The sequence below is a fragment of the Streptomyces showdoensis genome (assembly GCF_039535475.1).
In the GTDB taxonomy this organism is placed as follows: domain Bacteria; phylum Actinomycetota; class Actinomycetes; order Streptomycetales; family Streptomycetaceae; genus Streptomyces; species Streptomyces showdoensis.
This window is the reverse complement of record NZ_BAAAXG010000026.1, coordinates 287,439-344,390: the sequence shown is the minus strand read 5'-3', so window position 1 is coordinate 344,390 and position 56,952 is coordinate 287,439. Positions and strand designations below refer to the sequence as shown.

Annotated in this window: 47 protein-coding genes, 2 tRNA genes and 1 riboswitch; of the genes, 28 read left to right on the top strand and 21 right to left on the bottom strand. The window is 72.7% G+C overall.

Features of this window, described 5'->3' with window-relative positions:
* The first annotated feature begins 187 nt into the window (after window positions 1-187).
* From ABD981_RS14065 to ABD981_RS14050, 4 genes are all read left to right on the top strand, one after another.
* On the top strand, window positions 188-3,148 hold the full coding sequence (locus ABD981_RS14065; RefSeq protein WP_046907366.1) for a UPF0182 family membrane protein: 2,961 nt from the start codon (window positions 188-190) through the stop codon (window positions 3,146-3,148).
* A 59-nt stretch (window positions 3,149-3,207) separates the two neighbouring features.
* Window positions 3,208-3,281, top strand: a tRNA-Met gene (locus ABD981_RS14060).
* A gap of 205 nt (window positions 3,282-3,486) precedes the next feature.
* Entirely contained in the window at window positions 3,487-5,415 is a 1,929-nt protein-coding gene (locus ABD981_RS14055; RefSeq protein ID WP_046907365.1) for a tetratricopeptide repeat protein, read from the top strand.
* 73 nt (window positions 5,416-5,488) lie between these two features.
* Window positions 5,489-5,562, top strand: a tRNA-Met gene (locus tag ABD981_RS14050).
* A gap of 130 nt (window positions 5,563-5,692) precedes the next feature.
* On the opposite strand, the gene ABD981_RS14045 is transcribed toward ABD981_RS14050, so the two are convergent.
* On the bottom strand, window positions 5,693-6,112 hold the full coding sequence (locus tag ABD981_RS14045) for a Fur family transcriptional regulator (RefSeq protein WP_046907364.1): 420 nt from the start codon (window positions 6,110-6,112) through the stop codon (window positions 5,693-5,695).
* Between the two features lie 154 nt (window positions 6,113-6,266).
* Here ABD981_RS14045 and ABD981_RS14040 point away from each other — a divergent pair, with 154 nt between their 5' ends.
* Window positions 6,267-7,718, top strand: a complete 1,452-nt coding sequence (locus tag ABD981_RS14040) for a catalase (RefSeq protein WP_046907363.1) — start codon at window positions 6,267-6,269, stop codon at window positions 7,716-7,718.
* A gap of 69 nt (window positions 7,719-7,787) precedes the next feature.
* Here ABD981_RS14040 and ABD981_RS14035 read toward each other — a convergent pair whose 3' ends face one another.
* Complete coding sequence (locus ABD981_RS14035; protein WP_046907362.1) at window positions 7,788-8,174, bottom strand: CBS domain-containing protein; 387 nt, start codon at window positions 8,172-8,174, stop codon at window positions 7,788-7,790.
* Window positions 8,175-8,390: 216 nt separating this feature from the next.
* On the opposite strand from ABD981_RS14035, the gene ABD981_RS14030 reads away from it, so the two are divergent.
* The gene (locus ABD981_RS14030; RefSeq protein WP_046907361.1) at window positions 8,391-8,915 is read left to right on the top strand and encodes a hypothetical protein; all 525 of its coding nucleotides are present in this window, start codon (window positions 8,391-8,393) and stop codon (window positions 8,913-8,915) included.
* 114 nt (window positions 8,916-9,029) lie between these two features.
* Here the strand turns inward: ABD981_RS14030 and ABD981_RS14025 are convergent, their stop codons facing one another.
* Window positions 9,030-10,457 (bottom strand): AfsR/SARP family transcriptional regulator, encoded by a 1,428-nt coding sequence (locus tag ABD981_RS14025; protein WP_205628150.1) that lies wholly within the window; start codon window positions 10,455-10,457, stop codon window positions 9,030-9,032.
* Window positions 10,458-10,613: 156 nt separating this feature from the next.
* Between ABD981_RS14025 and ABD981_RS14020 the strand changes: the two genes are divergently transcribed.
* The 4 genes from ABD981_RS14020 (at window position 10,614) to ABD981_RS14005 (ending at window position 16,497) form a co-directional block, all read left to right on the top strand.
* Window positions 10,614-13,874 carry an AfsR/SARP family transcriptional regulator gene (locus tag ABD981_RS14020; protein ID WP_165590924.1) on the top strand — a complete coding sequence of 1,087 codons (3,261 nt, stop codon included), beginning with the start codon at window positions 10,614-10,616 and terminating at the stop codon, window positions 13,872-13,874.
* Between the two features lie 166 nt (window positions 13,875-14,040).
* Complete coding sequence (locus tag ABD981_RS14015) at window positions 14,041-14,949, top strand: CAP domain-containing protein (RefSeq protein WP_123954401.1); 909 nt, start codon at window positions 14,041-14,043, stop codon at window positions 14,947-14,949.
* 4 nt (window positions 14,950-14,953) lie between these two features.
* Window positions 14,954-15,820 carry a peptidoglycan-binding protein gene (locus ABD981_RS14010; RefSeq protein ID WP_046907360.1) on the top strand — a complete coding sequence of 289 codons (867 nt, stop codon included), beginning with the start codon at window positions 14,954-14,956 and terminating at the stop codon, window positions 15,818-15,820.
* Between the two features lie 122 nt (window positions 15,821-15,942).
* Entirely contained in the window at window positions 15,943-16,497 is a 555-nt protein-coding gene (locus ABD981_RS14005) for an RICIN domain-containing protein (RefSeq protein WP_046907359.1), read from the top strand.
* 37 nt (window positions 16,498-16,534) lie between these two features.
* Here ABD981_RS14005 and hisN read toward each other — a convergent pair whose 3' ends face one another.
* Window positions 16,535-17,329 (bottom strand): histidinol-phosphatase, encoded by a 795-nt coding sequence (gene hisN / locus ABD981_RS14000; protein WP_046907358.1) that lies wholly within the window; start codon window positions 17,327-17,329, stop codon window positions 16,535-16,537.
* 106 nt (window positions 17,330-17,435) lie between these two features.
* Here hisN and ABD981_RS13995 point away from each other — a divergent pair, with 106 nt between their 5' ends.
* From ABD981_RS13995 to ABD981_RS13985, 3 genes are all read left to right on the top strand, one after another.
* Window positions 17,436-18,182, top strand: coding sequence for a TetR/AcrR family transcriptional regulator (locus ABD981_RS13995; RefSeq protein WP_046907357.1), 747 nt, complete (start codon window positions 17,436-17,438; stop codon window positions 18,180-18,182).
* A gap of 190 nt (window positions 18,183-18,372) precedes the next feature.
* A complete protein-coding gene (locus tag ABD981_RS13990) occupies window positions 18,373-24,696 on the top strand; it encodes a DNRLRE domain-containing protein (protein ID WP_276205575.1) in 6,324 nt (2,107 codons plus the stop codon).
* A 167-nt stretch (window positions 24,697-24,863) separates the two neighbouring features.
* Entirely contained in the window at window positions 24,864-25,103 is a 240-nt protein-coding gene (locus tag ABD981_RS13985; protein WP_046907356.1) for a hypothetical protein, read from the top strand.
* Here the strand turns inward: ABD981_RS13985 and ABD981_RS13980 are convergent.
* The 4 genes from ABD981_RS13980 to ABD981_RS13965 all read right to left on the bottom strand — a co-directional run bounded on the left by ABD981_RS13980 (window position 25,069) and on the right by ABD981_RS13965 (window position 28,550).
* Window positions 25,069-25,392 (bottom strand): DMT family transporter, encoded by a 324-nt coding sequence (locus ABD981_RS13980; protein WP_046907355.1) that lies wholly within the window; start codon window positions 25,390-25,392, stop codon window positions 25,069-25,071. The two genes, ABD981_RS13985 and ABD981_RS13980, sit on opposite strands and share 35 nt — an antisense overlap.
* Before the next feature lie 90 nt (window positions 25,393-25,482).
* Window positions 25,483-26,493 carry a ribosome small subunit-dependent GTPase A gene (gene rsgA / locus ABD981_RS13975; RefSeq protein WP_046907354.1) on the bottom strand — a complete coding sequence of 337 codons (1,011 nt, stop codon included), beginning with the start codon at window positions 26,491-26,493 and terminating at the stop codon, window positions 25,483-25,485.
* A gap of 3 nt (window positions 26,494-26,496) precedes the next feature.
* Complete coding sequence (gene aroA, locus ABD981_RS13970; protein ID WP_046907353.1) at window positions 26,497-27,834, bottom strand: 3-phosphoshikimate 1-carboxyvinyltransferase; 1,338 nt, start codon at window positions 27,832-27,834, stop codon at window positions 26,497-26,499.
* Window positions 27,835-27,854: 20 nt separating this feature from the next.
* Entirely contained in the window at window positions 27,855-28,550 is a 696-nt protein-coding gene (locus ABD981_RS13965; RefSeq protein WP_046907352.1) for a M50 family metallopeptidase, read from the bottom strand.
* Window positions 28,551-28,601: 51 nt separating this feature from the next.
* On the opposite strand from ABD981_RS13965, the gene ABD981_RS13960 reads away from it, so the two are divergent.
* The 8 genes from ABD981_RS13960 to def all read left to right on the top strand — a co-directional run bounded on the left by ABD981_RS13960 (window position 28,602) and on the right by def (window position 35,931).
* On the top strand, window positions 28,602-29,417 hold the full coding sequence (locus tag ABD981_RS13960) for an SOS response-associated peptidase (RefSeq protein WP_046907351.1): 816 nt from the start codon (window positions 28,602-28,604) through the stop codon (window positions 29,415-29,417).
* Between the two features lie 33 nt (window positions 29,418-29,450).
* Window positions 29,451-30,083 (top strand): alpha/beta hydrolase family protein, encoded by a 633-nt coding sequence (locus tag ABD981_RS13955; protein WP_046907350.1) that lies wholly within the window; start codon window positions 29,451-29,453, stop codon window positions 30,081-30,083.
* 254 nt (window positions 30,084-30,337) lie between these two features.
* Complete coding sequence (locus ABD981_RS13950; RefSeq protein WP_046907349.1) at window positions 30,338-30,991, top strand: sigma-70 family RNA polymerase sigma factor; 654 nt, start codon at window positions 30,338-30,340, stop codon at window positions 30,989-30,991.
* Window positions 30,988-31,317 (top strand): mycothiol system anti-sigma-R factor, encoded by a 330-nt coding sequence (gene rsrA / locus ABD981_RS13945; protein ID WP_046907348.1) that lies wholly within the window; start codon window positions 30,988-30,990, stop codon window positions 31,315-31,317. Before ABD981_RS13950 ends, rsrA begins: the two co-directional genes overlap by 4 nt.
* Window positions 31,318-31,467: 150 nt before the next feature.
* Window positions 31,468-32,874, top strand: a complete 1,407-nt coding sequence (locus tag ABD981_RS13940; protein WP_046907396.1) for an HD-GYP domain-containing protein — start codon at window positions 31,468-31,470, stop codon at window positions 32,872-32,874.
* Window positions 32,875-32,954: 80 nt separating this feature from the next.
* A complete protein-coding gene (locus ABD981_RS13935; protein ID WP_240495183.1) occupies window positions 32,955-34,166 on the top strand; it encodes an HD domain-containing protein in 1,212 nt (403 codons plus the stop codon).
* A gap of 79 nt (window positions 34,167-34,245) precedes the next feature.
* On the top strand, window positions 34,246-35,226 hold the full coding sequence (locus ABD981_RS13930; protein WP_046907347.1) for a tetratricopeptide repeat protein: 981 nt from the start codon (window positions 34,246-34,248) through the stop codon (window positions 35,224-35,226).
* A gap of 66 nt (window positions 35,227-35,292) precedes the next feature.
* Entirely contained in the window at window positions 35,293-35,931 is a 639-nt protein-coding gene (gene def, locus ABD981_RS13925) for a peptide deformylase (RefSeq protein ID WP_046907346.1), read from the top strand.
* 77 nt (window positions 35,932-36,008) lie between these two features.
* Here def and ABD981_RS13920 read toward each other — a convergent pair whose 3' ends face one another.
* The 6 genes from ABD981_RS13920 to ABD981_RS13895 all read right to left on the bottom strand — a co-directional run bounded on the left by ABD981_RS13920 (window position 36,009) and on the right by ABD981_RS13895 (window position 43,081).
* Window positions 36,009-37,025 (bottom strand): ribonucleotide-diphosphate reductase subunit beta, encoded by a 1,017-nt coding sequence (locus ABD981_RS13920; RefSeq protein ID WP_046907345.1) that lies wholly within the window; start codon window positions 37,023-37,025, stop codon window positions 36,009-36,011.
* Window positions 37,025-39,376, bottom strand: coding sequence for a ribonucleoside-diphosphate reductase subunit alpha (locus ABD981_RS13915; RefSeq protein ID WP_046907344.1), 2,352 nt, complete (start codon window positions 39,374-39,376; stop codon window positions 37,025-37,027). The genes ABD981_RS13920 and ABD981_RS13915 overlap by 1 nt, the downstream gene beginning before the upstream one ends.
* Before the next feature lie 128 nt (window positions 39,377-39,504).
* A riboswitch (cobalamin riboswitch) is annotated at window positions 39,505-39,629 on the bottom strand.
* 58 nt (window positions 39,630-39,687) lie between these two features.
* Window positions 39,688-40,203: a GNAT family N-acetyltransferase gene (locus tag ABD981_RS13910; protein ID WP_046907343.1), complete on the bottom strand. Its 516-nt coding sequence runs from the start codon at window positions 40,201-40,203 to the stop codon at window positions 39,688-39,690.
* Between the two features lie 77 nt (window positions 40,204-40,280).
* Window positions 40,281-41,906 carry a monocarboxylate uptake permease MctP gene (mctP, locus tag ABD981_RS13905; protein WP_046907342.1) on the bottom strand — a complete coding sequence of 542 codons (1,626 nt, stop codon included), beginning with the start codon at window positions 41,904-41,906 and terminating at the stop codon, window positions 40,281-40,283.
* Entirely contained in the window at window positions 41,903-42,157 is a 255-nt protein-coding gene (locus ABD981_RS13900) for a DUF3311 domain-containing protein (RefSeq protein ID WP_046907341.1), read from the bottom strand. The genes mctP and ABD981_RS13900 overlap by 4 nt, the downstream gene beginning before the upstream one ends.
* A gap of 159 nt (window positions 42,158-42,316) precedes the next feature.
* A complete protein-coding gene (locus tag ABD981_RS13895; protein WP_046907340.1) occupies window positions 42,317-43,081 on the bottom strand; it encodes a GntR family transcriptional regulator in 765 nt (254 codons plus the stop codon).
* Between the two features lie 292 nt (window positions 43,082-43,373).
* On the opposite strand from ABD981_RS13895, the gene ABD981_RS13890 reads away from it, so the two are divergent.
* The 4 genes from ABD981_RS13890 (at window position 43,374) to ABD981_RS13875 (ending at window position 48,131) form a co-directional block, all read left to right on the top strand.
* Window positions 43,374-44,657, top strand: coding sequence for an extracellular solute-binding protein (locus tag ABD981_RS13890; RefSeq protein ID WP_046907339.1), 1,284 nt, complete (start codon window positions 43,374-43,376; stop codon window positions 44,655-44,657).
* Between the two features lie 75 nt (window positions 44,658-44,732).
* Entirely contained in the window at window positions 44,733-45,722 is a 990-nt protein-coding gene (locus ABD981_RS13885) for a carbohydrate ABC transporter permease (RefSeq protein ID WP_046907338.1), read from the top strand.
* 23 nt (window positions 45,723-45,745) lie between these two features.
* Entirely contained in the window at window positions 45,746-46,600 is an 855-nt protein-coding gene (locus ABD981_RS13880) for a carbohydrate ABC transporter permease (protein WP_046907337.1), read from the top strand.
* A gap of 10 nt (window positions 46,601-46,610) precedes the next feature.
* Window positions 46,611-48,131 carry a glycoside hydrolase family 3 protein gene (locus tag ABD981_RS13875; protein WP_046907336.1) on the top strand — a complete coding sequence of 507 codons (1,521 nt, stop codon included), beginning with the start codon at window positions 46,611-46,613 and terminating at the stop codon, window positions 48,129-48,131.
* 92 nt (window positions 48,132-48,223) lie between these two features.
* Here ABD981_RS13875 and nagB read toward each other — a convergent pair whose 3' ends face one another.
* Both nagB and ABD981_RS13865 read right to left on the bottom strand, forming a co-directional pair.
* Window positions 48,224-49,009, bottom strand: a complete 786-nt coding sequence (gene nagB, locus ABD981_RS13870; RefSeq protein WP_046907335.1) for a glucosamine-6-phosphate deaminase — start codon at window positions 49,007-49,009, stop codon at window positions 48,224-48,226.
* 217 nt (window positions 49,010-49,226) lie between these two features.
* Window positions 49,227-49,988 carry an SDR family oxidoreductase gene (locus tag ABD981_RS13865; protein WP_046907334.1) on the bottom strand — a complete coding sequence of 254 codons (762 nt, stop codon included), beginning with the start codon at window positions 49,986-49,988 and terminating at the stop codon, window positions 49,227-49,229.
* Window positions 49,989-50,071: 83 nt separating this feature from the next.
* Here ABD981_RS13865 and ABD981_RS13860 point away from each other — a divergent pair, with 83 nt between their 5' ends.
* Together ABD981_RS13860 and ABD981_RS13855 are read left to right on the top strand one after the other, a co-directional pair.
* On the top strand, window positions 50,072-50,662 hold the full coding sequence (locus tag ABD981_RS13860) for a TetR/AcrR family transcriptional regulator (RefSeq protein WP_046907333.1): 591 nt from the start codon (window positions 50,072-50,074) through the stop codon (window positions 50,660-50,662).
* A 420-nt stretch (window positions 50,663-51,082) separates the two neighbouring features.
* Complete coding sequence (locus ABD981_RS13855) at window positions 51,083-52,549, top strand: sensor histidine kinase (protein WP_046907332.1); 1,467 nt, start codon at window positions 51,083-51,085, stop codon at window positions 52,547-52,549.
* A 194-nt stretch (window positions 52,550-52,743) separates the two neighbouring features.
* Here ABD981_RS13855 and ABD981_RS13850 read toward each other — a convergent pair whose 3' ends face one another.
* Window positions 52,744-53,001 carry a WhiB family transcriptional regulator gene (locus tag ABD981_RS13850; RefSeq protein WP_003953983.1) on the bottom strand — a complete coding sequence of 86 codons (258 nt, stop codon included), beginning with the start codon at window positions 52,999-53,001 and terminating at the stop codon, window positions 52,744-52,746.
* Between the two features lie 318 nt (window positions 53,002-53,319).
* A complete protein-coding gene (locus tag ABD981_RS13845; protein WP_046907331.1) occupies window positions 53,320-54,288 on the bottom strand; it encodes a diacylglycerol/lipid kinase family protein in 969 nt (322 codons plus the stop codon).
* Between the two features lie 86 nt (window positions 54,289-54,374).
* On the opposite strand from ABD981_RS13845, the gene ABD981_RS13840 reads away from it, so the two are divergent.
* Window positions 54,375-54,839: a hypothetical protein gene (locus ABD981_RS13840; protein WP_046907330.1), complete on the top strand. Its 465-nt coding sequence runs from the start codon at window positions 54,375-54,377 to the stop codon at window positions 54,837-54,839.
* Window positions 54,840-54,969: 130 nt separating this feature from the next.
* Here ABD981_RS13840 and ABD981_RS13835 read toward each other — a convergent pair whose 3' ends face one another.
* The 3 genes from ABD981_RS13835 to ABD981_RS13825 form a co-directional block, all read right to left on the bottom strand.
* Window positions 54,970-55,923, bottom strand: a complete 954-nt coding sequence (locus ABD981_RS13835) for an RNA polymerase sigma factor SigF (protein ID WP_382748411.1) — start codon at window positions 55,921-55,923, stop codon at window positions 54,970-54,972.
* 128 nt (window positions 55,924-56,051) lie between these two features.
* Window positions 56,052-56,465 carry an ATP-binding protein gene (locus ABD981_RS13830; RefSeq protein WP_015036094.1) on the bottom strand — a complete coding sequence of 138 codons (414 nt, stop codon included), beginning with the start codon at window positions 56,463-56,465 and terminating at the stop codon, window positions 56,052-56,054.
* A gap of 191 nt (window positions 56,466-56,656) precedes the next feature.
* Window positions 56,657-56,917 carry a UBP-type zinc finger domain-containing protein gene (locus ABD981_RS13825; RefSeq protein ID WP_046907328.1) on the bottom strand — a complete coding sequence of 87 codons (261 nt, stop codon included), beginning with the start codon at window positions 56,915-56,917 and terminating at the stop codon, window positions 56,657-56,659.
* Window positions 56,918-56,952: the final 35 nt, after the last annotated feature.

Sequence of the window (56,952 nt, the reverse complement as noted above, 5' to 3'; positions counted from 1 at the left end):
CCCGGGGACCACCCTCGGGCCACCCGGGGAAGACCAGGGGGCACCCGAGGAGTACGGGCGGAACGCCCAGAACGGTGGGAGCGACGGGAACTCGGTAAAGCCTCAGTAAGTTGCACCAGTGGGCTCTACGATCGCGGAGCCTGCTTATCGACGCATCAACCTCGAGGGGCGCACGTTGGCTTTCCAGATGCCGGACCGCGGAGGCGGCACAGGTCCGTCCGGGCCAAGGATCAGAGTCGGCCGGCCGTCCCGGCGGGCCCGTACGCTGCTCATGACGCTGGGCGTGCTGGCCGTCCTCGCCATGCTGTTCGTGATGTTCGCCGGATTCTGGACGGACTGGCTCTGGTTCCGTTCCGTCCATTACTCGTCCGTGTTCACCACCACGCTGTGGACCAAGATCGGACTCTTCCTGGTCTTCGGTCTGCTCATGGCGCTGGCCGTCGGACTGAACATCTGGCTGGCGTACCGGCTGCGGCCGCCGCTGAGCGCGATGTCGATGGAGCAGCAGAGCCTCGACCGCTACCGGATGGGTCTCGCCCCCTTCAAGAAGTGGGTGCTGCTCGCCGTCACGGCCCTGGTCGGCCTGATCGCCGGCGCCTCCGCCTCCGGGCAGTGGCGCACCTGGCTGATGTGGGTGAACGGGGTCTCCTTCGGGCAGAAGGACCCGCAGTTCCAGCTGGACGTGGCGTTCTACGCCTTCGACCTGCCCTGGTACCGCTTCCTGCTCGCCTTCGGCTTCGGCGCCACCGTGCTCTCGCTGATCGCGGCGGCCCTCACGCACTACCTGTACGGCGGACTGCGCGTCACCAGCCCGGGCGCCCGCGCCACGGCGGCGGCGACCGGACACCTGTCGGTGCTGCTGGGCGTCTTCGTGTCGCTGAAGGCCGTGGCGTACTGGCTGGACCGGTACGGCCTGGCGGTGAAGTCCAGCGACTTCAAGGCCACCGGCAACTGGACCGGCCTGCGGTACGTGGACGCCAACGCCTACCTTCCGGCGAAGACGATCCTGTTCTGCATCGCGGTGATCTGCGCCCTGCTGTTCTTCGCCACCCTGTGGCGGCGCACCTGGCAGCTCCCGGTGATCGGCTTCGGCCTGATGGTGCTGTCGGCGATCCTGATCGGCGGCCTGTACCCGGCCATCGTGCAGAAGTTCCAGGTCCAGCCGAACGAGCAGGCCAAGGAAGCGCCGTACATCCAGAAGAACATCGACGCGACGCGCAAGGCGTACGACATCGACTCCACCGAGCCGGAGAACTACTCGGGCAAGTCGACGGTCAAGGCCAAGGACCAGCTCCGCGCGGACGCCGACACGGCGGCCAGCTACCGGCTGATCGACCCGAACATCGTGTCGCCGACCTTCCAGCAGCTGGAGCAGAAGCGGAAGTACTACCAGTTCCCGCTGACCCTCGACGTCGACCGCTACCAGGGCAAGGACACCGTCGTCGGCCTGCGTGAGCTGAACATCAAGGGCATCCCGAAGCGGAACTGGATCAACGACCACTTCACCTACACCCACGGCTACGGCGCGATCATGGCCACGGGTACCCAGACGGACGCCAACGGGTCGCCGATCTTCACCGAGTCGGGGCTGCCGACCACGGGCATGCTCGGCCCGTACGAGCAGCGCATCTACTACGGCGAGAAGACCGACCAGTACTCGATCGTGGGCGGGCCCCAGAAGGAGCTCGACTACGAGGAGAACGGCGAGAAGACCACCAGCTACCAGGGCAACAGCGGGGTCAGCCTCTCCAACACCTTCAACCGCGCCGCCTACGCGGTCGCGTTCAGCGAGCCGCAGATCCTCTACTCGGGGGCCATCGGCGACGGCTCGCGGATCCTGTACAACCGCACGCCCAAGGAGCGCGTCGAGGCGGTCGCCCCCTGGCTGACCATCGACGGCGACGCCTACCCGGCGGTCGTGGACGGGCGCATCCAGTGGATCGTCGACGCGTACACCACCACCAACGGCTACCCGTACGCCTCGCGCACCACCCTCGGCGACACCACGGCCGACTCCCTGACGGTCGGCAACCAGCAGCGCGCGGTCGTCGCCCAGCAGAACCAGGTCAACTACATCCGCAACTCGGTGAAGGCCACCGTCGACGCCTATGACGGCACGGTGAACCTCTACCAGTGGGACGAGCAGGACCCGGTCCTCAAGACCTGGATGAAGGCCTTCCCCGGCACGGTCAAGGACCGTTCGGAGATCGACGCCGACCTCATGAAGCACCTGCGCTACCCGCAGGACATGTTCAAGGTCCAGCGCGAGCTGCTCACCCGCTACCACGTGCAGGACCCGGCCCAGTTCTACAGCGGCTCGGACGCCTGGCAGGTGCCGGACGACCCGACCAACAAGGACGGCAACGCGGTTCCGCCGTACTACCTGAGCATGAAGATGCCCGGGGAGCCGTCCGAGCAGTTCTCTCTGACGACGACGTTCACCCCGGCCGGGCGGCCCAACCTGGGCGCCTTCATGGCGGTGGACGCCGACGCCAACAGCAAGGACTACGGCAAGATAAGGCTGCTGAGAGTCACCTCGGACGTCCCCGGACCCCAGCAGGTGCAGAACAAGCTCAACAGCCTTCCGTCCGTGGCGACCTTCGTGCGGGACATGAAGGGCGCCGACTCCGACATCCTGTACGGCAACCTGCTCACGGTGCCGCTCGACGGCGGCTTCCTCTACGTCGAGCCGGTGTACGCCCAGGGCCGCAACGCGCAGTACCCGCTGCTGAAGAAGGTCGCGGTGTCCTACGTGGACGCGGACCAGCCGGACGGGGACACCACCAAGGACACCACGGTGTTCGAGAACACCCTCACGGAGGCGCTGAACGCGGTCTTCGGGGTCGAGGGCAACACCCCGCCGCCGACCCAGCCGCCGGGCACGACCAAGCCGACGCCGCCGGCGAGCAACGACGCCGCGCTCAAGCAGGCGATCGCGGACGCGCAGAAGGCGTACGACGACGGCGAGGCCGCCCTCCAGAAGGGCGACTGGACGGCGTACGGCAAGGCCCAGGCGGACCTGCAGGACGCGCTGCAGCGCGCGGCCGACGCGGGGGCGAAGCTCCAGACCCCCGCCGGGGGCGCCAAGCCCACGCCGAAGGCCACCCCGAGCAGCTCGGCGAGCCCGCCGGCGAACCCGGGGGGATGAGGACCGCAGACCGGCCCGGTCAGCCCCGCCCCCGCGTCGTGATAGGTTGTACCTACCGACGCGGGGTGGAGCAGCTCGGTAGCTCGCTGGGCTCATAACCCAGAGGTCGCAGGTTCAAATCCTGTCCCCGCTACTGAAGACGAAGGCCCGGATCCATCTGGATTCGGGCCTTCGTCATGTCCTGAGGAGGGGGCGCGTGCCCCGAAGAGCGGTGCGGAGGGGGCGAGTTGGGGTGATCCGTGTTTGACTTGTCTCTCTGTGGGCATGTCGACAAAACGCTGAAGTGACCTCACCGGCTGAGCTATACCAGGTGTACGCGGGTTGCGGGTGGTGCGACGATGGTATTTATGGGGGACAGGGCAACTCTGTTGGAGACAGGGCGGTTTGTGCAGCGGCACGCGAGGAACGCCGCAGACGAGATCATCGAGGCCGCGGGGGCCGTCGATGAGACCGTCGACACCACCGCCGAACACGAGACCGAGGCCGAGACCGAGGCCCGCCACCGGCGTGCCGCCGAGAGCGGCGACGCCGCGTCGATGAGCGTCTTCGGCGCGCTGCTGCTGCGCCGCGGCGACCTGGACGGCGCCGAGCCGTATCTGCGCGGTGCCACCGCCGAGGGCGACCGCGCCGCCGCGAACAACCTGGGCGTGCTGCTGCACCAGCGCGGCTACCCGGACGAGGCCGCCGGCTGGTGGCGGGTCGCCGCCGTCGCCGGCTCCGCGCCCGCCGCGCACGCCCTGGGCCGCCACCACCGCGAGCGCGGCGACGAGCCCGGCGCCGAGTACTGGCTGCGCCAGTCCGCCGAGCAGGGCCACGCCCTCGGCGCGTACGCCCTCGCCGACCTCCTGGAGCACCGCAGCGACGTCGGCGCCGAGCGCTGGCTGCGCGCCGCCGCCGAGCAGGGGCACCGCGAGGCCGCCTACCGGCTCGCGCTCTCCCTGGAGCGGCGGGCGACCGAGCCGGCCCGCGGCCCGCACACCTACGACACCGCCACCGGACTGCGGACGGCCGCCGACGGCGCCGCCCCCGCCGGGGAGGGCGCCGCCGCGCCGAAGGGCGGGCTCACCGAGGCCGAGCAGTGGTTCCGGCAGGCCGCCGCGCGCGGACACCGGCGGGCCGCCCTGCACCTGGGCGTCCTCCTGGAGAAGCGCGGCGAGCTCAAGGAGGCCGGGCGCTGGTACCTGAGCTCCGCCAAGGACGGCGAGGCCAAGGCCGCCTGCGCGCTCGGCTTCCTGCTGCGCGACGCCGGCGACGAGGAGAGCGCCGCCGTGTGGTGGCTGCGGGCCGCCCAGGACGGCGACGGCAACGCCGCCAACGCGCTCGGAGCGCTGCACGCCGCCCGCGGGGAGCAGCAGACCGCCGAGCGCTGGTACCGGGCCGCCATGGACGCGGGCGACGTGAACGGCGCCTACAACCTCGGCCTGCTCTGCGCCGCGCAGGAGCGCACCGCCCAGGCCGAGCAGTGGTACCGCCGCGCGGCCTACGCCGGCCACCGGGAGGCGGCCAACGCGCTCGCCGTGCTGCTCCTGCAGGCCGGCGACGCGGGTGGCGCCGAGCCCTGGTTCTCCAAGGCCGCCGAGGCCGGCAGCGTCGACGCCGCCTTCAACCTGGGCATCCTGCACGCCGGCCGCGACGACGACCGTACGGCGCTGAGCTGGTACGAGCGGGCCGCGGCGGCCGGGCACACCGAGGCCGCGCTCCAGGTCGGCATCGCCTGCCTGCGCGACGGCGACGAGCAGGGCGCCGAGCGCCACCTGCGGTGCGCCGCGGGCGGCGGCAGCGCCGAGGCGGCCTTCCGGCTCGCCTCGGTCCTCGACGCGCGCCGTCCCGCGCCCGGCCCGCCGGTGCTCGGCGCGCCGCGCGAGGAGAAGAGCGAGTGCGAGGAGTGGTACGAGCGCGCCGCCCAGCAGGGCCACCGCCGTGCCCAGGTCCGGGTCGGCATGCTCGCCGCCGGGCGCGGCGACGTCGCCGAGGCGGCCCGCTGGTACCGGGAGGCGGCCGAGGCGGGCTCCCGCAACGGCGCCTTCAACCTCGGCCTGCTGCTCGCCCGCGAGGGCGGCGAGCGGGAGGCGGCCCTGTGGTGGACGCGCGCCGCGCACGCCGGTCACGGCCGGGCCGCGCTGCGGCTCGCCCTGCTCGCGGCGCGCCGCGGGGAGCTCACCGAGGGGCGCCGCTGGTGCGCCCGCGCGGTGGAGCTCGGTCCGGCGGAGGTGGCGGAGCGGGCGGCTCGGCTCAGCGAGGCGCTGCACCAGGAGCTCACGGCGTAACGGGGGTCACAGGCGTCACCCGCATTACTGATTTGCCCTGCTCCGAACGGTCCCGTAAGGTTGGGTTCACCGACGCGGGGTGGAGCAGCTCGGTAGCTCGCTGGGCTCATAACCCAGAGGTCGCAGGTTCAAATCCTGTCCCCGCTACTCAGTAGCACGAAGGCCCGGATCCGGAAGCGGATCCGGGCTTTCGTCGTTCCCGGACCTCGGTCCGCGAGGAAACGGGAAGGCCCCCGCCGTTCTGGCGGGGGCCTTCTCCGTACGGGTCGGCGGACGGCTACGCGGTCGTCGCGCAGCTCGGGCAGATGCCCCGGTAGGTGACCTCGACGTTCGAGATGGTGAAGCCGAAGCGCTCCGCGTCCGGCAGGTCGGCCAGCGGGTCGCCGGCCGGGTGCACGTCGCGGATCGCACCGCACCGGCCGCAGACCAGGTGCTGGTGCGGCCGGTGGGCGTTCGGGTCGTAGCGCTTGGCGCGTCCGTCGGTCGCGACCTCCAGCACCTCGCCGAGCGTGACCATCTCGCCCAGCGTGTTGTAGACGGTCGCCCGGGAGATCTCCGGCAGCCTCGTGACGGCGCGGGCGTGGACCTCGTCGGCGGTCAGGTGCACGTGATCCCCGTCGAGGACCTCGGCCACGACACGCCGCTGCGCGGTCATCCGCCATCCGCGGCCGCGCAGTCGTTCCAACAGGTCACTCATGGGGGTCAGCCTAACAGTCGGGGGGAGCGTGTCCCGAACGGGTGTGACTTTGGAGAATGGCTTGACTTAGACAATGTCTATTGTAGGGTCGAGTACAGCAAAGGCTCAGGACAGGGCTCGCAGGTTTGCCGCACAACCGACGCAGGAGGCGCACGTGACGCAGGGACCGCTCACCACCGAGGCCGGGGCGCCGGTCGCCGACAACCAGAACAGCGAGACCGCGGGCCTCGGCGGACCGGTCCTCGTCCAGGACCAGCTGCTCCTGGAGAAGCTCGCCCACTTCAACCGGGAGCGCATCCCGGAGCGCGTCGTCCACGCGCGCGGCGCGGGCGCCTACGGCACCTTCACGGTGACGGCCGACGTCACGGCGTACACCAGGGCCGCGTTCCTCTCCGAGGTCGGCAAGCAGACCGAGACCTTCCTGCGCTTCTCCACCGTCGCCGGCAACCTCGGCGCGGCCGACGCCGTGCGCGACCCGCGCGGCTGGGCGCTGAAGTTCTACACCGAGGAGGGCAACTACGACCTCGTCGGCAACAACACCCCGGTGTTCTTCATCAAGGACGCCATCAAGTTCCCCGACTTCATCCACACCCAGAAGCGCGACCCGTACACCGGCTCGCAGGAGGCGGACAACGTCTGGGACTTCTGGGGTCTGAGCCCCGAGTCCACGCACCAGGTGACCTGGCTCTTCGGCGACCGCGGCATCCCCGCCTCGTACCGCCACATGAACGGCTACGGCTCGCACACCTACCAGTGGAACAACGAGGCCGGCGAGGTCTTCTGGGTCAAGTACCACTTCAAGACCGACCAGGGGATCAAGAACCTCACCCAGGCCGAGGCCAACCGCCTGGCCGGCGAGGACCCGGACTCCCACCAGCGCGACCTGCGCGAGTCCATCGAGCGCGGCGACTTCCCGACCTGGACCGTGCAGGTGCAGATCATGCCCGCGGCCGACGCGGCGAACTACCGCTTCAACCCCTTCGACCTCACCAAGGTCTGGCCGCACGAGGACTACCCGCCGATCGAGATCGGCAGGCTCGAACTCAACCGCAACCCGCAGAACGTCTTCGCCGAGGTCGAGCAGTCGATCTTCTCCCCGGCGCACTTCGTGCCCGGCATCGGCCCGTCCCCGGACAAGATGCTGCAGGGCCGCCTCTTCGCGTACGGCGACGCCCACCGCTACCGCGTCGGCATCAACGCCGACCACCTGCCGGTGAACCGCCCGCACGCCACCGAGGCGCGCACCCACTCCCGTGACGGCTTCCTCTACGACGGCCGGCACGCGGGGGCGAAGAACTACGAGCCCAACAGCTTCGGCGGCCCGCACCAGACCGACCGCCCGCTGTGGCAGCCCGCCGCCGTCTCCGGCCTCACCGGCGACCACGCCGCCCCCTCGCACGCCGAGGACGACGACTTCGTGCAGGCGGGCAACCTCTACCGGCTGATGTCGGAGGACGAGAAGGGCCGTCTGGTGGAGAACCTGGCGGGCTTCATCGCCAAGGTCTCGCGCGACGACATCGCCGAGCGGGCGATCGGCAACTTCCGCAAGGCGGACGGTGACTTCGGCAAGCGGCTCGACGCCGCGGTCCAGGCCCTGCGTGGCTGAGAGCGCCTGCCGTAGGTGGTAGAGGGCCGGATTCCCGTATCCGTACGGGGATCCGGCCCTCTCGCGTCCTCAGGCGGCGCTCTGCACCGGCATCCAGCAGCGGATGATGTCGCGCACGGAGACGATGCCCACCGGCCCGTGGTCGTCCAGGACCACCAGGTGGCGGAAGCCCCCGCGGGTCATGGCCTCGGCGGCCTCGTCCAGGGTCCAGGTCGGGGCGGCGAAGACGACGTCCCTGGTGGTGTGGGCGTCGGCGGTCTCGTGGTCGGGATCCCCGTCCCGGCCGATGGCGTTGAGGATGTCGCGCTCGGTGAGGATGCCGAGCCCGCCGGCGTCGGCGTCGAGGACGACGGCGGCGCCGACGCGGCGCGCCGACATCAGGCGGGCCGCCTGGCGGAGGGTATGGGCCGGGCCGATGGTGAGGACCACCGTGCTCATGGCGTCGCGGACGAACATGGAGGGGACCACCTCCTGTTAGAGAACTCTTTCACAAGTTCACAAGTGGGGGGAGTCTCAGAGTGACACCGGGCCGCCCCGCCAACAAGGGGGCGCGCGTGGCGTACGGGGGAGCACGAGGGCCCGTACGCATGTCCGCCGATCGGACGTTCATCGTTTGTCTACCGCCGTCTCCGAGGATCGGCGCGCAAGCCGGACCACAGAAAGGCGACGGGGATGACGATCGTGAAGAAGACGCTGCGCAGGACGGCGGGGGCCGTGGCGGCGGGGCTGCTGGCGCTGGCCGGGACGCTCGCGGGATCGGGCACGGCACAGGCCGCGTACGACGGCGGCACCCACACCCTGTGGGGCGACGAGCCGCTCTACCCGGGCTGGCACGTCAGCACCGACTACGCGCGGCTGATCATGCAGGGCGACGGCAACCTGGTCTTCTACCGCACCATGAACGCGGGCGACTGGTCCCGCGCGACGCCCATGTGGGCCTCGAACACGGTCGGCTGCGGCGCCAAGGCGGTCATGAAGAACGACGGCCGGCTCGTCGTCTACGCCGCCGACGGGGTCCGCGAGTGTTCCTCCCGCGGCTGGTACAAGGGCGGCAGCGCCTACGCCTGCCTCCAGGTCACCAACGAGCAGGGGCTCAGCATCTGGTACACCAACCGCCAGTGCGGCACCTTCAGCGGCATGACCGCGCGGAGCTTCACCCAGACGTCCCGCGACATCATCCAGTCGGACCTCTACTGACCTGACCCGCGGGCCCCCCGCCCCGCCCCGCCCCCCGAACGTGGCCCCGGCCGGACCCCTTCTCCGGCCGGGGCCGCCGTGCGTCCTGCCGCCGTGTTGTCCCGCCGTCGTGCCTCACGCCGAGAGCCGGCCCACCAGGTCCGCGACCGACCACTGCGGACGCGCCGCGAGCCGGGCCGCCGCCGTACGCAGCCGGGCCGGCAGATGCCCGCACAGCGCGGCCAGTTCGCGCGCCGCGCCGGACTCGCGGTGGATCCGGTCCCGGCCGGCGATCCGGACCAGCAGCTCGTACGCGTCGTCCGGCTCCAGCGGCCCGATCCGCAGCCGCGCCACCTCCGCCGCCAGCTCCCCGCCCGTCTCCGCCACCAGCGCCGCGCACCCCGCCACGTCCGGCAGCAGCACCCCCGGCTCCGGCGCCCCGTCGAGCAGCACCAGCACCCGGCGGCCCGCGAGCGCCGCCCGGTAGCGGGCACCGAGCGCCCCCGCGCACGCGTCCTCGGGCGGCCGCTCGCCCAGGGACCGCAGGAAACCGGCCATGACCTCCCGTACGTCCCCGACCGCGTCGCCCCGCGCGTACAACTGCCCGTCCGGGAAGGCGTCCCGCACCCGGTGCGCCAGGTGCACCGCGAGGGTCGACGTGCCCGTCCCGTACGGCCCCGAGACCGCCACCACCGGGCTGCCGGCCCGCAGCAGCCGCTCCGCCTCCCGGACCTGGGCCCCGCGTCCGACCAGGTCGGGGATGTCCGGGGGCAGCTGGCAGGGCCGCGCCGGGCGGCGCGGCGGAGCGGGCACCGCCAGCGAGCGGTCGTCCCGGCGGATCCGCCCGTACAGCGCGGTCACCGCGCCGCCCGGGTCGATCCCGAGCCGCCGGTCGAGCCGCTCGCGCAGCGCCGCGAACAGGGCGAGCGCCTCCGGCCGGCGCCCGCACCGGTACAGCGCGAGCAGGCAGAGCCGGTGGGCCTCCTCGTCCTCCGGGTGCGCCGCCGCCAGTTCGCGCAGCGCGGGCAGCGCCTCGGCGTGCCGGCCCAGCGCCAGCTCCGCCTTGTACAGGGTCATCCGCACCGCGTGCCGGGAGGCCGTGAGCCGGTCCCGGGTGCGCCGGGCGAGCGGCCCCGGCACCCCGTCGAGCGGGCCGCCCCGCCAGCGGCCGAGGGCCGTGACCGCCAGCTCGCGGGCCGCCTCCGGGTCGCCCCGCAGCAGGGCCGTGGCGCGGGCGGCCTCGTCCTCGTACCGGAAGACGTCCACCGCCTCGCGGGCGATCGCCAGCCGGTAGCCGCCCGAGGAGCCGAGCAGAGCGTCCGGCGCGTCGAGCGCCCGGCGGAGCCGGTGGGCGTGCGTGCCGATCTGGCCGACCGGGTCCTTGGGCCAGCCCTCGTCGTCCTCGCCCCACAGCGCGGTGATCAGCCGCTGCGTGGGCACGAGTTCGCCGGGCGCGAGCAGCAGGGCGCACAACAGCGCGCGCTGCTGCGGGCGTCCGAGCGCGCGCTCGTGCCCGTCGTGCCACGCGCGGGGCGGGCCGAGAATGGCGAATTCGAGTCCCATGACACCCCCGTCAGCCATGAGTCCGTCGCAGGTTGCGTGCCGCATCATAGGCGGCCGGACCACGCCCCCCGATGGGGTTGCGCGCCGTGGGCGCGTCGCGCGCCGGAGGGCGGTCCGAGGGGGAAAGCCACAGGTCATCGGGGATGGGACAGGGAAGTGACGGGAGTCATGGGCGGCCGGGCCGCGGGACGGACGGGGGAGAAGGGGGAGACGAGGGAGCGGGGGGTCGCGGGGGCGGCGGGGGAGGAGCGGGCCGCGGGGCGGCCGGGAGCGCCGGGAGAGGCCGGGGACACGGGAAGGCTGAAGTTCGCGCTGCTCGGACCCCTGCGGGCCTGGTACAGAGACCAGGAGCTCGACCTGGGCCGGCCGCAACAGCGCGCCCTGCTGGCCGTGTTGCTCGACGCCTCCGGACGCGCGGTCGCGCACGACGTCCTCGCCGAGGGCGTCTGGGGCGGGGGCGCCGGTCCCGCCGATCCGCGCAAGGCCCTCCAACTCCTGGTCTACCGGCTGCGGTCCGCGTTCCGCCCGCACCTCGACGAGTCCCCGATCGTCCGCGTCGGGGACGGGTACGCGCTGCGGGCGCCGGGGGCGTGGGTGGACCGGGGGGAGTGGCGACGGCTGCTGGGTGAGGCCGAGCGGGCGGGGGCGGCCGCCGGGTCCGTCGAACGGGTTGCGGGGGCGGCCGCCGGGTCCGTCGAACGGGTTGCGGGGGCGGCCGCCGGGTCCGTCGAACGGGTCGCGGGGGCGGCCGACGGGTCCGTCGAACGGGTCGCGGGGGCGCCCGCCGGGCCCTGCGAACCGGTCGGTTCCGCCCTCATGGGGTCCGTCGAACCGGTCGGTTCCTCCCTCGCCGGGTCCGCCCGCGTGCGGGAACTGCTGCGGGCCGCGCTGGGGTTGTGGGTCGGGGAGCCGCTCGCCGGGGTCGGGGGGCCGCACGCCGAGGCCGTGCGGGCGCGGCTCGGGGAGGAGCGGCTCGGCGTGCTGGAGCGGCGGCTCGAACTGGACGTCGAGCTCGCCGACCGGGCCGAGCTCACCGCCGAGGCCGCCGCGCTCTGCCTGGAGCACCCGGGCCGCCCCCGGCTCGTCGCGGTCCTCATGCGCGCCCTGCACCGGGCCGGACGCACCGCCGAGGCGCTCGCCGTCTTCGAGGACGCCCGGGGCGACCTGCCCCCGGGCGACCGGGGGCCCGACTCGCCCGCCGGGCTCCAGCTGCGCATCCTGCGCGACGACCCCGCGCTGCTGCCCGCACCGGCCGCGCAGCCCGGGCCCGCCTGGCAGGCGCCCCGGCAACTCCCGGCGGACCTGCCGGACTTCACCGGCCGCGGCGGCGCCGTCGACGAGCTCGCGGAACGGCTCGCCGGGGCCGGCGGCCGGGCGGTCGTGGTGTCCGCCCTCGACGGCATGGGCGGCGTCGGCAAGACCAGCCTCGCCGTGCACGCGGCCCGCCGGGCGGCCGGGCGCTTCCCCGACGGGCAGCTCTTCGCCGACCTGCGCGGCGCCGACCGGGCGCCGCGCGAACCCGCCGCCGTCCTGGCCGAGTTCCTGCGCGCCCTCGGCGTCGCCGCGGAGGAGGTGCCGCCCGGCACCGCCGAACGCTCGGCCTGCTACCGCTCCGCCCTCACCGGCCGCCGCGTGCTCGTCGTCCTCGACAACGCGGCCGGACCCGAACAGGTCGAGCCGCTCCTGCCCGGCTCCGCCGACTGCGCGGTCCTCGTCACCAGCCGCACCCGGCTGCCCGGACTCGCCGGCGCCCACCACCTCCGCATCGACCCGCTCCCCGCCGCCGAGGCCGCCGAACTCTTCACCCGGATCGCGGGCGCCGAGCGGACCGCGGCCGAACCCGGCCGCGTCGAGGAGATCGTCGGGGCCTGCGGACGCCTCCCGCTCGCCGTCCGCATCGCCGCGTCCCGGCTCGCCGCCGACCCCGGGCTCAGCCTCGCCGCGCTCGCCGAAGGGCTCCGCGACGAGCGGCGGCTCGCCGCCCTCGACGACGGGGAGCGGGCGGTGGAGGCGACGTTCGCGCTCTCGTACCACCGGCTCGTGCCCGAGGCGGCCCGCGCCTTCCGGCTCCTCTCGCTGCCCGACGCGCCCGAGATCGCGCTCCCCTGCGCCGCCGCGCTCCTCGACCGGACCGAGGCCGAGGCGGACGAGCTCCTCGAAGGGCTCGTCGACCTCAACCTCCTCCAGTCGCCGGGCTTCGGCCGTTACGGCTTCCACGACCTGGTGCGCGCCTACGCCCGCGACCGGGCCGCCGAGGAGGAGACCGGCGCCGGGCGCACCGCGGCGGCGGGCCGGCTGCTCGACTTCTGCCTGGCGACCGCCCGTAACGCCGACACGGCCGCCCGCTCGGTCGACCCGGCGGAGCAGAGCCTCCTGGGCACCCCCGTCACCCGCCCCGGCCGGGCGCTCGCGACCGGGCCCGACGCCGTCCGCTGGATGCGCGAACAGGCGGCCGTGCACGCCGCGGCCGTCGCCCTGGCCTGCGCGGACGAGGCGCTGCCGCTGGCCCAGGCGGCCGAACTCGTCGACAAGATGGGCTCGGTGCTCTTCGAGCGCACCCAGACCAGCGTCATCGCCGCCCTCGCGGACCAGGTCGCCGAGGCGGCCGAGGCCCGCGACGCCCACGGGCCCCAGGCGCTCGCCCGGTACGTGCGCGGCAACATGCTCTGGCACGTCAACCGGTACGAGGAGTCGCGCGCCGAGATCGCCCGGGCGGTCACCCTCTGCGGCGACGGCGACGGCGACGGCGACACCGGCACCGGCGCCGCCGCACGGGTCCGGGCCAAGGCGCTGCTCACCCTGGCCGGCAACGCCCGTATCCACGGCCGGCACGCCGAGGCCGCCGAGCACGCAGGCCGGGCCGCCGCGGCCTTCCGGGAGCTCGGCGCCGAACGTGCCGAGGGCAGCGCGCTCGGCGAGTTCGCCTTCAACGCCGCGCACACCGGACGCCTCGACGAGGCCCGGCGGGCCGCCGAGCGCGGGGCCCGGCTGATGAGCGGCACCGGACCGGTGTCCGCCGCGACCGGGCGCTACTACCTGGCCCGGGTGCTGCGGCTGTGCGGGGACCCGGAGGGGGCGCTCGGGCACGCGCTCGGCGCGCGCGAGGAGTTCGCCCGGCTCCAGGTCGCCGTGTTCGAGGCGGCGGCGGGCGACCTCGCCGCCCGGCTGCACGCCGAGTCCGGCCGGGCCGCGCTCGCCGCTGAGGCCGCCGAGGCGGTGCTGCCGCTCGCCCGCAAGACCAGCGCAGCCCTGGAGGCCGCCCTGCTCCACACCCTCGGCTCGTCCCTCGCCGTCCTCGGCCGCCCCAGCCAGGCCCGGGCCTGTCTCCAGGACGCGGCGGAGGTGTACGGACGGCTCGGCATCACCGAGGAGGAGGCGGCGGTCCGGGCACTGCTGGGCGGCCTGCCGGAGCGCTGATCCGGAGCACTGATCCGGAGCGGTGGTCCGAAGCGCTGGGCCGGAGCGGTGACCGGGGGGCCGTCACCCCCGGCACCCCCTCCGCTACGCGCGTTGACCGCCTGTCTACCGGGGTCCGTGAACGTATGCCCCGTCAGGTCAACGACACGACAGGAGACGGGACGACATGACGACGCAGCCTCAGAACGGGCAGGTCTGGACACTGGTCGCGGCGAACGGCAGGGCCGCCGACGTGAACGCGAGCCAGGCCAGTGACGGCAACCGGATCCAGGCCTGGGCGCCCAACGGCACCGCCGCCCAGGGCTGGGTGTTCTGGGCCAAGGAGAACGGCACCTGGCTCCTGGAGACCCAGCTCACCCACAACACCCACGGTCCCGGCCAGGCCATGGTGATGGACTACAACTTCTCCAACTACACGACCCATCTGGTCCGCGAGCACGGCCAGGACAACCAGCGCTGGCACCTGGAGGACGGCGGCAACGGCCGGGTCCTGCTGCGCAGCGCCCGCGGCAACGAGGGCGCCGCCTACCTCACCGCCGACGGCCAGGGCGCCGCGCTCGGCGTCTGGCGCCGCGACCCCGCCAACCAGGGCCAGCTCTGGCAGCTCGTCCCGGCCGGCCAGACCGGTGGCCAGACCGGTGGCGGAAGCCGGCCCCAGCCCCAGCCGCAGCCCCAGCCCCAGCCGGGCGGCGGTGACTTCCGCGGCGAGATGCTCGCCATGGTCAACCAGGAGCGGCGCCGGGCCGGCGTCCCCGACCTGCGGCTCGACGACCGCCTGTCGGCCGCCGCGCAGCGGCACGCCAACGACATGGCCGTGAACGACCTCACCCAGCACAACGGCACCGACGGCTCCGACTTCAGCCGCCGCATCAGCGACGCCGGGTACCCGGGCAACACCGCCCGCGCGGAGAACGTCACCCCGGGCAACAGCGTCCCCGAGGCCATGCGGATGTGGATGAACAGCCCCGGGCACCGCACCAACATCCTCAGCGGCAGCTACCGCGCCATCGGCATCGGCTACAGCCCCCGCCAGCGCGGCAACTGGGGCCGCTACGTGCAGACCTTCGGGAGCTGACCCGATGGGAACGACCTGGATCCCCGGCGTCGTCCGCCTCGGCGACGGCGCGATCGGCGGCCCGATGGACAGCCCGGAACTCCCGCCCCGGGTGGTCTGGCACACCACCGAGAGCGGTGCGGGGAACGCGGCCTTCGACGCCGTCGGCGCGTACCTGATCCGGCAGGGCAGCGAACCCCACCTGCTGTACGACCCCACCACCGACCGGCTCGGCCAGTTCGGGCCGCTCGACCGCAGCGCCCGCGCGCTGCGCAACGACGGTGACACCCGCACCAACCGGACCGGCCGGGTCTGCGTCCAGATCGAGGTCCTGGCCCGCGCAGCGACCCCGTTCACCGGCTACTGGAAGCCGGGGCCGCGCTTCGGCGCCCTCATGGCGGCCGTGCGCTCCTGGGGCGTGCCCGACGTGTGGGCCGGGCGCGGCCGGTCGCGCACCGACTGGCGCGGCAGGGGCGGACACTTCGGCCACGTCCACGTTCCGGGCAACGACCACTGGGACCCGGGCGCGATCGACCCGGCGGCGCTCTTCGCCGCCGCGGGCGGAGCCGGGGCGAAGCAGCGGCCCTCCCCGTCCCACCTGCGGTCCGTGGTCAGCCTCGCCCGGGTGCTCGCCGCCGCCCGCACCGACCCGGCCGCCGCCCAGGGCGCGGCTGCGCACCGCGCCGACGTGATCCCCGTGGAGCGCGCCCTGGCCGCCGAGGGGCTGCTGCCCGCCCAGTGGGCGGACGGCTCCTTCGGCACCAAGACGATGACCGCGTACGCCGCGTGGCAGCGCCGCTGCGGCTTCGGCGGCGCGGACGCCGACGGGCTGCCCGGCCGCACCACCCTGGAGCGGCTGGGCAAGGCCCACGGCTTCCAGGTCACCGCGTGACGGACCACCTCACCACGGACCACCTCACCACGGACCACCGCGTGACGGGCCGCCGCGTGACAGGCGGCCGTCCGCGGACCACGGCGTCACGACCCCTCCGTACGTACGAAGAAAGGACTCCCATGACATCCCTCCGTGCCCTCGTCGCCGGCCTCGGCGCCGCCGTGACCGTCGCGGGGGCGGCCCTGGCGGCCGCCCCGGCGGCGCAGGCCGCGCAGACCACCGACTGCGGCCAGCTGCCGCCGCCCACCAGCACCCGCACCGAGGTCGCCACCTACCGGGGCGGCGCGCTGGACCTGCCGTACGACAACGAGGCCGACGGCCAGCGGGTCGGCACCTACACGCCCAACGGGTCGCCCGCGCAGACCTGGACGGTGTGGCGCTACTGCGACGGGACCAGCGCGATCAGCCACGGCTACGACAAGGTGCTGGAGGCCGGCGGCATCAACGACCTGGCCCTCCCGCAGCTGGGGTCGGCCACGCGCGACGGCCTCAACAGCCCGTGGGGCGGCGTGGCGCCGGCCCAGAAGTGGCGCCTGATCGACGGCGGCAACGGCTGGCGGATGGCCAAGAACGCGGTCACCGGCCAGTGCCTGAAGAGCAACGGGGTCGGCTACCTGAACTCCATGGCCGCCTGCGACCAGAACGACGCCGGGCAGTGGTGGCGGCTGGGCTGACGCCCGGCCGCCCCGCCACCGGGGAACGGGGGGCCGCTCAGCCGCCGAGGTAGCTGAGCAGCTCCCCGTGCAGCAGTCCGTTCGACGCCACCGCGTTGCCGCTGTGCGGGCCGTGGCGTCCGTCCAGGCCGGTGAAGGTTCCGCCGGCCTCCTGCACCACGATCGCGGTCGCCGCCATGTCCCACAGCGACAGCTCCGGCTCCGCGCACAGGTCCACCGAGCCCTCGGCGACCATCATGTACGGCCAGAAGTCGCCGTACGCGCGGGTCCGCCAGACCGCCCGGCTGAGGTCGAGGAAGCCGTCGAGGCGGCCGCGCTCCTCCCAGCCGGTCAGGCTGGAGTAGGCGAAGGAGGCGTCCTCCAGGCGCCCGACCTTCGACACCCCGATCCGGGTCGCCGAGGCGAGGCTGCGGCCCGTGTACGCGCCGAGGCCCTTCGCCGCCCACCAGCGGCGGCCGAGCGCGGGCGCGGAGACCACGCCCACGACCGGCTGGAAGCCGGTCTCGCCGGCCTCCATCAGGGCGATCAGGGTCGCCCACACGGGCACCCCGCGCACGTAGTTCTTGGTGCCGTCGATGGGGTCGATCACCCAGCGGCGCGGGCCGGTGCCCTCGACGCCGTACTCCTCGCCGAGGATCGCGTCGCGCGGCCGCGCGCGCTGCAGCTGGCCGCGGATCAGCTCCTCGGCGGCCTTGTCGGCCTCGCTGACCGGGGTCATGTCGGGCTTGGTCTCGACCTTGAGGTCGAGCGCCTGGAACCGGTCCATCGTGGCCGCGTCCGCGGCATCCGCGAGGACATGGGCCAGACGCAGATCGTCGTGGTATTCGGCCATGTCGAAACTCTATCCCCCGGACACGGGTCGGTCCGCGGCGGCCCTTGACAGTGCGTGGTCGCACGTCAACGCTGAGCGCAGTACCGACCCGGCTGGGAGGCGACCGATGCCGACTGCCCGCGAGACCCTGCTCGACGCGGCCCTGGCGACCCTGGGCGCCCAGCCCTGGTCCGCGGTGCGCATGGTCGACCTCGCCGTCCGCGCCCGGGTCTCCCGGCAGACCCTCTACAACGAGTTCGGCAGCAAGGAGGGGCTCGCCCGCGCCCTCGTGCGGCGCGAGGCCGACCGCTACCTGCGCGGCGTCGAGGCGGCGCTCGCCGAGCCGGGGCCGCCCGCCCGCAGGCTGGTCGCCGTCGCCGAGTGGACGGTCGCCGCGGCCGCCGCCCGGCCCGTGCTCCGCGCCCTGCTCACCGGCGCCTGGGGCGAGTGGCTGCCCGCCCCGCGACCCGTGCGCGCCGGGGCCCGCGCCGCCGTCGTGCCCGAGCAGCGGCGCGCCGACCTGGGGGTGCCCTCGCCGGGGGAGCTGCTCGGCCAGGCGAGGGACCTGGCGGCGGCGCTGCTCGCGCCCGGCACGGGCGCCGGTGGGGGAGCGGGCACGGGAGCCGAGGCGGAGACCGCCTACGGAGCGGAGACCGCCCACGGAGCGGACACCGCCCACGGAGCGGAGGCCGTCGACGCGGCCGATACCGCGCGTTCCTGCGAACTCGCCCTGCGCCTCGCCCTGTCCTTCGTGGTGGCCGCCACGGGGCGCGAAACGGAGGGCGATCGGGTACGCCTTGTCCGCGACGCGCTGGTCTCAGCGGCTATGCACCAGGCGGCGGGAGTTCGCCCGGCGATGCCGCCCGGCGACTGACCCGGTACCGGCCGGAAACCTCAAGTCTTCCTCTGAACAGGGGAGTTGGCGGTGCGATTCGCCATGTGCGAATGGAACGATCGCCGACGCATTCCTTTGATGGCACGTTCAGGCTACTGAGGGAGAACCGGTGCCGACCGACAAGTGGAACCGCCAGTCGATAGACGAAAGTCCCCCGGAGGAAGGCTCCTTGGGCCTCCGCCCCCTCCGTGGCAGAGCCAGAAGACTGACCGCCGTCGCCGCCGTCGTGGCGGCCACGCTGGTCGTCGAGACCGCCCTCGTGGTGGGGGCCGGCGGCGAGGCCTTCGCCGTGTCCCTGTCCACGACGGCCACCACCGAACCCGCCGCGCGGCAGCCCGCGCCGCGCGCCGCCACCGAGGCCGCCGACCTGAAGTCGGCGCAGGTCGCCGCCCGGCTCTCCGGCAAGCGCGTCGAGGCCCTGTCGGAGCGGACCGAGTCCACCACCACCTGGGCCAACCCGGACGGCACCGTCACCCTGGACGCCGCCTCCGGACCGCAGCGCTACAAGGACCCGCTGGGGAACTGGCGCACCATCGACGTGGACCTCGTCAAGCGCGGCGACGGCAGCGTGGCCGCGCACGACCACCCGCTCGGCCTCACCCTGGCCGGCCGGACCCCCGCCGCGACCGCCGCGAAGATCCAGCGGTCCGGCGGACGGGCCGGAGAGAAGCGGACCCCGTCGGTGCCGCTGGTCCGGCTCGACGACCGCCACGGCCGCCGGATATCCGTCAACTGGCGCGGCGCGCTGGCCGATCCGACGGTCCACGGCACCGAGGCCCGCTACGCCGAGGCCCTCCCGTACACCGACCTGATCGTCGAGTCGACCCGTACCGGCTACGAGCAGTTCCTGGAGCTCAAGGACCGGCGGGCGGTCGGCGCCAACGGCTCGGTCACGCTCACCCTGGAGGCCAAGGGCCTCACGGCGCGGCGGAACGGCGACGGTTCGATCACCTTCACCGACGCGAAGACCGGGCGCACCGCCGGTGTCGTCCCCGCCCCCGTCATGTGGGACGCCCAGGTCGACCCGCGCAGCGGCGAACGCACCCACACCGCCCCGGTGGGCCTCGCGCTCACCCAGAACGGCGACAGCGTCGACGTCACCCTGACCCCGGACGCGGCCTTCCTGGCCGACCCGAAGACCGTGTTCCCGGTCACCGTCGACCCGGCGGTCTCCCTCGGGACCAGCTTCGACACCTTCGTCCAGCAGGGCTACGGCACCGACCAGTCCACCGCCACCGAGCTCAAGCTGGGCAACAACGGCTCCGGCCAGATCGCCCGCTCGTTCCTCGCCTTCCCCATGGCCAAGATCACCGGCAAGGTGATCGAGTCGGCCAAGCTCAACCTGTGGAACCAGCACTCGTGGTCCTGCACGCCCAGGAGCTGGGAGGTCTGGGACACCGGCTCGGTCACCACCGCCACCCGCTGGACCGCACAGCCCAACTGGAACAACAAGTGGGCCACCTCCACGGCCACCAAGGGCTTCTCCTCCGCCTGTGCCGACGGCTGGGTCACCGCCGACGTCAAGACCCTCGCCCAGGCCTGGGCCGACAACGGCAAGGGCACCAACACCCTCGGCATCCGCGCGACCGACGAGTCCGACGCCTACGGCTGGAAGCGCTTCAACTCCGGCAACGCGGCCTCCAACACCCCGTACCTGTCGGTCACCTACAACACCAAGCCCGGCGCGGCCACCCCCGTGGCCCCGCTCAGCGGCTCGTCGACCAGCGACACCCTGCCGACGATCACCGGCAAGGCCACCGACTCCGACGGCAACACCGTCCAGCTCAGCTACGAGATCTGGGCGGCGAACGGCAGCGCCGCGCTCCAGACCGGCAAGTCCGCCTACGTCGCCTCCGGCACCGACGCCCCCTGGACCGCCACCACCGCGCTGGCCCCCGGCGCGTACAAGTGGCGCGCCGCCGTCTACGACGGCACCGCGTGGAACGGCACCTGGTCGGCCTGGCAGAACTTCACGGTCGACACCGCCGCGCCCGCCGCCTCCGCCATCGCCTCGGCCGACTTCCCCGCCGAGACCTGGGCCGGCACCCCGGACGCCGACGGCAACGTGACGGGCGCCTTCACCTTCACCCCGCCCGCCTCCGACGTCGCCGACGTGCAGTACGCCGTCGACGGCGGCGCGTGGACGGCGCTGCCCACCACCGGCGGCCAGGTCACCGCGACCGTCACCGTCCCCGCGGGCAAGCACACCCTGACCGCCCGCACCCGGGACGCCGCCGGCAACGCCTCGACCGTCACCTCGCACCTCTTCTACGCCGGTGCGGGCGCGGCCCTGACCGCCCCGGCGGAGGGCGACCGCCCGGCCCGGCGCACCGCGCTCACCGCGCAGGGCAAGGACACCTACACGGGGGTGACCTACCAGTACCGCCGCGGCGAGACCGACACCTGGAAGAACGTCCCGCTCGCCGACGTCAGCAAGGCCTCCGACGGCTCCGCCGTCGCCGCCTGGCCGCTGCCGGCCCCCGCCGGGAAGCCCGCCGCGCTGAACTGGAACATCACCACCACCCTCGCCGAGGACGGCCCGGTCGACGTCCGCGCCGTCTTCACCGACGGCACCACCTCCGCGGGTTCGCCCGTCGCCACCGCCACGGTCGACCGCACCGCGGGCACCGCGCCCTCCGAGGACATCGGGCCCGGCACCGTCAACCTGCTGACCGGTGACTACACCCTGTCGGAGACCGACGCCTCGCTCTTCGACCTCACCGTCACCCGTACCGCCTCCTCCCGGCGCCCCGCCACCGGCGGCTCCCAGGAGGGCCAGGCGGCGATCTTCGGCAAGGAGTGGACCGCGGGCACGGTCGCCGAGGAGAGCGAGTCCGACTACGCCTACCTGAAGCAGACCTCCGCCACCTCCGTCGCCGTCGTCGACGCGGACGGCGAGGAGACCGGCTTCACCGCCACCAGCGGCGGCGGCTGGGAGCCCGAGCCCGGCGCCGAGGACCTCACCCTCAGCGGCGCGCTCACCGGCTCGCTCACCCTCAAGGACACCGAGGGCGCCGTCACCGTCTTCAGCAAGCCGGAGGCCGGCGCCACCGCCTGGCAGGTCGCCACCACCGGCATGGACGGCCTCGCCGACTCCACCACCACCGTGGTCTCCGAGACCGTCACCGTCGACGGCAGGAAGCTCGCCCGGCCCCGCCTGGTCGTCGCGCCCACCTCCGCCGTCGCCGCCACGGCCTGCGCCGCCGCACCCGCCACCAAGGGCTGCCGCGCGCTGGAGTACGTCTACGCCACGGCCACCACCGCCACCGGCTACAGCACCGGCGCCGACTTCGGCGACTTCGCCGGACAGGTCAAGGAGATCCGCGCCTGGTCCACCGAGCCCGGGGCCGCCGGCGCCACCTCCAAGGCCGTCGCCGCCTACCGCTACGACGCCGCCGGCCGGCTGCGCCAGCAGTGGAACCCGGCCACCGGACAGGCCGGGCAGACCCAGTACTCGTACGACACCGCCGGCCGGGTCTTCTGGATCCAGGCCCGCGGCGAACTGCCCTGGAACCTCGACTACGGCAAGGCCGGCAACAGCCCCACCGCCGGCGACGGCATGCTCCTGAAGGTGCGCCGCCCCGCCCTGGTCCAGGGCTCCGCCGACCAGACCAGCGGCGACGCCGCCACCAGCATCGTCTACGACGTGCCGCTGACCGGCGCCTCGGCGCCCTACCAGATGGGCGTCCAGGACGTCGCCGCCTGGGGCCAGACCGACGCCCCGACGGACGCCAGCGCCGTCTTCCCGGCCGACTCCGTGCCCGGCTCCCACGCCGGATCCGGGCTCACCGCCGCCGACTACCGGCGCGCCACCCTCACGTACACCGACGTCTCCGGACGCGAGGTGAACACGGCGGCGCCCGGCGGCCGGATCAGCACCACCGAGTTCGACGCGCACGGCAACACCGTCCGCGAGCTCTCCCCGGGCAACCGCTCGGTCGCCCTCGGCCTCACCCCCGCCGACCGCGCCGTCCAGGCCGAACTCGGCCTCGACCGGCTCACCGTGCCCGAGCGGGCCGAGCTGCTCGCCGTCCGCTCGGTCTACAACGACACCGGCACCCGTGAGCTGGAGGAGCTCGGCCCGCTGCACCGCGCCACCCTCACCGAGGACGTCGTCTCCGGCGGGCAGACCGTGCTCAAGGCCGGCGCCTCGGCACCCCTCCGCTCCTGGACGGTCAACGCCTACGACGAGGGACGCCCGACCGACGGCTCCGCCAAGGTCGAGGACAAGGTCACCCGGACCACCACCGGCGGCCAGCTCCCCGCCCACCCGGACGTCCAGACCGGCGCCCAGGTGACCCAGACCCAGTACGACTGGGCCAAGGGCCTGCCGGTCAAGGTGATCCGCGACCCGGGCGGCCTCGCGATCACCACCGCCATCGAGTACGACGCCCAGGGCCGCACCGTCAAGGAACTGCTGCCCGGCGCCACCGGCACCGACGCCGGCACCCGGGTCACCACCTACTGGTCCGGCACCGGCACCGGCGCCTGCCAGGGCCGTCCGGAGTGGGCCGACAAGGTCTGCTCCACCGGACCGGCCGGCGCGATCACCGGCGGCGGCGCCAACCCGGCCCAGCTGCCCACCGTCACCACCGAGTACAACTGGTGGGGCTCCGAGGCCAAGGTGACCACCACCGCCAACGGGGTCACCCGCACCGTGACCACCACCCCCGACGCGGCCGGACGCCCCGTCAGGACCGTGACGAGCGGCGGCGTCGGCGACGCGGTCCCCGAGGCCACCGTCGAGTACAACGGCGAGACCGGCCGCGAGGTCAAGACCTCCTCGCCGACCGGCGGCACGATCTACAAGGCGTACGACAAGCTCGGCCGCCTGATCTCCTACACCGACGCCGACGGCGGCGAGACGAAGACCGAGTACGACCTGCTCGACCGGCCGGTCAAGGTCACCGACTCCGTCCCGTCCACCGTCACCTACACCTACGACCACGCCGTCGAGCCGCGCGGCCTGGTCACCCGGACCACCGACTCCGTGGCCGGCGCCTTCGAGGCCCGGTACGACGCCGACGGCAGCGTCACCAGCGAGAAGCTGCCCGGCGGCTACACCCTGACGGTCACCGAGGACACCACCGGCGCCCCCGTCTCCCGGGTCTACACCCGGGACTCCGACGGCGTCACCGTGGCCTCCGACACCGTCGCCGAATCCGTGCAGGGCCAGGTCGTCAGCCACTCCGGCTGGTCCACCCAGAGCCTCGGGTACGACCGGGCCGGCCGGCTCACCACCGTCCTCGACACCGTCGGCGACACCTGCGTCCGGCGCGCCTACGGCTTCGACAAGCGCACCAACCGCACCTCGCTGACCACCGCGGAGGCCGCCGCGGGCGCGGCCTGCCCGGCCTCCGGCGGCACCGTCGTGAACCACGCCTACGACAGCGCCGACCGGCTCGTCGACAGCGGCTACGTCTACGACGCCTTCGGCCGCACCACGGCCCTGCCCGGCACCGGCCTGGAGTACTACGCCAACGACCTGGTGCGCCGGCAGACCGCGGGCGCCCTGCGCCAGACCTGGAGCCTCGACGCCGACCACCGCTTCCGCGGCTGGACGGTCGAGTCCCAGACCGACGGCGTCTGGTCGCAGACCGCCGCCAAGGTGAACCACTACGACGGCGAGGGCGACAGCCCCCGCTGGATCACCGAGGACACCACGAGCGGCGAGGTCTCCCGCAACGTGGACTCGGCCTCCGGCGACCTGGCGGCGACCACCGCCGCCACCGGGAACGTCGTCCTCCAGCTCACCGACATCCACGGCGACGTCGCCCTCCAGCTCCCGCTGGACCCGGCCGACGCCCCGCAGGTGCTGGACAACGACGAGTACGGCAACCCCCGTTCGGGACAGCCCGGCACCCGCTACGGCTGGCTCGGCGGCAAGCAGCGCAGCAGCGAGACCCTCACCGGCCTCACCCTGATGGGCGTCCGCCTCTACAACCCGGCCACCGGCCGCTTCCTCTCCCTCGACCCCGTCTACGGCGGCAGCGCCAACGCCTACGACTACGTCAACGCCGACCCGGTCAACGCCTACGACCTGGACGGCAAGTGGGGCTGCGGCTGGTGCAAGAAGAAGTGGAAGCAGTTCAAGAAGAGCCGGATCGGCAAGCACATCCGCCGCCACCGGAAGATCTACGGCTGGGCCGCGGGCATCGGCATCGGCGTCGTCGGCGCGGCCTGCGTCGCCGCCACGGCCGGCATCTGCGCCGGGGCCGGCGGCCTCATCATCGGCTCCGCCCTCGGCGCGGCCGGCGGTGCCGCCCGCTACCGGATCAGCAACGCGCGGCGCAGCCGCTCCGGCTACTACAAGCAGATGGCGTACGGCGCGGCCGGCGTCTTCGGACCCGGCGTGTGGAGCCGCTACCGGCTCCGCGGCGCCCCGCAGAGCCCCAAGCGCTGGATCGACGCCTTCCGGCGCGAGAAGAGCTGGGGCAAGCACCGCCGCAAGGTCAACGTCCACTGGGGATTCGGAACCCGCTGGATCCGGTGACCCGTTGGAACGGACGACCGTCGGATCGGATCATCCGTCCGACCGGACGGCCCGTCGGATCCGATGACCCGTCGGACCCGATGAGTCCCGCTCGCTAGTGTCACGACCAGGGGCCGGCCGGCCCGCACGCGGCCCGGCCGGCCCCCTCGACCACCGGAGGTACCACCATGACGGACACCCGAGAGCCCTCGGGCGCCCTGCGCCTCGCCCTGCGCGTGGACGCGTTCACCTCGACGTCCCGGGGGATCGTCCTCGTGACCGCGGTGCTGCTCGCCCTGGTCTTCACCGGCACCACCGCGGGGATCGCCGCCGCCGTCGTGCTCTTCCTGGCCTGGTGCGCCGTCGGCTACCTCGGCCGCAGGCACCAGAAGCTCAGTGGGCGGACCCCGACAGCTGGAGACCGATGACGCCGATGATCACCAGCGAGATCGAGACGATCTTGAGCGTGGAGACCAGGTCGCCGAGGAAGACCATCCCGTAGATCGCCGTCCCGGCCGCCCCGATCCCGGTCCACACCGCGTACGCCGGACCCACGTCCAGCTTGCGCAGCGCCAGCGTCAGCAGACCGAAGCTGCCCAGCGCGAAGGCCGCGAAGGCGACCGTCGGCCACAGCCGGGTGAAACCGTGCGAGAGCTTGAGGCAGACCGCGAACCCCGTCTCCAGAATCCCCGCGACCACCACCAGCAGCCACGCCATCGTCAGTGCCTCCCACGCCGTCGGTGACTGCTTCGTCTCGCTTGGTGCGATTATGCATTTACCAGACACGGGGGACCGCAAACGCGCGGATCAGTCGCCTTCGCGTCGCTCACGGGTCGCGAGCAGCCGCCGCAGCGAGTACAGCCGGGCCGGATCGGCGTGGCCCTCCGCCACCCAGGCGTCCAGCGCGCAGTCCGGCTCGTCGTGGCTGCAGGCCCGCGGGCAGTTCTCCGTCCCCGGCTCCAGGTCCGGGAAGGCGAGGATGACCCGCGACGGGTCGACGTGGTGCAGCCCGAAGGAGCGCACGCCGGGCGTGTCGATGACCCAGCCGTCGGCCTTGTCCAGCGGCAGCGCGAGCGCCGAGGTGGTGGTGTGCCGGCCGCGCCCGGTCACCGCGTTCACGTGGCCCGTGACCCGCCGCCGCTCCTCCGGCACCAGCGCGTTCACCAGCGTCGTCTTGCCCACGCCCGAGTGCCCCACGAAGGCCGTCACCCGGTCGCCCAGGTGCTCGCGCACCCGGTCCGCCGCCCCGCCGTCGTACAGCTCCTCGCGGTTGACCACCACGTACGGGATGTCCAGGTCGCCGTAGAGCTCCAGCAGGGCCGACGGCGGTGCCAGGTCCGACTTCGTGAGGACCAGGAAGGGGGAGAGCCCGCCGTCGTAGGCCGCGACCAGACAGCGGTCGATCAGCCGGGGGCGCGGCTCGGGGTCGGCGAGCGCGGTGACGATCGCCAGCTGGTCGGCGTTGGCCACGACCACCCGCTCGTACGGGTCGTCGTCGTCGGCCGTGCGGCGCAGCACCGAGCTGCGCTCGCCGATCCGCACGATCCGCGCCAGGGTGTCCTTCTCGCCCGACAGGTCGCCCACCAGGGAGACCCGGTCGCCCACGACGGCGGCCTTGCGGCCCAGCTCGCGGGCCTTCATCGCCATCACGACCCGGTCCTCGACCAGACAGGTCAGCCGGCCCCGGTCGACGGTGAGGACCATGCCCTCGACGGCGTCCTCGTGCTTGGGGCGGATGGTGGTGCGGGGACGGTTGCCCTTGCGGTTGGGCCGCTGGCGGATGTCGTCCTCGTCGGTGTGCTTCCCGTAACGCCGCATGGCTCAGACCCCGAGCATTTCGGTCCACATCCTCGGGAAGTCGGGCAAGGTCTTCTCCGTCGTCGCCACGTTCTCGATCTCCACGCCCTCGACGGCCAGGCCGATGATCGCGCCCGCGGTCGCCATCCGGTGGTCGTGGTACGTGTGGAAGACCCCGCCGCGCAGCGGGCGCGGGCGGATGTGCAGCCCGTCCTCGGTCTCGGTGACGTCACCGCCCAGCCCGTTGATCTCCTTGGTCAGGGCGGCCAGCCGGTCCGTCTCGTGCAGCCGCAGGTGGGCGACGCCGCGCAGGGTCGAGGGGGAGTCGGCGAGGGCGGCGACCGCCGCGATGCCGGGGGTCAGCTCGCCGACCTCGCCCAGGTCCACGTCGATGCCGTGGATCCGGCCGGTGCCGGTGAAGGTCAGGCCCCGTTCGGTCAGCTCGCAGGAGCCACCCATCTCGGTGAAGATCTCCCGCAGCGCGTCACCGGGCTGGGTGGTGCGCGCCGGCCAGTCCGGCACCGTCACCCGGCCGCCGGTGACCAGCGCGGCGGCCAGGAACGGCTGCGCGTTGGACAGGTCGGGCTCGACCACCAGGTCCCGCCCGAGCAGCGCGGACGGCGCCACCCGCCACACGTCGGGCCGCCCGCCGTGCTCCGGCTCGTCGACCTGCGCGCCGACCGCCCGCAGCATGTCGACGGTCATCCGGATGTGCGGCAGCGAGGGCAGCCGCCCGCCGACGTGCCGCACCTCCACGCCCTGGTTGAAGCGCGCGCCGGACAGCAGGAGGGCGCTGACGAACTGGGAGGACGAGGAGGCGTCGATCTCCACGACACCGCCCTCCAGGGAGCCGCCGCCGTGCACGGTCATCGGCAGCGCGCCGCGCCCGTCGTCGTCGATCCGGGCGCCGAGCGCGCGCAGCGCGTCGATGACCCCGTGCAGCGGGCGCTCGTGGGAGCGCGGGTCGCCGTCGAAGCGGACCGGCCCCTCGGCGAGGGCCGCGACCGGCGGCAGGAAGCGCATGACGGTGCCGGCGTTGCCGACGTCCACGGCCGCGGGGCCGCGGAGCCCGGCCGGGATGACCCGCCAGGCCTCGCCGGTGCCGTCGGGGCCGACGCCCTCCTCGATCTTCACGCCGAGGGTGCGCAGCGCCTCCGCCATCAGCAGGGTGTCGCGCGAGCGCAGCGGCCGGCGGACCCAGCCCGGCTCGGCGGCCAGCGCGGCGAGCACGAGGGCGCGGTTGGTGACCGACTTCGATCCGGGCACGGTGACGGTGGCGTCAACGGCACCGCCGGCACCCCCGGCGTAGGGGGCGGGCCAGAGGCCGGTCAGCGGATCGGTGGGCGCGGAGCTTTCGGTCATGCCCTCACTTTACGGGGGTGCTACACGCCCAGGAGCCAGCGTCCTCCGCCGATCAGGGAGCAGATCGAGACGGCGTGGAAGAAGAGGAGCCACAGCGCGGGCGGCACGTGGGTGAGCCGGCCGAGCTGGTCGGCGTCGGAGTCGGGCGCCCCGCCGTGACGCCGCTTCGCCTGCAGTTCGAAGGCCGGCCGGACCCCGCCGAGCAGCAGGAACCACACCACCGCGTACGCGAAGACCGACTGGACGTCCGGGCCGGTCAGCCAGGACACCAGCAGGAAGACGCCGCCGGTGAGCAGCACGGTGAAGACGCCGTACGCGTTGCGGACCATCACCAGCATCGCCACCAGGAGCGCGGTGGCCAGCCACAGCAGCAGGGTGACCCGGCCGCTGCCGAGGAGCGCGGCCCCGCCGAGGCCGAGCAGCGGAGCGGCGGTGTAGCCGGCGGCGGCCGTGAGGATCATGCCGAGCCCGGTGGGCCGTCCGCGCGAGACGGTCAGCCCGCTGGTGTCCGAGTGCAGCCGGATCGACTGCAGCCGCCGTCCGGTGACGAGCGCGGCCAGGCCGTGGCCGCCCTCGTGGGCGATGGTGATCGCGTTGCGGGACAGCCGCCATATCGGGCGGGGCAGGACCGCGGCCAGCGCGGCGACCGCCGTGGCGATCACGATCCACTGCGCGGGCGCGGTCTGTGCGTCGAGTACGCCCTGGGTGAGGCTCATGATGCGAAGAGGCTCCTCGTTCGGGGGCGGGGTCGTGGCAGTGTGGCACTCATGTGCGGACGGTATGCGGCGAGCAGGCGCCCCGAGGACCTGGTGGACGTCTTCGAGGTCGAGAAGTGGGAGCCGGAGGAGACCCTGGCCCCCGACTGGAACGTGGCCCCGACCAAGGAGGTCTACGCGATCCTGGAGCGTCCTCTGAAAGACGCGGAATCACGCCGCCCGGTTCGCCAGATGCGCGCCCTGAAGTGGGGGCTCGTGCCGTCCTGGGCGAAGAGCCCGGAGGGCGCCGCCCGGATGATCAACGCCCGCGCGGAGACCCTGCACGAGAAGCCCTCCTTCAAGAAGGCCTTCGCGGCCCGCCGCTGCATCCTGCCCGCCGACGGCTATTACGAGTGGGTGACCGCCGCGGCCGAGCGGGAGCTGGAGGTCGAGGGGAAGAAGAAGCGGCCCCGCAAGCAGCCGTACTTCGTGACCCCCGCCGACGGCTCGGTCTTCGCGATGGCCGGGCTCTACGAGTTCTGGCGCGACCGCACCCTGCCCGACGACCACCCCTCGGCCTGGTGGGTCACCTGCTCCGTCGTGACCACCGAGGCCGAGACGGGACCGCTGGGCGTCGCCCCGGCCGAGGGGCCCCGCTCGCTCGCCGACATCCACCCCCGGATGCCGCTGATGCTCACCCCCGACCGCTGGGACGCCTGGCTCGACCCGCACCGCACCGGCCTCGACGAGCTGCGCTCGCTGCTCGCCCCGCCGCCCGAGGGCCTGATGCGGGCCTACCCGGTGCCGACGGCGGTCAGCAACGTGCGCAACAACGGGCCCGAGCTGCTGACCGAGCTGGAGGGCCCGGAGGAGGGCACCCTCTTCTGAGCTTCCGGGCCCTCGGGACGGCAGGATGGGGCCGTGACCGAGACCGAGATCGTTCCGACCGAGGCCGGGGACGCCCGGATCACCTGGGCCGCCGCGAAGAAGCCGTGGACCGTCCTCGCCGTGAGCCACGGCGCGGGCGGCGGCATCGAGGCCCGCGACCTGGTGGCCCTGGCCGCCGCGCTGCCCGCGCAGGGCGTGACCGTGGCGCTGGTCGAGCAGCCCTGGCGGGTGGCCGGCAAGAAGCTGGCCCCCGCGCCGAAGACCCTCGACACCGGCTGGCGCGGCCTGTGGCCCGCCCTCGCCGCCCCCGGCCTGCCGGTGATCGCCGGCGGGCGCAGCGCCGGCGCCCGGGTGGCCTGCCGCACCGCCGCCGAGCTGGGCGCCTCGGCGGTGCTCGCGCTCAGCTTCCCGCTGCACCCGCCGGGCCGGCCCGAGAGCTCCCGAGCTGACGAACTCCTCGGCTCCGGCGTCCCCACGCTCGTCGTCCAGGGCGGCAACGACCCCTTCGGCAGGCCGGAGGAGTTCCCGGACGGCCCGTACACGCTCGCGGAGGTGCCCTACGGCGACCACGGCTTCGCCGTCGCCAAGCGCGCCCCGCTCTCGCAGGAGGAGGCCGTCGAGGTGATCGTGCGTGAAGTGTCCGCGTGGATCACGTCACTTCGGTGACCGGGCGGCCCTCCCGGGAATGTGGAGCGCGGGACCACTGTTGTCAGGGACATCGGTGCTCACGAGCAAAGGAAGAGGGAGTCCGTCGCATGGGTTCGACCATCTGCCCCGAGCGTGCGCAGGCCGCTGACCTGGATTGGACGGTGCTGCCGGCGCCCAAGGTCGCGCCTGTTCGGGCGGCGGGCGGGGCGGTTCCTCGTCTATCCTCCGAAGCGAGCGGGTCCGCGTTCGGGTTCGCCGCAGCGCTGGAGGAGGTGGGTCCGGTCACTGGGACCGACACAGGGACCGACGACGGCCCCGAGGAGACGACCGAGGAGCGCAACGCGCGCTTCGAGCGGGACGCCCTCGGCTACCTCGACCAGATGTACTCCGCCGCGCTGCGCATGACGCGCAACCCCGCGGACGCGGAGGACCTGGTGCAGGAGACCTACGCCAAGGCGTACGGATCCTTCCACCAGTTCCGCGAGGGCACCAACCTCAAGGCGTGGCTGTACCGGATCCTCACGAACACGTTCATCAACTCGTACCGCAAGAAGCAGCGCGAGCCCCAGCGCTCCGCCGCCGAGGAGATCGAGGACTGGCAGCTCGCCCGCGCCGAGTCGCACATGTCGACGGGTCTGCGCTCCGCCGAGTCGCAGGCGCTCGACCACCTGCCGGACTCGGACGTGAAGGAAGCGCTCCAGGCGATCCCCGAGGAGTTCCGCATCGCCGTCTACTTGGCCGACGTAGAGGGCTTTGCGTACAAGGAGATCGCGGACATCATGGGTACACCCATCGGTACGGTGATGTCCCGGCTGCACCGGGGCCGCCGCCAGCTGCGCGGCATGCTCGAGGACTACGCTCGCGACCGCGGGCTGGTTCCCGCGGGCGCCGGAGAGTCGCACGATCTGAAAGGCTCGGGCTCATGAGCTGCGGAGATCCGCACGAGACGGACTGCTCAGAGGTCCTGGACCATCTCTACGAGTTCCTCGACAGAGAGATGCCCGACACCGACTGCACCAAGTTCGAGGTGCACTTCGAGGAGTGCTCCCCGTGCCTGGAGAAGTACGGCCTCGAACAGGCGGTGAAGAAGCTCGTCAAGCGCTGCTGCGGCAGCGATGACGTTCCGGTCGACCTGCGCGCCAAGGTGATGGGCCGCATCGACCTCATCCGTTCGGGCCACACGGTGCCCGAGCAGGACGTCGCCGAAGTCGCCGACGCCGCCGACGTCACCGCCGCGCCCCGGGAGCAGTAGCTCCGGAGCGGCCGCACCGCACACACCACGAAGGCCGGGCGAGCGTCTCGCCCGGCCTTCGGTGTGTCCATCGGCTTGTATCACCCGATGGTGCGAATCGCCCGCGGCCGCCCGTCGGCGGCGCCCCGAATCGCTAGCGTGACGGGCGTGATGGGCGTCCAGGTCATTCCGCGAACGGCACGCGCGTACATCGGCTGCGCCCTGCTCGCCGCCGCCGCGGCCGTCCTGCCCGCGCTCCGGCCCGGCGCCGCCACGCCCTGGCGCGCCGTGCTGCTGCTCGCCGCCCTCTACGCGGTGTGCGAGCTGCCCGCCCGCTGCGCGCTCGTCGCCCGCGCGCTGGGGCCCGCCCGGCCCTTCCCGGTCACCGCGGGCTCCTTCTTCCCCGTCCTGATCGCCACCGCGCTGCTCCTGCCGCCCGCCGCCGCCGCGCTCACCGCCCTGCCCGGCGCCGTCCTCGCCCGGGTGGAGCAGCCGCCCGCCGGGGCGCGCCGCGTCTGGCGTGCCGCCCGGCTCGCCCTCGCCGTCTGGGCCGCCTCGCACGCCGCCCGGCTCTTCCACTGCCACGCCGCTCTCGGACTCGGGCCCGACACCCCCGACTTCCCGTACGCGCTGCTCCCCGCCGGCGCCGCCGCGCTCGCCCTCTGCCTCACCCTCACCGCCCTCGACGGCGGCATCCGCGCCACCGTCGAACAGCTCCCGCCCCGGGCCGCCTGGCGCGGACTGCTCGGCCGCTCCCTCGCCCCGCACGCCGTGCACGGACTCGCCGGGCTGATGATGGCCGTGCTCTGGCGCAGCCCGTACGGGCCTGTCGCCGCGCTCTTCGTCCTGCTGCCCGTGTACATCTCCTGCTGGGTCTTCGCCCAGTACCACCGCGAGCGGGCCGCCCACCAGGCCACCATCCGGGCCCTCGTCCAGGCCGTCGACATCAAGGACCGCTACACCCGCGGCCACAGCGAACGGGTCGGCCGCGCCTCCGTCCTGATCGCCCGTGAGCTCGGCATGGCCGAGGACCGCCTGGAGGTCGTGCGCTTCGCCGGCATCCTCCACGACGTCGGCAAACTGGGCGTCCCCACCCGGGTGCTGCGCAAGGACGGGCCGCTCACCCCGGAGGAGCGACGGATCATCGAGCTCCACCCCGAGTACGGGCACGAGATGGTCCGCGGCATCGGCTTCCTGGGCGAGGCCCGCACCGCGATCCTCCACCACCACGAGCGCATGGACGGCAGCGGCTACCCGTACGGGCTCAAGGGCCGCCGGATCCCCGAGTACGCCCGGGTGGTCGCCGTCGCCGACGCCTTCGACGCCATGACCTCCACCCGCTCCTACAGCCGGGCCCGCCCCGTCGCCACCGCCCTGGCCGAGCTGGAGCGCTGCGCGGGCACCCAGTTCGACCCGCGCATGGTCGAGGCGCTGACCCGGGCCCTCGCCCGGGAGGGCTGGCAGACCGAGGTCACGGCCGACGAGGCCACCGCCCCGCTGCCCGTGCCCCGCACCCCGCCGCCCGCCGGGACCCCCGCGGCGGCGCGGGCGGCCCGGACCGCCCAGGAGCACGCGTGAGCACCGGCCGCGCCACCGCCGGGCCCGCCGGGGCCGTCGCGGTCGGGGGAGTCGTCGGGGCCGTCCGCGCGCTCGCCCTGCTGCTGACCCTCGCCGCCCTCGCCGCCACCCTCTGGCGGGGCGTCGACGACCCCCGTGCCGCGCTCGCCTTCGGCGCCCTCATCGCCGTCGGCGAGCTGTCCCGCTGGGGCGCACGGCCGGGGGAGCGGGAACCCGCCCCGCTCGCCGCCGCCGGAGCCCTCGCCTACGCCCTCCTCGGCGAGAACGCCGGCCACACCACCACCCACGGCGTCCTGCAGACCGTCGCCGTCTCCGTCGCGGGCGGCCTCGCCGGGATCGTCCCGCACGTGGCCCGCGGCCGCGGCCCCGACCCCGACCACCTGGCCCGGCGGGTCCTCACCGTCGGCTTCGCCGCCCTCTGCTTCCAGCCGCTCTACAACGCGGGCACCGTCGCCGCCCGCCTCGGCCACGGCCCCTCGTACGCCCTCTTCCTGCTCCTGCTGCTGCTCCTCACCGCCCTCTGCGACGCCGTCCTCGCCGCCCTGCTGCACCGCGCCCGCACCGGCCACCCCTACGGCCCGCTGCTCCGGGAGCAGCTGCGCGCCCTGCCCGGCATCGGCTCCGCCGTCTGCGCCACCGGCACCGTGATGGCCCTCGGCGTGGCCGTGGCGGGCCTCTGGGCGCTGCCGGTCTTCGCCGTGCCGCTGCTGCTCACCCAGGTCTCCTACCGGCGGTACGCGGCCGTGCGTACCACCAACCGGCAGACCATCGCCTCGCTGGCCCGCGCCACCGAGATCGCCGGCTGCACCCCGCCGGGCCACGCCCGCCGGGTCGCCGAGCTCAGCCGGGCCGTCGGCCGTGAGCTGGGCCTCTCCGGCTCCGCGCTGACCGTCCTCGAACACGCGGCGCTCATGCACGACATCGGACAGCTCTCCCTGGTCGACCCCGTCGAGGGCGGCGCCACCGCCCTGCTGCCCGCCGAGGAACAGCGCCGGATCGCCCTGCTGGGCGGGGCCGTGGTCCGCCAGACCGGGGTCCCCGCGGCCGTCGCCGTGGTCGTGGAGCGGCAGGCCGACCCCTACCGGGACCAGCCGCTGCCCGCCCGGATCGTCCGGACCGTCAACGCCTACGACGACCTCGCCGCCACCACCGAGGGCGGCGGCCTCGGAGCCCTGGAGCGGCTCCGGCTCGGCACCGCCCGCGACTACCACCCCGACGTCGTCGAATCCCTCGCCAGGGTGCTCGCCCGCGGCGGTGCCACCAGGGGCATCGCCCCAGTCCCACCGGGGTAACCCATGGGTAATGAGCGCGCGTCCGACCGGGCATGGTTGGATGCGAACAAGAGGGTGAAGCGACCGGCAGGCGGGAATCGTGAGGATCTTCGGGAAGGTACGGCATCGGCCCTCCGCCTCGTGGCGGCAGGCCACCGACCGCGCGTTCACGCTGATCGGCGACGGCCGGTACGAGGACGCGGGCGCGCTGCTGACGCGTGCGGCGGACCTGGAGCCCTGGCTCTCCGAGTCCTGGTTCAACCTGGCCCTGCTGCACAAGTTCCGGCACGACTGGGAACAGGCCCGGGCCGCCGGGCTGCGCGCGGTCGCCCTGCTCGACAAGGAGACCGGCGCCCCCGACTGGTGGAACGTCGGCATCGCCGCCACCGCGCTCCAGGACTGGCCGCTGGCCCGCCGCGCCTGGCAGGCCTACGGGCTGAAGGTCCCCGGCGCCGCAGCCGGCACCGGGGAGCCGGCCGGCATGGAGCTGGGCAGCGCGGCCGTGCGGCTCTCCCCGGAGGGCGAGGCCGAGGTCGTGTGGGGCCGCCGGCTGGACCCGGCCCGGATCGAGGTCCTCTCCATCCCGCTGCCCTCCTCGGGCCGCCGCTGGGGCGAGGTCGTCCTGCACGACGGCGTCCCGAACGGCGAGCGGACCACCAGCGCGGGACCCTCGTACCCGGTCTTCGACGAGATCGAGCTGTGGGCGCCCTCACCGGTGCCGACCTGGGTGGTCCTCCTGGAAGCCGCCACCGAGGCCGACCGGGACGCCCTGGAGCAGCTGGCCGCCGACGCGGGCTTCGCCGCCGAGGACTGGTCCTCCTCCGTACGGCTGCTCTGCCGGGCCTGCTCGGAGTCGACCATGCCCAGCGCCGAGGGCGAGGGCGAGCACCTGGACCCGCACGACCACAGCGAACCCGGGCACCCGGGACCGCTCGGCCACCGCTCGCCCGGCGAGCTGTGGGTGCCGGAGCGCGAGTGCGGCATCGCCGCCCCCGCGGGGCTGGTCCGCGGGCTGCTCGACGGCTGGGTCGCCGACAGTCCGGACAGCCGTGAGTGGCGGGATCTCGAAGAGGTCTGCTGAGACGGCCGTCCCGGGCCCGTAGGCTGTCCCTGACGGAATCGGGTTTTCAGAAGGGCGCGGCCGGACATGGCGCAGCAGGAGACGGACGAGCAGATCGGCGAGCTGAACGACGGCTTCGTCGTGGACACGGAGGACTGCGAGGAGCGCGAGCTCGCGCACCGTGAGCGGGGCACCTCGCGGCCGATCACGGTCGTCGGCAACCCCGTGCTCCACCGGGAGTGCAAGGACGTCACCGAGTTCGGCGACGAGCTGGCGCAGCTGATCGACGACATGTTCGCCAGCCAGAAGACCGCCGAGGGCGTCGGCCTGGCCGCCAACCAGATCGGTGTGGACCAGAAGGTCTTCGTCTACGACTGCATGGACGACGAGGGCGTCCGGCACGTCGGCCACGTGATCAACCCGGTCCTCCAGGAGCTGCCGGCCGACCGCCGCGTCCTCGACGAGTCCAACGAGGGCTGCCTCTCGGTGCCGACCGCCTACGCCGAGCTGGCCCGCCCGGACTACGCCGAGGTGCACGGCCAGGACTCCCAGGGCAACCCGATCAAGGTGCGGGGCACCGGCTACTTCGCCCGTTGCCTGCAGCACGAGACGGACCACCTGTACGGCTTCCTGTACATCGACAAGCTCTCCAAGCGGGACCGCAAGGACGCCCTGCGCCAGATGGCAGAGGGCACCCCGCGCTACCCGGTCGTCGCGAACGACTGACCCGGGCCGCCCCGGACACGCCGAAGGGCCCCGCTCCCCCCGTGGAGCGGGGCCCTTCGGCGTACCGGACGCGGGACCTAGAAGTCCTCGTCCAGGTCCACCGAGCCCTCGACCGCCACCTGGTAGGCGGACGGACGGCGCTCGAAGAAGTTGGTCAGCTCCTGGACGCCCTGGAGCTCCATGAACGCGAACGGGTTCTCCGAGCCGTACACCGGGGCGAAGCCCAGCCGGACGAGACGCTGGTCGGCGACGCACTGGAGGTACTCGCGCATCGACTCGGTGTTCATGCCCGGCAGGCCGTCACCGCACAGGTCGCGGCCGAACTGGAGCTCCGCCTCGACGGCCTCCCGCAGCATCGCGGTGACCTGCTCCTGGAGCGCGTCGTCGAAGAGCTCGGGCTCCTCCTTGCGGACGGTGTCCACGACCTCGAAGGCGAAGTTCATGTGCATCGTCTCGTCGCGGAACACCCAGTTGGTGCCGGTGGCCAGGCCGTGCAGCAGACCGCGGGACCGGAACCAGTACACGTACGCGAAGGCGCCGTAGAAGAACAGGCCCTCGATGCACGCGGCGAAGCAGATCAGGTTGAGCAGGAAGCGCCGGCGGTCGGCCTGCGTCTCCAGGCGGTCGATCTTCTCGACCGAGTCCATCCACTTGAAGCAGAACTGCGCCTTCTCGCGGATGGAGGGGATGTTCTCGACGGCCGCGAAGGCCGCCGCCCGGTCGTCCGGGTCGGGGAGGTAGGTGTCGAGCAGCGTCAGATAGAACTGGACGTGCACGGCCTCCTCGAAGAGCTGGCGCGAGAGGTAGAGCCGCGCCTCGGGGGAGTTGATGTGCTTGTAGAGCGTCAGGACCAGGTTGTTGGCCACGATCGAGTCGCCGGTCGCGAAGAACGCGACCAGACGGCCGATCATGTGCTGCTCACCGGGGGTGAGCTTGGCGAGGTCGGCGACGTCCGAGTGGAGGTCGACCTCCTCCACGGTCCAGGTGTTCTTGATCGCGTCGCGGTAGCGCTCGTAGAAGTCCGGGTAGCGCATCGGGCGGAGCGTGAGCTCGAAGCCCGGGTCCAGGAGGTTCTTCTGTTCGGTGGAGCTCATTACTGGCAGGCCTCGCAGGACTCGGGGTTCTCAAGGGAGCAGGCGACGGCGTCGGGGTCGGCGACCTGCTGGACGGGGATGGGGGCGGCGGCCTGGGCGGCGCGGGCGATCCGGGTGGCCGGGCGCGAGCGCAGGTAGTACGTGGTCTTCAGGCCCTGCTTCCAGGCGTACGCGTACATCGACGAGAGCTTGCCGATGGTGGGCGTCTCCATGAAGAGGTTCAGCGACTGCGCCTGGTCCAGGAAGGGGGTGCGGGCCGCGGCCATGTCGATCAGGCCGCGCTGCGGGATCTCCCAGGCCGTGCGGTACAGCTCGCGCACCTCGTCGGGCACCCAGTTGAAGCCGGCCACCGAGCCGTTGGCGTCGCGCAGCGCCTCGCGGGTCTGCGCGTCCCACACGCCGAGCCGCTTCAGCTCGTCGACCAGGTACGAGTTGACCTGGAGGAACTCGCCGGACAGCGTCTCGCGCTTGAACAGGTTGGAGACCTGCGGCTCGATGCACTCGTAGACGCCGGCGATCGAGGCGATCGTCGCGGTCGGGGCGATGGCGAGCAGCAGGCTGTTGCGCATGCCGACGGCGGCGATCCGCTCGCGCAGCGCGGCCCAGCGCTCCGGCCAGTTCAGCTCCACGTCGAAGTGGTCCGGGTGCAGCACGCCGCGCGCGGTGCGGGTCTTGTCCCAGGCGGGCAGCGGGCCGCTGCGCTCGGCGAGGTCGGCGGAGGCCTCGTACGCGGCCAGCATGATCCGCTCGGCGATCCGGGTGGACAGCGCGCGGGCCTCGGCCGAGTCGAAGGGCAGCTTCAGCTTGAAGAAGACGTCCTGGAGGCCCATCGCGCCCAGGCCCACCGGCCGCCAGCGGGCGTTGGAGCGGCCCGCCTGCTCGGTCGGGTAGAAGTTGATGTCGACGACCCGGTCGAGGAACGTGACGGCGGTGCGCACGGTCTCGTCGAGACGCTCCCAGTCGATGTCCGAACCGGTCACGAAGGCGCCGAGGTTGACCGAACCGAGGTTGCAGACGGCCGTCTCGCCGTCGTCGGTGACCTCGATGATCTCGGTGCAGAGGTTCGAGGAGTGCACGACGGAGCCGGGCTCGGCGGTCTGGTTGGCGGTCCGGTTGGAGGCGTCCTTGAAGGTCATCCAGCCGTTGCCGGTCTGCGCCAGGGTCCGCATCATCCGGCCGTACAGGTCACGGGCCGGCATGGTCTTCTTGGCCAGGCCCGCCGCCTCGGCCTTGCGGTACGCGGCGTCGAACTCCTCGCCGTACAGGTCGACCAGCTCGGGCACGTCGGCCGGGGAGAACAGCGACCACGCGGCGTCCGCGTTGACCCGGCGCATGAACTCGTCCGGGATCCAGTGCGCCAGGTTCAGGTTGTGGGTGCGGCGGGCGTCCTCGCCGGTGTTGTCGCGGAGCTCCAGGAACTCCTCGATGTCCGCGTGCCAGGTCTCCAGGTAGACCGCGGCGGCGCCCTTGCGGCGGCCGCCCTGGTTCACCGCGGCGACGGAGGCGTCCAGCGTCTTCAGGAACGGCACGATGCCGTTCGAGTGCCCGTTGGTGCCGCGGATCAGCGAACCGCGGGCGCGGATGCGGGAGTACGACAGGCCGATGCCGCCCGCGTGCTTCGAGAGGCGCGCGACCTGGTGGTAGCGGTCGTAGATGGAGTCCAGCTCGTCCTGCGGGGAGTCCAGCAGGTAGCAGGAGGACATCTGCGGGTGGCGGGTGCCCGAGTTGAAGAGCGTGGGGGAGGAGGGCAGGTAGTCGAGCCGGCTCATCAGGCCGTACAGCGCCGCCACCTCGTCCACGGCGCGGGCGCTCTCGTCCTCCGCGAGGCCGCTCGCGACGCGCAGCATGAAGTGCTGCGGGGTCTCGATGACCTGGCGGGTGATCGGGTGGCGCAGCAGGTAGCGGGAGTAGAGGGTGCGCAGGCCGAAGTAGCCGAAGCGGTCGTCGCCGGCCGGGTCGATCAGCGCGTCGAGGCGCGCGGCGTGCGCGGCGACGAAGGCGGCCGTGCGGTCGGCGATCAGACCCTCGCGGTGGCCGACGGCCACGGAGGCGGAGAAGGAGACCGCGCCCTGTCCCGCCGCCTCGTCGGCGATGGTGACGGTGAGCAGCCGGGCGGCGAGCCGGGAGTACGCGGGGTCCTCGGCGATGAGTCCGGCGGCGGCCTCCGTGGCCAGCTCGCGCAGCTCCGCCTCGTCCGAGCCGGCGCTGCGGCCGCGCAGGGCGGCGGCGGCGACCTTGCCGGGGTCGGTGTCCGGGAGGTCGGCGGTGAGATCGGTCAGGGTCCGCAGCAGCACGGTGCCGGGTCCGTCGGTCTCGATCGCTGCGGCCGGATCGGCGGGCGCGATGGTCACGTGGGGGCTCTCCCTCGCTCGGCTCGGAGCCAGGACGGGAGGCGGGAACGGGCGGCCGTACGCACGGCTGCGCCGCGTCCACCGGCCCACTCCGCGAGGCCCGGACGTCTGTGGCACCCGGAACGGACGGACCGGGCGCGCTGCCGGCAGGTCTTCGGACTCACCCTGGGCGCGAACGCGCGCAAAACACACCGTTGCGGGACAGTTCCGGATTTCCACCGGATTCCCCTGCGGCGACAGCGAGGACGAGCATACATGTGGGGGGCGCCGCTTGCGGCACCCCCCACATGTTGTGTCGGTCGGAGCCGGGGTCAGAGCTCCAGAACGTAGGTGAGCAGGGTGAAGTCCAGGCCCTGGACGGGCTTCCAGTCCCGTTCGGGCGAGCGGACGAAGCCCAGCCGCTCGTAGATGCGGTGGGCGCCGGTCATGGTCCGCTGGGTGGACAGCACCATCCGCGTGCACCCCTCGACGGCCCGTGCCCGGTCCACGCAGGCCCGCACCAGGGCCTCTCCGACGCCCCGGCCGCGGGCGGCGTGGGCGACGGCCAGCATCCGGAACTCGGCCTCACCCGGACGGGCGATGTCGGCCCACTCCTCGCCGCCGGCGGTGAAGGTCACCCCGCCGAGGACCGGGCCGGCCGGATCCGTCGTGTCGACCGCCACGAGCACCTCGGCTTCGGCGTCCCGCCGGGCCACGTCCCGCAGCAGGTGCAGATAGGCGTCGTCCTCGCCGAAGCGGAGGAACCCGTCGTCCAGGTAGGCCCGCGCGGTGATCTCGCCGAGCGCCTCGTACTCCTCGGGCCGTACCGCCCTGATCGTGAAGTCCATGCCCGGCAGTCTGCCCCCGGCACGGCTCCGCCCGCCTCCGGATATGCCGGGGCGGGCGGAGCGGGCGGTGGCGGGGCTCAGTGGCCGGCGGCACCGACCTTCGGGAGCTCGGTCACGACACCCGCGTCGCCGGCGTCCGCCGTGTAGTCCGCGGGCGAGGTCTCGTCGACGCCGTCGGGCGCCTTGAGCGCCTTCAGGACGAAGGTGAGGACCACGGTGACGAGCAGGTTGAGCACGAAGGCGGTGAGGCCGATGTAGCCGATCTCGCCGATGCCGGGGATCTCGGCCGACGAGCCGCCGAAGTGCTTCTGGGTGGGGCTGGCCACGCCGTACGCGGCGGCGGTGCCGTAGATCATGCCGACGGCCCAGCCGGCGAGCAGCGCCCAGCGGTGGAACCAGCGGGTGAACAGACCGCCGACGAGGGCCGGGAAGGTCTGCAGGATCCAGATGCCGCCGAGCAGCTGGAAGTTGATCGCGACGGTCTTGTCCATGGTGAGGACGAAGACCAGCGCGCCGACCTTCACGAGCAGCGAGACCAGCTTGGAGACCTTGGTCTCCTGCTCGGGCGTCGCGTCCGGCTTGAGGAAGTCCTTGTAGATGTTGCGCGTGAAGAGGTTGGCCGCGGCGATCGACATGATCGCCGCCGGGACCAGCGCCCCGATGCCGATGGCGGCGAAGGCCACGCCCGCGAACCAGGCCGGGAACATGTTCTCGAAGAGCTGCGGGATGGCGAGCTGCCCGTTGGTGACCTTCACGCCGGCGGCGATCGCCATGAAGCCGAGCAGCGCCAGCAGACCCAGCATCAGCGAGTACAGCGGCAGGATCGTGGTGTTGCGGCGGATCACCTCGCGGCTCTTGGAGGAGAGCGTCGCGGTGATCGAGTGCGGGTACATGAAGAGCGCCAGCGCCGAGCCGAGCGCCAGGGTCGCGTAGGTCCACTGGCCGGCCTCGCCGGGCACGAGCGCGCCCTTGGGCTTGCCGGTCGCCGGGTTGACCGTCTGGTACGCCTCGCCGGCCTTGGCGAAGATCTCGTCGAAGCCGCCCAGCTTGATCGGGATGTAGATGATCGCCACCGCGATGACGAGGTAGATCAGGGTGTCCTTGACGAAGGCGATGAGCGCCGGGGCGCGCAGGCCGGAGGAGTACGTGTACGCCGCGAGGACGCCGAAGGCGATGAGCAGCGGCAGGTCCTTGACGAACCAGTTGGTGTCCTCGCCGCCGCCGACCCCCATCACGTCCAGGACGGCCTGGATGCCGACCAGTTGGAGCGCGATGTACGGCATGGTGGCGAGGATGCCGGTGACGGCGACCGCCAGCGACAGGCCCTTGGAGCCGAAGCGGCCGCGGACGAAGTCGGAGGTGGTGACGTAGCCGTGCTTGTGGGAGACCGACCACAGGCGGGGCAGGAAGGTGAAGATCAGCGGGTAGACCAGGATCGTGTACGGCACGGCGAAGAAGCCGGCCGCGCCCGCCGCGTAGATGGCCGCCGGGACGGCGACGAAGGTGTACGCGGTGTAGAGGTCGCCGCCGAGCAGGAACCAGGTGACCCAGGTGCCGAAGGAGCGGCCGCCCAGGCCCCATTCGTCGAGGCTGTTCTCGTTCTCGGCCTTGCGCCACTTGGCGGCCAGGAAGCCCATGACCGTGACGGCCAGGAAGAAGAAGACGAAGACGCCGAGCGCGACGCCGTTCACGCCGTCCTTCATCGCGCGTCACCTCCCTTGCGGGCGCGCTGGTCGCGCTTCCAGAGCTGGTACGCGAGCATGGTCAGGCCGGTGGAGACGACCACCCAGAGCATCTGGTACCAGTAGAAGAACGGGATGCCGATGAAGGTGGGGTCCACCTTCGCGTACGAGCCCACCCAGAGCATCGCGACGAACGGCGCGAACAGGCAGAGCGCGATCACCACTCTCGACGGTGTGATGACCGCTTGTTTCCCTTGTGTCGCTTCTGACATGGTGAAACCGTCCCCTCACTGATCACCTCGTAATGCCGAGGAAATCTAGGGGACGGTCTCCCGGTTAGGAACCCCTGTCCGTATAACGGATCGACAGTGTCAGGTCTACGTCAGGTCGGGGCCGGTCCGGCGGCCTGTCGGCGCCGGGCCGGCGCCGGATCAGCCGTTGGGGCGCTGGAGGCGGGCGACGAACTTGTAGCGGTCGCCGCGGTAGACGGAACGCACCCATTCGACCGGTTCGCCCTGGGCGTCGAGCGAGTGCCGGGAGAGCATCAGCATCGGCAGGCCGACGTCCGTGCCGAGCAGGCCGGCCTCGCGCGGGGTGGCGAGGGAGGTCTCGATGGTCTCCTCTGCCTCGGCCAGGTGCACGTCGTACACCTCGGCGAGGGCCGTGTAGAGCGAGGTGTACTTGACCAGCGAACGCCGCAGCGCGGGGAAGCGCTTGGCGGACAGGTGGGTGGTCTCGATGGCCATCGGCTCGCCGCTCGCCAGGCGCAGGCGCTCGATCCGCAGCACCCGGCCGCCGGCCGAGATGTCGAGCAGCCCGGCGAGGGTGTCGTCGGCGGTGACGTACCCGATGTCGAGCAGCTGCGAGGTGGGCTCCAGGCCCTGCGCGCGCATGTCCTCGGTGTACGAGGTGAGCTGGAGGGCCTGGGAGACCTTGGGCTTGGCCACGAAGGTGCCCTTGCCCTGGATCCGCTCCAGGCGGCCCTCGACCACCAGTTCCTGCAGGGCCTGGCGCACGGTGGTGCGCGAGGTGTCGAACTCCGCGGCGAGGGTGCGCTCGGGCGGGACCGGGGTGCCGGGCGGCAGGGTCTCCGTCATGTCGAGCAAGTGCCGCTTCAGTCGGTAGTACTTGGGCACGCGCGCGGTGCGGGTGGCGGCGCCGCCCTCTGTCTCCGTGCTGCCCGCGTCCGTGGCCATGGCCTGCCTTCCCGACTCCTGTGCTGCTGCCGTCACCGGCTCCTCCGTCTGTCGCGGCTCACATGGTGGCACGGACCGGTCACGGGTCGTCGCCCTCCCTCAGGTGTCGGTCCGATAACGGACCCGACTGCCCTTCTTATACACCCTTGACACCCCTAAAGGTCTAGGCCAAGCTCCGGGTACTGGTCTACACCATTAAAGACCAGGTCCCAGCCCCACGAGCATTACTCGACGTATGTCTGTATGTCTTCGCGCGGTGGGCAGGGGTTGCAGCATCCCTGAGGAGGGTGGCGTGAAGCGCAAGCTCATCGCGGCGATCGGCGTCGCGGGCATGATGGTCAGCATTGCCGCGTGTGGTGGCTCGGACGACAAGGGCGGGGCGAAGGCCGGCGGCGACGCCAAGGAGCTCACCGTCTGGCTGACGGTCGACGCCCAGAACAACTGGCCCGAGCTGGTCAAGGCCGCCGATGACGCGGTGACCAAGAAGCACCCGGGCATCAAGATCAAGCACGAGTACTACGGCTGGCCGGACAAGAACACCAAGCTCGACGCGGTGCTCGCGACCGACAAGGCCCCGGATGTTGTCGAGATGGGCAACACCGAGATGATCAGCTACATGGCCAAGGGCGCCTTCGCCGAGGTCGACCCGTCGAAGTTCGACAACTCCGACAAGTGGCTCGACGCCCTGAAGGACTCGGTCACCTACAACGGCAAGACCTACGGTGTCCCCTACTACGCCGGTGGCCGCGTGGGCACCTGGCGCAAGGACATCGCCGCCGAGGTGGGCGTCAAGGCCGCCCCGAAGACCTGGGCCGAGCTGACCGCCGCCCTGGACAAGATCCAGGCGAAGAAGGGCGACAAGTTCAGCGCCTGGTACCAGCCGTCGCCCGACTGGTACGCCGCGATGTCGTTCGTCTTCGAGGCGGGCGGCTCCATCGCCAAGCAGGACGGCGAGACCTGGAAGGCGAACCTCTCCTCGCCCGAGTCCGTCAAGGGCCTCAACGAGTACAAGAACATCGTCGACAAGTACATGCACGGCGACAAGACGAAGGACGAGTCCGACCGTCCCGTCGTCTTCGGCCAGGGCAAGTCCGCGACGATGTTCGCCGCCGGCTGGGAGGGCGCCACCGCCGCCGACCCGAAGACCGACAAGGTCGGCGGGCTGAAGGACAAGCTCGAGAACTTCGTCATGCCCGGCCCGTCCGGCAAGAACCTGCCCGTCTTCCTCGGCGGCTCGGACCTGGCCATCCCGGTCAAGTCCAAGGCGCAGGGCGTCGCGGCCGAGTGGATCGCCGCCTTCACCGGCGCCGAGGGCCAGAAGGGCCTCATCGGCAAGGGCAACCTGCCGAACAACAAGGCGGACCTCGCCCCGCTGAAGAGCGACCCGGCCACCGCCGTCGCGGCGACCGCGGCCGAGTCGAGCTGGTTCGTCCCGACCGCCCCCGGCTGGGGCCAGGTCGAGAAGGCCCAGACCCTCAAGACGATGCTCATCGAGATCGCCAACGGCAAGAAGTCGGTCGAGCAGGCGGCCAAGGACGCCGACGCCGCGATCGACAAGGTCATCAACACCAAGTGACCTATGGGCAGGGCCCCGCCACCACGGCGGGGCCCTGCCGCCCGTACCACGAGAGGGATCGCTGAGGAGCACGGGATGAGTGCCGCAGACACAACCACCGCGAAGGTGCCGCCGGTGCGGCAATCGCCACCATCCGGCTCCGGAGCCGGTACGCCCGCCCCGCGCGGGAAGTCCAAAGGCGGGGCCGGGATCCCATGGCTGCTCCTCGCGCCATGTCTGCTCGTGCTCCTCCTGGTGCTCGGCTATCCGCTGATCCGGCTGGTCACGCTCTCGTTCCAGAAGTTCGGGCAGCCGCAGCTGTGGGGCTTCCAGGAGCCCGAGTCGGCCGGACTGTCCAACTTCACGGCGATCCTGGGCGACTCCGAGTTCTGGACCGTCGTCCTGCGGACCGTGCTCTTCGCGGCCGGCGCCGTGATCGTCACGATGGTCCTCGGCATGGCGATCGCCCTGCTCCTCCAGCGCGTGTCGAGCTGGGTCAAGGTCCTGATCAACATCGTCCTCGTGGCGAGCTGGGGCATGCCCATCATCGTCGCCACCGCCATCTTCAAGTGGCTCTTCGATGCCGACTACGGCGTCCTCAACTGGCTGCTCAGCCGACTGCCCGGCGTCGACATGATCGGCCACAACTGGTTCGCCAGCGGCCCGCAGGGCCTCGCCGTGATCATGCTCCTGGTGGTCTGGGGCGCGGTGCCCTTCGTCGTCATCACCCTGAGCGCCGGTCTGACGCAGGTGCCGAAGGAGCTCGAAGAGGCCGCCCGCCTCGACGGCGCCGGCGCCTGGGGCGTCTTCCGCTACGTCACCCTGCCGATCATGAAGCCCATCCTCGTCATGCTGACGACCCTCTCGGTCATCTGGGACATGGGCGTCTTCCCGCAGGTCTACGTGATGCGCAACGGCCACCCCGAGGCCGAGTTCCAGCTGCTCACCACGTACTCGTTCGACAAGGCGTTCGTCGTCAACGACTACGGCACCGGCTCCGCGATCGCGCTCGTCACGGTCGTGCTGCTGCTGGGCGTCGTCGCGGTGTACATGCGCCAGATGCTCAAGATCGGAGATGTGGAGTGAGCGCAGCGAACGCGCAAGGGGAAGTGAGCACCGCCAAGGTCTCCGCGGCCCCGCGCCGCCCCCGCAAGTCGAAGCTGGGCTGGAATCTGCTCGGTCTGCTCGTCTTCGTCACCGCCGGCTTCCCGGTCTACTGGATGCTCAACACGGCCTTCAAGCCGGCCAAGGACGCGATCGACCCCGACCCGCACTTCTTCCCGTCCACCTTCACCCTTGAGAACTTCAAGCGTGCCCTGGACATCGCGGACTTCTGGGGCCCGGTCGGCCGCAGCCTCCTGGTCTCCTCGGTCGTGGTCGTCATCGGCATCGCGGTCGGCCTGCTCGCCGCCCTCGCGATCTCCCGCTTCGCCTTCCGCGGCCGCAAGATCGTCATCGTCGGCATCCTCGCGGTCCAGATGGTCCCGCTGGTCGCGATGATCATCCCGGTCTTCCTGATGCTCAACGACCTCGGGCAGTACGACAAGCTCAGCGGCCTGATCATCACCTACCTGACCTTCATCCTGCCCTTCACGGTGTGGACGCTGCGCGGGTTCATCGTCAACATCCCCAAGGAGCTGGAGGAGGCCGCGCAGGTCGACGGCTGCACGCCCACCGGCGCGTTCATCCGGGTCGTCTTCCCGCTGCTCGCCCCCGGCATGGTCGCGACCTCGGTCTACGGCTTCATCCAGGCCTGGAACGAGTACCTCTACGCCCTGATGCTGATGAGCCAGCAGAACCAGACGGCCACCGTCTGGCTCTCCAACTTCATCACCAAGAACGGCACCGAGTACGCCCCGATGATGGCCGGCTCGACCATGATGGCCGTCCCCATCGTGATCCTCTTCCTCCTCGTCCAGCGCAAGATGGCCGCTGGCCTGACGGCCGGCGCCGTGAAGGGATGACGTCCGCCCCATGACCATTCTCGTAAGCCGCTCGGACACCCTGACCCGGGACGCCCTCACCGTCCTCCAGCCCGGCTTCGTCGGCACCACCGCCCCCGACTGGCTGCTCCGCCGGATCGGCGAGGGGCTCTCCTCGGTCGGCCTCTTCGGCCGCAACATCGACACCCCGGAGCAGCTCGCCGCGCTCACCGCGCAGCTGCGCGCCGAGCGGGACGACGTCCTGGTCGCCATCGACGAGGAGGGCGGCGACGTCACCCGCCTCGAGGTGAAGCAGGGTTCCTCCTTCCCCGGCAACTACGCGCTGGGCAGCGTCGACGACGTCGAGCTCACCCGGGCCGTGGCCCGTGAGCTCGGCCGCCGGCTGGCCGAGTGCGGGGTGGACCTCAACTGGGCGCCCTCCGCCGACGTGAACTCCAACGCCGACAACCCGGTCATCGGGGTGCGCTCCTTCGGCGCCGACCCCGAGCTGGTCGCCCGGCACACCGTGGCCTACGTCGACGGCCTCCAGGCCGTGGGCGTCGCCGCCTGCACCAAGCACTTCCCGGGGCACGGCGACACCAACGTGGACTCGCACCACGCGCTGCCCCGCATCGATGTGGACCTCGCCACACTGCACGCCCGTGAGCTGGTACCTTTCCGCGCCGCCATCGCCGCGGGTACCAAAGCGGTGATGAGCGCGCATATCCTGCTCTCCGCGCTCGACCCGAACCGTCCGGCCACCCTGAGCCCGCAGATCCTCACCGGTCTGCTCCGCAGGGAACTGGGCTTCGAGGGACTGATCGTCACCGACGGCATGGAGATGCAGGCCATCTCCTCGACGTACGGCATCGAGCGCGGATCCGTCCTCGCGATCGCCGCGGGCGCCGACGCCATCTGCGTCGGCGGCGGGCTGGCCGACGAGGACACCGTACTGCGCCTGCGCGACGCGCTGGTGAACGCGGTACGGACCGGTGAACTGCCCGAGGAGCGGCTGGCCGACGCCGCGGCGCGCGTGCGCGCCCTGGCGGCCTGGACCCAGGCGCACCGGGCTCGGGGGGCTGGATCGGGGCCGGGCGCGGCAGTGCAGGAGGGGACCGCGCCCGGCACCGACGTGGGTCTCGTCGCCGCCCGCAGGGCGCTGCGGCTGACCCCGGGGGAGCGGCCGTACGAGCCGGTCAGCAGCGCTCCGTACGTCGCCGCCTTCACGCCCGTCGCCAACTTCGCGGTCGGCGACGAGACCCCGTGGGGCATCGCCGCCGAGCTGGAGCGGCTGCTCCCGGGCACCGCGACCGGCTCCTACGGGGCCGACGCCTCCCTGGACGAGGTCCTCGCCGCCGCGGGGGAGCGGCGGGTGGTCGCGGTCGTCCGGGACGCCCACCGGCACCCGTGGATGGCGAAGGCCCTGGACGCCCTGCTCGCCGCCCGCCCGGACACGGTGGTGGTCGAGATGGGCCTGAACGAGTCGGAGCCCCGCGGGGCCCTGCACATCGCCACGCACGGTGCCGCCCGCGTCTGCGGTCGCGCCGCGGCGGAGGCCGTCGTGGGCCGTTAGGCAGGCGGCACACGACGGTACGCGAGGGGGCCCGGCACCTGGGATCAGGTGCCGGGCCCCCTTCGCGCGTGCGGGCCGGTGCGGCGGCGGGACTAGATGCCCTGCCAGGCCGGCTTGTTCGCGAAGGTGTGGCGGAAGTAGTCGGCCAGCTTCAGCTTGGAGGCGGCGGCCTCGTCCACGACCACGGTCGCGTGCGGGTGCAGCTGGAGCGCGGAGGCCGGCACGAGCGCGGCGACCGGGCCCTCGACCGTCTGCGCCACGGCCTCGGCCTTGCCCTCGCCGGTGGCCAGCAGCACCAGGTGGCGGGCCTCCAGGATGGTGCCGATGCCCTGGGTGATGACGTGGTGCGGCACCTGGTCGATGTCGTCGTCGAAGAAGCGCGCGTTGTCGACCCGGGTCTGCTCGGTGAGGGTCTTGATCCGGGTGCGGGAGGCGAGCGAGGAGCAGGGCTCGTTGAAGCCGATGTGCCCGTCGGTGCCGATGCCGAGGATCTGGAGGTCGACGCCGCCGGCCGCGGTGAGGGCCCGGTCGTAGGCCTCGCAGGCCGCCAGGACGTCCTCGGCGGAGCCGTCGGGGCCCATGAAGGCGTCCTGGGACAGGCCGAGCGGCTCGACGACCTGGCGCAGCACCGTGGACCGGTAGGACTCGGGGTGCCCGGCGGGCAGCCCCACGTACTCGTCCAGCTGGGCGATGCGGGCCCGGGAGGCGTCCACGGAGCCGGCCGCGACCTTGGCGGTCAGGGCGTCGTAGATGGGCAGCGGGGTCGATCCGGTGGCCACGCCGAGCAGCGCGTCCGGCTTGCGGCGCAGGAGGTCGGCGATGCCGTCCGCGATGAGCTCGCCGCCCGCCTTGGCGTCCTTGACGATGACAACTTCCACGCTGTGCCTGCCGATCTGGTGAGGGGCTGGAAAGGAGCCTGTGTGGTATAGACCAATCTAAGCCCAAATCTAGCAGAGCCGAGGCCGTCCGCCCATGCCCTTCCGGCCTGCGGACGGGCCCCCGGGGGTCCGTCCGCGGCCCGTCCCACCCATCGTCGGACGCACCGGCCCCGCCAGCCACTCGGAGCACTCCGGCCCCAGGGGGCCGCTACGAGGGTCAGGCCAGGGAGCCTCCCGTCGCGTCGATCCACTGCCCCGTCACCCAGCGCCCGTCGTGGGAGGCCAGGAAGGCCACCACGTCGGCTATGTCCGCCGGCTCGCCGACCTTCCCCAGGGCCGACATCGCCGCCGCCCCCGCCCAGGCCTCCTCGTTCCCCCGGAGCCAGCCGGCGTTGATGTCCGTGTCGACGATGCCCGGCGCCACCGCGTTGACCGTGATCCCGCGCGGGCCCAGCACCTTCGACAGATAGCGGGTGAACGCGTCGAGCGCGCTCTTCGACATCGCGTACGCGATCAGCTCCGGCATCACCGCCGCGTGCGAGAGGCCCGTCGACACGTTCACGATCCGGCCGCCGTCGCGCAGCCGCTCCGCGCCCAGCTGGGCCAGGAAGAACGGCGCCTTGGTGTTGACCGCGAAGATCCGCTCGTACTCCTCCTCGCCGATCGAGGCGAAGGGCGCCGAGGCGCCGATCCCCGCGTTGTTCACCAGGATGTCCAGGCCGCGGTCCTCGCCGACGGCCGCGTCGAACGCGGCCCACAGCGCCGCCGCGTCCCCCGGGACGCCCAGCTCCTGCCCGATCGCGAAGGCCTCGCCGCCCGCGGCCCGGATGGCCTCGACCGTCTCCTTGGCCGCCGCCTCGTTGCTCCCGTAGTGCACGGCGACCCGCGCCCCGTCCCGCCCCAGGCGCTCGGCGACGGCCCGCCCGATGCCCCTGCTGCCGCCCGTGACCAGTGCCGTCTTCCCCTTGAGCACGCCCATGACGACGCCCCCCTCACTTGTGTAGCGGTCGTTACGAAAAGAACCGTACCACCTTCCGTAGCGTCCGCTATAGAATTAACGCCATGACCTCGAAACAGCGCGGCCGGCCCCGTTCCTTCGACCGCCCGACGGCGCTGGAGCAGGCCACGATGGCCTTCTGGGAGCACGGGTACGAGACGACCTCCGTCTCCGACCTCACCCGGGCGATGGGCATCAGCGCCCCCAGCCTCTACGCGGCCTTCGGGGACAAGAAGACCCTCTTCGAGGAGGTCGTCGAGGAGTACGCGCGCTCGTACGGGGCCTTCGGCGGCCGCGCCTTCGCGGAGGAGCCGACCGCGCGCGCCGCGATCGGCCGGATGCTCAGGGAGGCGGCGGGGGAGTACACGGACCCGGCCCACCCGCGGGGCTGCCTGATGATCTCCGCCGCGGTCAACTGCTCGACCCCCGAGGTCGAGGAGGCCCTGCGCGAGCGGCGCACGGCCAACGTCGCGGCGTTCGAGGCGCGGATCCGCCGGGACGTGGAGAGCGGCGAGCTCCCCGCGGACGCCGACCCCCGGGCCCTCGCCCGCTTCAGCGGCGCCGTCCTCCAGGGCATGTCCCAGCAGGCCCGCGACGGCGCGAGCCGGGAGGAGCTGGAAGCGCTGGCCGAGACGGCGATGCTGGCCTGGCCGTAGCGCGACGCGTGCGGGGGCGCGACGCGTGCGGGGCGCGACCCGCACGGGGAGGGCGACACGCGCGAGGCGTCCCCGCCGGAAGGGGCTCACGGGCCCCGGAAACACCCGCGGGCCGCGGCGCCTGACGGGACCCTCAACCCGTCCGGCACCGCAGCCCGGAGTTGCTCGGCCGTGGGTGTGCGGTGCCCTCGGCCGTTATGGGAGGTCTCGGCGCAGTCAGGGCAGAGAGCGCCGGGTACCTCGTCCACCCTCCTGTGCGGGGAGAGTGGAGGCTCCTTGTGAAGCATTGTGGACTAGACCATTCTCGTCTGTCCATCCATAGGAACCAGGTCCTTCCGGGCCCATCCTCCAACACGGAGGCCCGGAGATCCAGGTTCACCGCCCTGTAATTCCGCGGGTACGCTCGCACACGTGCCCTCCATGAACGACCTCGTCCGCCAGCACACCGCTCTGAGCGAGTCCGACCTCGACTGGCTCCACACGCTGGTGTCGGAGTGGCAGCTGCTCTCCGACCTCTCCTTCGCCGACCTCGTCCTGTGGGTCCCCACCCTGGACGGCACCCGGTACGTCTCCGTCGCCCAGATGCGGCCCAACACCGGGCCCACCTCCTACCAGGACGACATGGTCGGCCACCTGGTCCCGCGCGGCCGCCGCCCGCTCCTGGACGCCGCCCTCGACGAGGGCCGGATCGTGCGCGAGGGCGACCCGGAGTGGCGCGAGGAGGTCCCGGTCCGGGTCGAGTCGATCCCGGTGCGCCGCGAGGGCCGCGTCCTCGGCGTCATCGCCCGCAACACCAACCTGCTCACCGTCCGGACCCCGTCCCGGCTGGAGCTCACCTATCTCCAGTCCGCCTCCGACCTGGCCCAGATGATCGCCGCGGGCACCTTCCCGTTCCCCGGCGAGCAGGTCGACATGGACTCCTCGCCGCGAGCCGGCGACGGACTGATGCGGCTCGACGCCGACGGCGTCGTCCAGTACGCCTCGCCCAACGCCCTCTCCGCGTACCACCGGCTCGGCCTCGCCGCCGACCTCACCGGCCAGCACCTCGGCCAGATCACCGCCGAACTCGCCCCCTCCCGCGGTCCGGTCGACGAGGCCCTGGCCACCATGGCCAGCGGCTACGCCCCGCGCGAGTTCGAGGTCGAGGGCAACGGCGGGGTGATCCAGCTGCGGGCGATCCCGCTCAAGCCCAAGGGCACCCGCATCGGTTCCCTGGTGCTGCTCCGGGACGTCACCGAACTGCGCCGCCGCGAGCGCGAGTTGATCACCAAGGACGCCACCATCCGGGAGATCCACCACCGGGTGAAGAACAACCTCCAGACGGTGGCCGCCCTGTTGCGCCTCCAGGCCCGCCGGATGGACTCCGAGGGAGGCCGTGAGGCCCTCAACGAGGCCGTGCGGCGCGTCGGTTCGATCGCCATCGTCCATGAGACGCTGTCCCAGAACCTGGACGAGCGGGTCGAGTTCGACGAGATCGCGGACCGGGTGATCGCGATGGTCGCCGAGATCTCCCCGGGCAAGGTGACCTGCCGGCGCAACGGCCGCTTCGGCATCCTCGACGCCGAGGTCGCCACCCCGCTCTCCATGGTCCTGACCGAGATCCTGCAGAACGCCCTGGAACACGCCTTCGCGCCGGGGGAGCAGGGCACGGTCGAGGTCACCGCCGTCCGCGGCGAGCCCCGCGCCGACGCCCGCCTGCTGATCACGGTCAAGGACGACGGGCGCGGTCTGCCCGAGGGCTTCGACCCGCAGCGGGCCGGCAACCTCGGTCTGCAGATCGTGCGGACCCTGGTCGAGGGCGAGCTCGGCGGCAGCTTCGACATGCAGCCGGGCTCCGAGCGCGGCACCCGCGTGGTGCTCGACATCCCCGTACAGCCCCAGAAGTAAGCCCCGTACGCGGGGAGTTGAGAGCCGGATCACAGGATCCGGCTCTCAACTCCCGGAGCACAGCAGCGAGCCCCGGACCGAAGGAACTCGGTCCGGGGCTCGAATGCTGTGGGTTACTGCTGCGCGCTGCGGCTCGGGGGCGGTGATTGCGTACACGGTGTACGCGCCGCGTGCCTCAGGCTGTCACAGGTGGCTCAGGCGCTGGCGTTGCGCGCCCGGTTGCGGGCGGCGCGGCGCTTCATCGCGCGGCGCTCGTCCTCGCTGAGGCCACCCCAGACGCCGGAGTCCTGGCCGGACTCGAGCGCCCACTGCAGGCACTGCTCCATGACGGGGCAGCGGCGGCAGACGGCCTTGGCTTCCTCGATCTGCAGCAGCGCAGGACCGGTGTTGCCGATGGGGAAGAACAGCTCGGGGTCTTCCTCACGACAAACGGCGTTGTGACGCCAGTCCATGGCTGCTACCTCTCTTGGTTATTACGTGCAAGTTGCTTGTGAATGTGAACGCTTTCACGAATCCCCCCGCAAGGGAAGGGCCGACTGCCAGGTGAACTGGCGTGGTCCAGAGTTTGAGGAGGGGTTCTGGCTCTCAGTGGAGGCCGGTGTTGCGGGCCGTCCCGATCGCCAAGAAGAGACTCGCAAACCTCGGCAGCGGATACAACCCCTTCTGGAAAGTTTTTTTTGATTCCTCGGTGTCGGCTCCGTCACAGCCGTACTTCTAGGGGGTGGATGGCAGCCTAAACGTTCGAGTAGAAGGACTTTCGACCCTTCCGGTCACACAATCACACGCAGTGCACGGCGAACGCCTGTGAACGTCACGCTCGTACGCAGCCCCAGGTGGTCTCCGTCCATCTGGAGCGGCAGGGGCACCTTCGAATGCAAGGTGAAGTCGGTCAGATCGTGCAGGGTCAACGCATGCTTGCCGTGCGGCCCCCGCTCGGGGGTCGAAGTGAGCAGCTGAGTGGCGTACCGGGCCACCGAGGGAGCCGAGAGGCGGCTCAGTCCGAGCACGTCGAGGGCGGTTTCGAAGGACGCCTCGGGCGACGCGTACACCGGACGATTCCCCAGGTAGGTCCAGGGAGAGGTGTTGCAGATTATGGAGAGGACGAGATCCTCCACAGGATCCTCACCCGGCCGCTCCAGCGTGATCGTCCCGTGCCGCCGGTTCTGCTCGCCCAGGAACTGGCGCACCACCTGACGCAGATAGAGCGCGTGCGTCGAACGCTTGCCGCGCTCCCGCTGCTGTTCGACCCGGCCGATCACGCTCGCGTCGAAACCGAAGCCGGCACAGAACGTGAACCAGCGTTCGGGCACCGCCTCGTCGTCCGTGCCCGGCGTACCGGACGCGAGCCCCAGGCTCACCGTCCGTGCCCGCCGCTCACGCAGCGCGTCGAGCAGCGCCCCGGTCGCCTCCACGGCGTCGTTCGGCAGTCCGAGCGCCCGGGCGAACACATTGGTCGAGCCGCCCGGCACCACCGCGAGCCCCGGGAGCCGGTCCGGATCGGGCCCCGCGTGCAGCAGCCCGTTGACCACCTCGTTGACCGTGCCGTCGCCGCCGAGCGCCACCACCAGGTCGATGTCGTCCGAGTCGGCGGCCCTGCGCCCCAGGTCACGGGCGTGGCCGCGGTACTCGGTCGTGATCGCCTCCAGCTTCATCTCGCTGGCCAGCGCGTGGATCAGCACGTCCCGTGTGCGGGCACTGGTGGTGGTGGCTGCCGGGTTGACCACGAGAAGCGCGCGCATGGTCGCCAGGGTACCTACCCGGCGGTACCCGGGCCCAGCCCGGCCCGTGCCCGCCGCTTCCCCCGGGCCCCGGCTACCCTGCCTGCATGAGCAGTGCCGAGAGCCCCGAGAGCCCCGAGAGTGCAGACATGAGCGGTACGGAGCGGAGCCCGCGTCCCGGGCGCCTCACCGCCGCCGCCGCGGTGGCCGGCGTCGAGGGCCTCGCCCTCGTGGCCGGCGGCCTCTACATGCTGGTGAGCGTCCTGGCCGACGGACCCGACGACCTCGTCTCGGCCGTCATGGGCGCGGCGACCCTGGTCGCCCTCGGCCTCATCCCGCTCGCCGCCGCCCGCGGTCTGTGGCTGCGCCGCTCCTGGGCCCGGGGCCCCGCGGTCATCACCCAGGTCCTCGCGCTGCCGGTCGCCTGGCAGCTGCTCCAGGCGAACAGCGTCATGATCCCGGCCGGCATCGCGCTCGCCGTGCTCGCCGTGACCGGGCTCGTCCTGCTGGTGAGCCCGTCCACGACCGAGGCACTCGGCATCCGGCGCCCCGGCCAGGACCCGGCCCGGTAGGTCCGGGTAGGTCCCGGTAGGTCCGGGCCCTGGCCGGTCACCGCACCGGGGGGCACCGGACCGGGGGTCACCGCACCCGGGGGGCACCGGACAGGCGGTCACGGAGTCACGGCGTCACGGCGTCACGGGGTCACTCCTCGACCAGCAGCTTCTCCCGCAGCTGCGCCAGCGTCCGGGCGAGCAGCCGGGAGACGTGCATCTGCGAGATGCCGACCTCCTGCGCGATCTGCGACTGGGTCATGTTCCCGAAGAAGCGCAGCAGCAGGATCCGCTTCTCGCGCGGCGGCAGGTCCTCCAGGAGCGGCTTGAGCGACTCCCGGTACTCGACCCCCTCCAGCGCCTCGTCCTCCGCGCCCAGCGTGTCCGCGACCGCGGGCGACTCGTCGTCCGTGTCCGGCACGTCCAGGGAGAGCGTCGAGTAGGCGTTGGCCGACTCCAGGCCCTCCAGGACCTCCTCCTCCGAGATCCCGAGCCGTTCCGCGAGCTCGTGCACGGTCGGTGACCTTCCGTGCTGCTGCGAGAGCTCCGCGGTCGCCGTCGTCAGGGAGAGCCGCAGCTCCTGGAGGCGCCGGGGGACCCGTACCGCCCAGCCCTTGTCACGGAAGTGGCGCTTGATCTCGCCGACCACCGTGGGCGTCGCGTACGTGGAGAACTCCACGCCCCGGTCCGGGTCGAACCGGTCCACCGACTTGATCAGGCCGATCGTCGCGACCTGGGTCAGGTCGTCCAGCGGCTCGCCGCGGTTGCGGAAGCGGCGGGCCAGGTGCTCCACCAGCGGCAGGTGCATCCGCACCAGCCGGTCGCGCAGCGCGGCCTTCTCCGCGGAGCCCTCCGGCAGGGCGCGCAGCTCGATGAAGAGCGCCCGGGCCCCGCTGCGGTCGTGCGGATCGGGGGTCGCCGGGGGCTCCGGGACGTCGGAGGCCCCGGCGCCCTCCTGGGCGTCGGAGGCCGCGGAAGCCTCCGCACCCTCCGAAGGCTCCGCGGCCCCGGCGGGCGCGGACGTCGCCTGCGGCCCGGGAGCCTCCTGGCCCCCGGCAGCCTCCGGGATGCCCGGAGCCTCGTTGTGCTGGTCCTGCTCGCTCATCTGGTCCGCCTGCTCCGCGTGATCCGTAGCGACCTCGACTCCAGTCTCGACCGAGACCGACCCGGCCTCGGCATCCGGATGCGGCCGTGCCTGCTGCTCAGGGATGCCGGCCGTCGCGTCCCCGCGCCTCACGCCGGGCCTGGCCCCGCGCCGCGCTGTTTGTACAGGCTGATGGAGACCGTACGGTCCTCCGCCACGGACGACTCCACCTTGCCGGCCAGTGCCGAGAGCACCGTCCAGGCGAAGGTGTCCCGCTCCGGGGCCCGGCCGTCCGTCGTCGGGGCCGAGACCGTGACGTCGAGGGAGTCGTCGACCAGCCGGAAGACACAGCTGAGCACCGATCCCGGCACGGCCTGCTGGAGCAGGATCGCGCACGCCTCGTCGACGGCGATGCGCAGGTCCTCGATCTCGTCGAGGGTGAAGTCCAAACGCGCCGCGAGACCGGCCGTGGCCGTACGCAGCACGGACAGGTAGGCACCCGCAGCGGGCAGCCGGACTTCCACGAAGTCCTGGGTCCCGGGCTCGCCTGCGATCTGGGACACCCTCACCTCCAAGGTGGCACAAGCTCTTTCGGGGTCCGGGGAAGAACCCCCCGAACCAGGCGGTACGCAGTGGGTTGCGCAGTCCGCCGAGACGCTATCGCGATCCGTCCCGCCGTGTCGCCGGGGGCCCGGAGTACCGGCCCCCGCCCGGCGGCCGCGGAGAACCCGCGGAGGGGTGACGTACCCAGCCGTCAGACGATCGAACCGTCCACGAAGCACCAGCGCCAGCGCTCGTTCGGCTCGAAGGTCCGCATCACCGGGTGTCCGGTCGCGGTGAAGTGCGCCGTCGCGTGCCGCCCCAGCGAGGAGTCGCAGCAGCCCACGTGCCCGCAGCTGAGGCAGAGCCGCAGCTGGACGGGATGGGTGCCGTCGGCCAGGCACTCCGGACAGGTGGCGTGCAGCGGCGCCGGTTCGGGGCGCGGCATTTCGGCAACGTGCGGGCACTCGCTCATGATGGCCAGGTTACGTTGTGGCGGGAGTGACACAG

Coding starts and splice junctions, on each gene's coding strand:
- ABD981_RS14065 (WP_046907366.1), top strand. CDS start 188: ATGCCGGACCGCGGAGGCGGCACAGGTCCGTCCGGGCCAAGGATCAGA.
- ABD981_RS14055 (WP_046907365.1), top strand. CDS start 3,487: ATGGTATTTATGGGGGACAGGGCAACTCTGTTGGAGACAGGGCGGTTT.
- ABD981_RS14045 (WP_046907364.1), bottom strand. CDS start 6,112: ATGAGTGACCTGTTGGAACGACTGCGCGGCCGCGGATGGCGGATGACC.
- ABD981_RS14035 (WP_046907362.1), bottom strand. CDS start 8,174: ATGTTCGTCCGCGACGCCATGAGCACGGTGGTCCTCACCATCGGCCCG.
- ABD981_RS14030 (WP_046907361.1), top strand. CDS start 8,391: ATGACGATCGTGAAGAAGACGCTGCGCAGGACGGCGGGGGCCGTGGCG.
- ABD981_RS14025 (WP_205628150.1), bottom strand. CDS start 10,457: ATGGGACTCGAATTCGCCATTCTCGGCCCGCCCCGCGCGTGGCACGAC.
- ABD981_RS14015 (WP_123954401.1), top strand. CDS start 14,041: ATGACGACGCAGCCTCAGAACGGGCAGGTCTGGACACTGGTCGCGGCG.
- ABD981_RS14010 (WP_046907360.1), top strand. CDS start 14,954: ATGGGAACGACCTGGATCCCCGGCGTCGTCCGCCTCGGCGACGGCGCG.
- ABD981_RS14005 (WP_046907359.1), top strand. CDS start 15,943: ATGACATCCCTCCGTGCCCTCGTCGCCGGCCTCGGCGCCGCCGTGACC.
- hisN (WP_046907358.1), bottom strand. CDS start 17,329: ATGGCCGAATACCACGACGATCTGCGTCTGGCCCATGTCCTCGCGGAT.
- ABD981_RS13995 (WP_046907357.1), top strand. CDS start 17,436: ATGCCGACTGCCCGCGAGACCCTGCTCGACGCGGCCCTGGCGACCCTG.
- ABD981_RS13985 (WP_046907356.1), top strand. CDS start 24,864: ATGACGGACACCCGAGAGCCCTCGGGCGCCCTGCGCCTCGCCCTGCGC.
- ABD981_RS13980 (WP_046907355.1), bottom strand. CDS start 25,392: ATGGCGTGGCTGCTGGTGGTGGTCGCGGGGATTCTGGAGACGGGGTTC.
- rsgA (WP_046907354.1), bottom strand. CDS start 26,493: ATGCGGCGTTACGGGAAGCACACCGACGAGGACGACATCCGCCAGCGG.
- aroA (WP_046907353.1), bottom strand. CDS start 27,834: ATGACCGAAAGCTCCGCGCCCACCGATCCGCTGACCGGCCTCTGGCCC.
- ABD981_RS13965 (WP_046907352.1), bottom strand. CDS start 28,550: ATGAGCCTCACCCAGGGCGTACTCGACGCACAGACCGCGCCCGCGCAG.
- ABD981_RS13960 (WP_046907351.1), top strand. CDS start 28,602: ATGTGCGGACGGTATGCGGCGAGCAGGCGCCCCGAGGACCTGGTGGAC.
- rsrA (WP_046907348.1), top strand. CDS start 30,988: ATGAGCTGCGGAGATCCGCACGAGACGGACTGCTCAGAGGTCCTGGAC.
- ABD981_RS13940 (WP_046907396.1), top strand. CDS start 31,468: ATGGGCGTCCAGGTCATTCCGCGAACGGCACGCGCGTACATCGGCTGC.
- def (WP_046907346.1), top strand. CDS start 35,293: ATGGCGCAGCAGGAGACGGACGAGCAGATCGGCGAGCTGAACGACGGC.
- ABD981_RS13920 (WP_046907345.1), bottom strand. CDS start 37,025: ATGAGCTCCACCGAACAGAAGAACCTCCTGGACCCGGGCTTCGAGCTC.
- ABD981_RS13910 (WP_046907343.1), bottom strand. CDS start 40,203: ATGGACTTCACGATCAGGGCGGTACGGCCCGAGGAGTACGAGGCGCTC.
- mctP (WP_046907342.1), bottom strand. CDS start 41,906: ATGAAGGACGGCGTGAACGGCGTCGCGCTCGGCGTCTTCGTCTTCTTC.
- ABD981_RS13900 (WP_046907341.1), bottom strand. CDS start 42,157: ATGTCAGAAGCGACACAAGGGAAACAAGCGGTCATCACACCGTCGAGA.
- ABD981_RS13895 (WP_046907340.1), bottom strand. CDS start 43,081: ATGGCCACGGACGCGGGCAGCACGGAGACAGAGGGCGGCGCCGCCACC.
- ABD981_RS13885 (WP_046907338.1), top strand. CDS start 44,733: ATGAGTGCCGCAGACACAACCACCGCGAAGGTGCCGCCGGTGCGGCAA.
- ABD981_RS13875 (WP_046907336.1), top strand. CDS start 46,611: ATGACCATTCTCGTAAGCCGCTCGGACACCCTGACCCGGGACGCCCTC.
- ABD981_RS13865 (WP_046907334.1), bottom strand. CDS start 49,988: ATGGGCGTGCTCAAGGGGAAGACGGCACTGGTCACGGGCGGCAGCAGG.
- ABD981_RS13860 (WP_046907333.1), top strand. CDS start 50,072: ATGACCTCGAAACAGCGCGGCCGGCCCCGTTCCTTCGACCGCCCGACG.
- ABD981_RS13855 (WP_046907332.1), top strand. CDS start 51,083: ATGAACGACCTCGTCCGCCAGCACACCGCTCTGAGCGAGTCCGACCTC.
- ABD981_RS13850 (WP_003953983.1), bottom strand. CDS start 53,001: ATGGACTGGCGTCACAACGCCGTTTGTCGTGAGGAAGACCCCGAGCTG.
- ABD981_RS13845 (WP_046907331.1), bottom strand. CDS start 54,288: ATGCGCGCGCTTCTCGTGGTCAACCCGGCAGCCACCACCACCAGTGCC.
- ABD981_RS13840 (WP_046907330.1), top strand. CDS start 54,375: ATGAGCAGTGCCGAGAGCCCCGAGAGCCCCGAGAGTGCAGACATGAGC.
- ABD981_RS13835 (WP_382748411.1), bottom strand. CDS start 55,923: ATGAGCGAGCAGGACCAGCACAACGAGGCTCCGGGCATCCCGGAGGCT.
- ABD981_RS13825 (WP_046907328.1), bottom strand. CDS start 56,917: ATGAGCGAGTGCCCGCACGTTGCCGAAATGCCGCGCCCCGAACCGGCG.